Raw genomic sequence first — 56,343 nt, 5'->3', positions numbered from 1 at the left:
TCGTGCACGAGGGTGGCCGTATGCAGCAGCTCGATGAGGGCGGCCCCGCGAAACGTAGCTTCCGGCAGCGGCCCTTCCGGCTCCGTGCCGCTGATTTTGGCCGTGAAGAACACGAACATGGGTCGAATCTGCTTGCCCTTGCGCTTCACGATGTAGCCCATGATCTTATCGAGCAGCAACTGCTTGGTTTGCATGGACGCGCGGAATTTCTTTTCGAATTCCTCCATCTCGGCGGCAATAGGCGCCTGTATCTGGTCCAGCGTAACGGTCATGCAGGTATTTTGGGCGCTGCAATGATACGGGGAAAAGGTGAGATGGGAAGATGGTGAAAAGGTGAGATGGTGAGTTTGATGTTCTCCCCGCCCGGCTGGCGCAACTGGGGCAGAGACTTGCTGAGCCAGCCTTTGCTATCCGAAGCTGGAGGAGAGCCCGAATTTCCCAACCATCATAATCATCAAACTCACCATTTCATTATCTCACCATCTCACCGCTTATCTTCGTCGCTATGCCTGCACTGCCCGTTCGCCTCGATTTTCTGCTCTCCAGCCCGCACCATTCGCGCCCCTTTGCGGCCGATGCCCGCTACGTGCCCGACGGCCAAGCCAAGCCGGTGTTGGTGTTTGTGCACGGGTTCAAGGGGTTCAAGGACTGGGGCCACTTCAACCAGCTGGCCGAGTGGTTTGCCTTGCAGGGCTTCGTGTTCGTGAAGCTGAACCTCTCCCACAACGGCCTGGTGGTGGGCGGCACCGGCGACCTAGAAGACCTCGAAGCCTTCGGGCAGAACAACTTCTCGCTGGAGCTAGATGACATCGGCACCCTGCTCGACCAACTGCCGGCGCTTCTCCCCGCTGCCGAGGCCGATTGCGCCCGCCTGGCCCTCATCGGCCACAGCCGGGGTGGCGGGCTGGTGCTACTGAAAGCCGCCGAAGATCCGCGCGTACAGGCCGTGGCTACGTGGGCGGCCATCAACAACGTGAACCCCGGCTGGCCCGAGCCGCTCCTGCAGCAGTGGCAGCAGCAGGGCGTGTTTCACGTCGAAAATTCGCGCACCGGCCAGCAGCTGCCCCTGTATTTTCAGATTGTGGAAGACTACCACCGTAACCGCCTGCGCCTGGATATCCGCCACAACGTGCGCCGCAAGCTGCAGGGCCGCCCCCTGCTGGTGGTGCATGGCGAGCAGGACGAAACCGTGCCGGTGCAGCGCGCCTACGAGTTGCGGGAGTGGTACCCGGCCGCCGAGCTGGCTGTTTTGCCGGGCGTCACGCACAACTTCGGCGGCGCCCACCCGTGGCAGTCGAACGAGCTGCCCGATCAGGCCCGCCAAACCGCCGAAACCACCTTGGCCTTCCTGCGCCGCGTGCTGTAAAGAGAAGGTATTTTCGACCAGACGACAGTATTTCGCTCTCCCAAACGTCATTCCGAGCGCAGCGGAGGATTGACAGACGTTCCTTTTTTCTCACCCAGACTCCTATGCCTCTTGCCTACCTCCTGCTTGGCTCCAACCTCGGCGACCGGGCCGCTACGCTGAGCCAGGCCCGGCAGCAGCTGGGCGAAACGGCGGGTGCCCTCGTGGCTGCTTCGGGCTTATATGAAACGGCGCCCTGGGGTCTGGCAGAGCAGCCTGCTTTCCTCAACCAGGCCGTGGCGTTGCGTACTACCCTCTCCCCTACCGAGCTGCTGGCCGCCTGCTTGGCCGCCGAGCAGCGCGCGGGCCGCACCCGCCACGTACGCTGGGACGCCCGCACGCTGGATGTGGACATTCTGCTCTTTGATGACGTAGTGCTGGACACACCCGCGCTCCAGCTACCCCACCCACGCCTCCCGGAGCGCCGCTTTGCCCTGGCCCCCCTCTGCGAAATTGCCGCTACCGTGCGCCACCCGCTGCTGCATAGTACCATCGCCGATCTGTTGGAAATCTGCGGGGATACGCTGCCGGTTGAGCGGGTGAGTTAACGCGGTTCGCCTAGCAGTACAGGTGACATCTATAGCGGTTCCGTGAACGGTACGACCACCGGGGCGAGTGTAGAGACGCAATATCTTGCGTCTCGTCGTTGCTGGGGCTGGTCGTTTTGGAGGCTCATATTCCAAGTGGACGCGCCGTTTACGAAACCACTATATTACTTTACTAACCTTTCAAAAAGTATGAAACAACCCAGTAGGAAGTGGGAGTTAAAACTAATAAAGTCAAGATACGAGTATCTGCAGCTGACCACCCAACAAGCTGAACAACTTGACCAATACGAACAGGAAAATCTTAATAACCTGACTGTGTGGGAAGAGCTGGATTATCAGTATACTGTATTTCAAGAGATTTTGAGCGAGAACCAATTCCTTCTATATAAAGAAAACCGTGAAGAAGAAATACAGCAACACAAACATGATTTAACAATAGCGGATGAGCGAGAATCCAAACATATACTGTTTCACGAGGAAATAAATACTTTCTACGAAAAAGACTTTTTGCCTTTTTTTCACAATAATACATACACCAAGTTCGTACTACGTACTGAAGAGCACTCTAAAGTAGCCTACCTAAAAGCAGAATACGGGCGGCACCTGTTAGCTGAAAGATCAGAGATTATAACTGAGCACTTTAGATACTATCGCACCTTCAAGCCTCTTGCGCTTAAAGCATCATTACTACAACACAAGCGTGCCTATATTTGGCCAGAGTACGACCGTTTTTTAATTCAAGCTGATGAACCGACTAAACAAGTTGCTGCTTATTTACAAAAACAACCACGATATATAATTTCCGAATATGAAAAAATAGTGGAGGATAAATTTAATGAACTACGTATTTTTTTTGCAACTACGGTAGGCAAGTATTTCAAACCTACCACAGGCTGGCACGCAGATTTCAGTCAATTGTCTGAGGAGGAGCTTATTCAGCGTAGAAATATGTGTCTGTTATTATTAGATATAGACAAGTATGGCTACCAGGACTTCCTCGCATAAGCCTGGGTAGGTGCCCCGCACTCCACTGCCGTCTCCGAAACCTCAGCTACTACGGCAGAAGCGGCGGCGGTCCTGCCCGAAGGCCCATCCACGGCCCCCCAGGAGCTCGCGCCTACGCCTCAAGCCCATCCGCCATCACCCGACCCCCCGCCCGCAACGCCCGAAGCAGGAGAAACAGCTGTTGAAAGACCTTCAGTTGCTGTGGATGGAGCTTCGGGCGGTGTTGCCAGACCTTCGGGCAGTGTGGATGGAGCTTTGGGCGCTGTAGCAGGAGCTTCGGTTGCTGTTATCAGACCTTAGGATACTGTCGCCAGACCTTCGGTTGGTGTGGATGCTGCTTCGGGCGGGGGCGGTGCTACAACCTTCGCGGTGGCTTAACGGTATCAGAGCCGGCCCCCGGTCGGGTGTGCTTGTTTCCATCAGGGCTTTTTCGTCTTATGTCTTCTCCCACTATTCCCGCTTCTTCCACTGCTCCTACCACCGATGCGCCGCTTGTTGTGCTGGCTGGCGCTACCGGCTCCCTCGGGCTACTGATTGCGCATCATCTGAGGCGACGCGGCGCGGCCGTGCGGGCTTTGGTGCGCCCCGCGGCCAGCACTAGGGCGGAAGCAGAATCGTTGCGGCGGCAGGGCGTGGAGGTGGCCACGGTAGAGTATGGCAACGCGGCAGCGCTCCGGCAGGCCTGCACCGGCGCCGCGTGCTTGGTGTCGGCGCTATCGGGGCTGCGGCCGGTGATAGTGGACGCGCAGACGCAGCTGCTGGAAGCGGCCGTGGCGGCCGGGGTACCGCGTTTTATTCCCTCGGATTTTTCGGCCGACTTCACCCGGCTGCCCGAGGGCTCCAACCGCAACTTCGACCTGCGCCGGGAGTTTCAGCGCCGGCTCGACCAGGCTCCTATTCAGGCCACGTCCATCCTCAACGGCATGTTTATGGACCTGCTCACCGGCCAGGCACCCTTGATCCAGCCCGCCATCCGCCGCATCGTGTACTGGGGCGACGCTGACCAACTGCTTGACTTCACCACGATGGTGAACACGGCCGAATTTACGGCTGCCGCCGCCCTTGATGCCACCACGCCCCGCTACCTGCGCGTGGCCGGCCAGGTAGCCAGCATCCGCGGGCTGCAGGCCGAGGCCCAGGCTGCCACGGGCCAGGAGTTTAAGCTGCTACGCGTAGGTGGGCTGGGCATTTTAGCTGGACTGATTACCGCAACCCGCACGCTGCTGCCGGCCAAAGACGAAGTGTTTCCGCCCTGGCAGGGCATGCAGTACCTGCACAACATGCTCAGCGGCCAGGCCAAACTGCCGGAGCCCCTCGACAATGCCCGCTACCCCGCTATCCGCTACACGCAGGTGCGGGAAGTGCTGGCGGGGCAAAGCTGACGGAAGCAGCTTCTTTTAATTCCCGGCGAAATACCCGCCGGCAGCCTCATTGTTTTTCAGGTGCTTCGCTTACCCTTCGCGGATGGGTAGTGCGCCCGGGACAGGCTTACCTTGGGGCGCTTGCATTCTGCCTAGCTCCTCGAAACCTGCAGGCTGCAGCTTCTTTTGCGTAAATACCATGAAGAGAGCCGTCAGCAAAACGGTCTGCAGGAAGGTGAGTCCTGCGCACACTGCGGCCTGCAGCGGTGACAAATGGCCAGTTGACCAGCCAAGCAGCCAGGCATTCAGGGCAATCAGGAACATATGCGTGAAGTACACCACCATGCTGTAGGTGTTGATCAGCTTATGGTATTTCCGGATGCCGGCTGACTGAATATGCAGCACGCCATAGAACAGGAACACACTGATGGGCAGCATACTCACGGCCAGCTGATACTGAAGCGGCCCTTCGACCAGCCAGTGAAGCAGCAGGAATTCCGTGCCCACGCAAAGCCCTGTCAGGGCAACAAACGTCCGGGCTCTGATTTGCAGGAAAACGTCTTCATACTTAGCCACGAGTACGCCGCCGAGGATAAACGGAAAGCCAACGCCCAGGTAATTGGCCGCTGCATAGCCCAGCAGGTACATATGCTTTATCTGAAACAGCGGTATCACAGCCGGAAACCAGGCCTCAACCACCACCCGCAGGCTGCCATTTAAGACCTGGGCCAGGACAAAGCCGGCCAGCGCCAGCCAGACTCCTTTGCGCAGCTGCTGCCGGCTGTCGAGAGCATACGAAACGAAAATACCGAACAGCAGGGGCGGAATAAACCACAGGACCAGATACGGCCCCCTTACCAGATAACGCTCGAACAGCACCTTGAGCGGCTGCACGGAAAAGTTGCTCGCCACCAGCTGGGGTACCACTACCGTACCGAAGTGTAGCAAACAGAAGAACACGTAAACCAGCCCAACCCAGCGCAGATAGGTCGTCACGTACCGACGCGGCTCCCGGGCATGGTGCCAGCCCTGATAGGCCAGAAAACCCGCTATCATATAAAAACACGGCACCACCATGCTCGCGGCCTGAACCAGCCCCGGCAGGTGCTGGTTCAGCTCCATATACGTGTCCGACAGCCGGATATGGTTCTGCATAACCAGCAGCGAGCCTATCAGTTTGAATATCGTTATGCCCGGATAGTACCGGCGTAACCCGTTAGTCATGCGTACTCTTGTCTAAAACCAGTTGTTTGTCGATAAATCCAAAGCTTTGCCGGCCGCCTTGGAGCAGCAATTTGTCTGGCAGGAGCATGCCGGTTAGCGCCCGGGGTTATGGCCTTTCAGCGGCCGTTTCCCGGGCAAAATGGGGAGAATCATCATCAGGCAGTTTAATATGACGCATTCTTCTGTCCTCGCCTGCCCGCCACCGAAACCGCGCCCGCCCAAAAAACTGCCATGAGGCAAGTTGACCGGGGCAGGAAGGAAGCTCTCGGCAACGCGCCGGCGCAGCGTGGAGGCATGGCTACTTCGCTTTCAACCCAACCGGCAAGATACAGCTTCGGGGTAGTACAGCCAAGTGCCCCGCGTCCGGGGCCGTATCCGGTATGCGGCGCCAATGGAATTTTCCGTGTATTTATGCAGCTATGAAACACCTTCTGCTGCCGGGGGCGCTGGCGGGCCTGCTGCTGACGCACGTAGCCTGCGTTCAAACCACCCAAACCACCGCGGGTAAGCCCAAGTCCGCAGCCGTAACCAAGCAGGCCGGCAACCCGGTATTCCCCGGCTGGTACGCCGACCCGGAAGCTGTCATCTTCGGCAAGGAGTATTGGGTATACCCTACCTACTCGGCGCCGTTTGATGAGCAGGTGTTTATGGATGCTTTTTCGTCGCCTGACCTGGTACACTGGACCAAGCACCCGCGCATTGTGGATACCACCAGCATCCGGTGGGCCCGACGGGCTATGTGGGCCCCGGCCGTGGTCAAAAAGGACAGCAAATACTTTTTGTTCTTCGGGGCCAACGACGTGCACGAGGGCGAAGTAGGCGGGATTGGCGTGGCCGTGGCCGACCGGCCCGAGGGCCCGTTCCGCGACTACCTGGGCAAGCCGCTCGTCGGCAATATCCACAATGGCGCCCAGCCCATCGACCAGTTCGTGTTTCAGGATCAGGACGGGCAGTATTACCTCATCTACGGCGGCTGGTCGCACTGCAACATTGCCCGCCTCAAGCCCGACTTCACCGGCTTCCTGCCTTTTCCTGATGGCCGGACGTTCCGGGAAATTACCCCGCAGAACTATGTGGAAGGCCCGATTATGTTCCGGCGCCAGGGCAAGTACTACTTTATGTGGAGTGAGGGGGGCTGGGCCGGGCCCGACTACTCAGTGGCCTACGCCGTGGCCGACTCGCCGCTGGGCCCTTTCCGGCGGGAAGGCAAAATTCTACAGCAGGACCCGGCCGTGGCCACCGGGGCAGGCCACCACTCCGTGGTGCAGGTGCCGGGCACCGATGAATGGTACATTGTGTACCACCGCCGCCCGCTAGGCGAAACCGACATGAACCACCGCGTCACTTGCATCGACCGGATGTACTTCAATGCCGAGGGCCGCATTCAACCGGTGAAGATTACCCAGGAAGGCGTACCGGCACGGAAACTCTAAATCTTTGGCGGGCGACGGGCCTACGCGTGCCTTAGTTAGGTTTGGGTTGAGACAAAGGCGTTTAGTGCGGCCAGCACCCGCTCATTGCTGAAAGAGAAGCTGATCTGGTCGTTGCCTGAGCTGATGTAGGTGGCGTAGGTCCTGGCCCAGAGAAACTGCTGTGCCCGCACCGGTCCGAACGCCGACCAGGGAACAAACAGCGGTGGATGCCCCAGGTATAATATTTTCCAGGTGGAGAGCCACAGCCCTTGCGGGGTGATGCCGGCCCGGGCAGAATTCTTATAGCTTACCGGCCCTATGCGCAGGTAGCCCAGCAGCTCCCGCTGCACCGTATAGGGCACCTTGGCCACAGCATACTGCCCGGCCAGGCGCGCCCAGCCCATGCGCGACAGTATGAAGCTGATCAAGCCCAGGAAAGCCACCACCACGGGCAGCAGTAACAGCGGAAGCCAGGGCACAACGGGATGCATGCTCCCGGTATACGCTTTTTAGCGGGCGGATGTTGAAACCACGCTACGCAGCGGCCGTTCGGGGGCCAATAAGCCAATGGCCGCCGCGCGCTGCCCGAAACACCTGGTTTACAGCTTGATTCAACCCAGCTTCCGCATCACGAAGTGCTGGACGAAAACGCTGCACGGCGCGGAGTTTCTTCCCAATGACCAGGGAACAACTCCTGTAGTCCGCGTTTCATTAATGGGCGGAAGCTAGCTCCCACTCCATTTCATGGCAGCTTCAACAAATTTTTACTTTGAAATACAAAGTTCTTTTACTTGCTTTGCATTACCCTTGCTTCTCTACTTGATTTGTCTGCCGCTTGCGGGGCCGAATTACCAGAAGAAGTGAGGAGAATTTTTCTCACCCCTACTTCGTACCGCCATGACGCTGCCCGCCAAAAACCTTGTTCGCCTTGCCCTGATAACTGCTGGCATTCTGCTGGTACCCCTGGTGCTCACGCAATTCACCGATGGTGAGGGCTGGAACCTGTTTGATTTCATCGTGGCGGGGGGGCTGATCTTCGGTACGGGTCTGGCCTACGAGCTGGTAGCCCGCCGGCGAGGCAACACCGCCTACCGCCTGGGGGCAGGCTTGGCGCTGGCCGCTACGCTGCTCCTTATCTGGGCAAACCTGGCCGTGGGCATCATCGGCAGCGAAGACAACCCCGCCAACCTGTTGTTTGGGGGCGTGCTCATTATCGTTTTCCTGGGGTCCATCCTGGCGCGCCTGCAGCCGCAGGGCATGGCTCGCACGATGCTGGCGGCGGCCGGCGCGCAGTTTCTGGTGCCCGTGGTAGCTGTGCTGATCTGGCGGCCCGAGCTTACGGCGGGCGTTGCCAAGGTGTTTGCCGCCAATCTGCTGTTCGTTGCGCTCTGGGTGGGCTCCGCCCTGCTGTTCCGGCAAGCCAGCGGCCCCCGGCCCGAAGCAGCATCCACGGCTTTCGGGGCAGCGTAGGCTCCCTGCCGGACCGGCGGCTCCGCTCCTGCCGCTATGAATACCGGCGGCGCCAGATTTTATACCAGTGCTTGTTGGCCGGGTAGCTGCGCGTGGCCGTGATGTTGTTGACCACCAGCGCCACCACCAGCAGCAGCAGTACGCCCACCAGTACCGGCATCAGCACGTACCAATACCCCAGCGCCTTGAGCTGCGCCGAGCCCACCGTGGCAATAAGGGCCGTGGCACCACCCGGCGGGTGCAGGGTTTTAGTTATCTGCATGCCCACAATGGACAAGGCCACCGCCAGCGCCGCCGCCAGCCACAGCTCTTCGCCCGCCAGTTGCTGCACCGTAACCCCAATTACCGCGCTGACGAGGTGCCCCCCAATAAGGTTGCGCGGCTGCGCCAGCGGGCTGTTCACGACCCCATAAATCAGCACCGAGGAGGCTCCGAACGAGCCAACAAGCAGCAGCGTGTCGGAAGGGCCAAAGACGTAGCGGCTCAGCAGGCCAATCAGCCCCATACCGGTAAACGCCCCGACGAACGTCCAGAGGTGCTCTTTGTAGTCGAACAGGGTTTCCTGGTAGATGATGACCCGTGCCCGACGTGCGTGTCCGCGTAGCTTTCTTCGCATGTGCAGTGGTTGGCGGCGGCCGGCTATCCTTTCAGCCGGCAAATATATGCCAGCCGCCGCAGCCGGCCAGCCACCAATCAGCATTCTATCCATCTGCTACGCTCGTCTCCCGGAAAATCCTGACGTCCCAGGTAGCTGTACGCAGGTACTATTGGCTTCAGGCAAGAGGCCGGCGCTGGGCAACCCGGCAGAGGAGCTCAGTGGGGCAAATGCTGCTCAAGCAGCTCCTGAAAACTATCAGCCAGCACCTCCTCCTCCCCGCTGTCGTGGTAGTACACCCTGACCTGCCCCTGCAGGTCCAGAATGACAGGGTCGCCGCTGCCCGTCAGGGAAATAACGTAGCTGCGGGCCAGTACAGGCCAGCGGCCGAGGGCCTGATAGTCGTTTCGGAACCTTATGGTTAAGTCCACAACCGTTTCGGCGGACAGCATGGGGCAGTTGTTGAACCCGTACACCGGTACGCCCACGTAGCTTCCCCCAAACAAGGCGACAAACTCTCTATAGGCTGGCGCGAAGGCAACGCCTAACTGTGCTTCCGCGGCAGCAAGCTGCGCCGGTGTTGCGGCCTGGCCCGCGAACAGCTCGTTTTCGGCCAGATAAAGCCGGATTCGGTTAAGCAGCTCCTCATGCATAGGTAAGTCATTGGTATTCACTAAGTTGATAGTTCGTCAGCCGCAGCACTTTTATTCTGGGGTTTGCTGAAACCAGCGCTGATAGGCGGGAGCCACCAGCCGCTGCCACTCCGGGTGGCGCTTGAGGTAGCCGGTCACAAACGGGCACAGGGGTATCAGCGGCAGCTGCCGCCGCTCGATTTCGGCCAGCACCTTTTCCACCAGGGCCGTGCCTACCCCCTGCCCTTCCAGCTGGGCCGGCACTTCGGTGTGAAACAGGGCCATAGCTCCGTCCCGCTCGCCATACTCCATGAAGGCAGTGGCGTAGTTCACAGTCAGCTCGAAGCGGTGGCCGCCGCTGTTGTCAATAAGTGGAAGGTCGTGGAGTTCGGGTTTCATCGATTAGCGAAAGAAAAACGGGGTATGTGCGCCCAGCTGCCGCTGGTGCCAAAACTACAGAAGGTCCTTACATGGCAAGGCGCCCCGGCACCATTCTCTGCTGACCAAGCCGTACCTGCGGGTATTTCTGCCAGGAAAACGGTGGCGGCATGCTCCTTTGAATGTAGCCCGCCCTACGCGCCGGCGTCGGGGGCCGCTGCGCCCGCATTGCCTTGGCCGATAGCCAGCCGGCAGCAGAACAGGGCGAGCAGCAGCGTTAAGGGAGTGAAAAGCAACCGTTCCAGCGTGGTATTGGCCAACAGGTTGCCTACCGTATTTACCAGGAAAAGAGCCATCATCACCCACAACGCGCCTTTAACCAAGCGCCCGTTGACGCGCCCCTGCAGCGCCCCCGAGGCGGCGGCCACTACCACCAGCATCAGCAGGTTCAGGATTATCGACACGACTTCGAACCGCAGCATTTGACTGTGGCTTTTCAGCCGCCCGCCCCACACGATGTCAAACGGAATTACGCCCGTTAGCACCAGCAGGTGAAACACCACGACCAGGCTCAGGATAATGCGCACTCCGGTGGCCGCAACCCGGGTAGTAAGAAGGTGTTTCATGAGCAAGCTAGAATGGGGTTGGTGGCTTCGGAAATATCGAAAAGCTCCGCCAAGTGCGGGCAAGTGTACCGGGTATTACTTTCCTAAAGCCCGCAGGTAATCCGCCGGAATGGGGAAGCCTTGCAGTTGGTTGGTCATGGCAAACAAAATCAGCAGGGCCACGAGCACCCCGGCGCCGCCAATGCCCAGGGCCTGCCGCCGCGCGCCGGACTCGCCCCAGATGCGGCGGCCTTTCAGGTAGTGCAGGCTGGCGAGGTGCAGAAAGACGGCCGTTACCGCCAGAAAGTAATACGGCACGAAAAACAAGCTAAACGGGAAGGTATTGATACCCGCCGCCGCGAAGTACAGGTTTGTATCGAGCCCAAACCAGGCCCGTCCGGTGAGCACCGCCCCGGTATGCACCAGCAGAAAAAACGCGAGGTACAAGCCGGAGAAAATCTGAATCCGGCCCGCCAACGGCTGCCGGGGCTGCTGTCGGCTCCGCCAGTACAGGCGCAGCCCGGTGAACACCTGCCCCACCACGGCTAGGAGCAAGCTAGTTTCGACCACGGGGTGCCGGTACACGCTCCGCAAGGCCTCCATAACCTCCAGGTGCGCCGTCACGCTCCACAGCGCAACCAGGTGATTGGCTAGATGAGCCAGGATGAACACGGACAACAACAAGCCCGTCCAGTAGTGGTATCGTTTGATAGATGGTGGCAGCATGCAAAGCAGAATTTTTCGCAGCAATATTAGCCTACCCTGATATGATTTGCTTTGCCGGTCCCCGGTTTCATGCCTGCCCGAACGAAACTGCGCCGCCTGGGCTTCCCCAGACGGCGCAGTATAAAATTGCCAGTACCTGCGCGCTGCATAGCCTGCGCTCAGCAGGTGGTTTTTAGCTTATGTAGCCGGTAACCGTCTGCTACAGCTTTATGCCCTGCGCCGCCATAGCCTGCTCCTGCTTGGCCTGGTTGGCCAGGAACTCGGCGTGCTGCTCCGGCGTGCGCTCGGTGCCGAGGCTGGTCAGCTGCTCGCGTAGCTTGTCGGCCGGCAGGTCGTTGCAGTAGATGGGGCCGCCGGGCTGCTGCCGCCACGATTCGCGCAGGCTGCCGGCGTCAATGGCGTCGTAGCCCAGCTCTTCTACCAGCTGCATTACTTTCTGCTTGGCAGCGGCATCATCGGAGGCGACGGGCAGGGCAACGCGGCCGGGCGTACCGGCGGGCTGCCCCGGCTGGGCGAGGTGGTCGGCGAGGATGTTGTTGAACACCTTCACTACGGGGCGGCCCAGGTGCTGCTGCACCCAGCCGCTTTCGGTCAGGTCGCCGGTTTCCAGCTCCGGCAGCTGGCCATCGCGCAGCAGCGGGTAGTAGTTGCTGGTGTCGATGATGGGCACCTCGGCCGGCACGCCCGCCAGCAGGTCTTTGGGCAGGTCGGGAATGTTCTTGAGCGGGATGGTTACCACGATGAGGTCGGTGCCGCGCTGAGCCGCTTCCTGGGTGGTGACGGGCGTAGCGCCGGTTTTCTGGGCCAGGTCCTGCAGCGTCTCGGGGCCGCGGGAGTTGGCAATGTATACCGAATGGCCGAGGCTGGTGAGCCGCCCGGCAAGGGCGCTGCCGATGTGGCCGGCGCCAATGATTCCGATGTTCATAGTTGCGTTGTTTGGTTCGTGCGCCGGTGATGTGCCGGTGCAGGGAGGTAAACAACGGAAGCAGGCGTTTTGCTTTTTTCTCGTTGGTTGAAGGGCTAGAACGAGCAACGCCGCCGGAGCGGGGCTCGGGCGGCGTTGTTCCCTGTTTACAATTAGCACTTTGCAAGAATTCCACCTATGACTTAAGAGAAATCATGAACTAGTACTTGGTAATGGTTTTGCAATAATAGCTTTCGGTGTCTGAGTTTTACTGAGCCTTTTTTCCTGAATTTCTAGAGCATTATCTATTGCATTGCAAACAACAATGAGCCTATCTGCCCAACTAAGGTCAGTCTCATCGTTTGCTCTTTTCATTAATTCATTCTGGACTTGGCTTTTATTATTATCGTGTATATCGAAAGGAGACAATTCGCCCGATGCGTCAACTGAAAAAGTCTTAAACCAACTTTTATGATGGCTTTCAATATCTATAATCCATGCATCCGGAAACAATCCTTCTAAAGCAAACTTATTCCGCACCACCACAAAATCTCTATTTGCCTCAAATGGAATAGAATGCTGTCCAAAGAATTGCTGTAAGTCACGATACTCCTTCACCCCAGCATCATCACCATCAAAGACTGCTACGCAGGCTCTTTCCTTATGAATAAATGCATATGTCGCCCTTAAAAACCCACCGAGAAATTTTACACCACCTTGATCAAGAATCTGAGCTTTCCTCAAATATGGCAATGCATATGAAGGCTCGGGCAATTTCCCTAATAGCCATTTAAAAACCTCCCTATCACTAGGCCCTTCAACAAAAACATTATACACATCTAGATTATAAAAATCACTAAATCGTACACCCAGACTCCTTCTAAGTGCATTTGTAGCATCAGCATAAGTTTTAAACGACGATACCTCAGTACGTTTATCAGAGTTTACGATAACACCTTTTGTCTTATTAGGATCCTGAGGAACGAAACTGAGAGAGTGAGTAGTCTTAACTACCAAAGATTCTTTTTCCAACTCATTCAGTAACTTCAAACAGGCCATTGATAGTTCTGGATGCAAATACGATTCAGGCTCTTCTAACAACCAAATTACATTCTTCCTATTCCGTCTTTTCTGCTCCTGTGTTATCCATAAAAAGGAGGCAATGAGGGCAGTGGACTGAATACCCATACCTTTTTCATACAATGGCGTTTTCGCAGGATCTTCTAGTATAGAATTAAAATTTGTCAAAAGCTTATTCAATGAATCATCAGGAATTGCAAAAGAAGCATTCAGATTCTTTAATCCAGCATCATGTAATTGTTTATTTAACCGAGCAGCAACTTCATCTACTTGAACAAGCATTGCGGCGATATGAGGCTCAAAAGCATCAGCAGCTAACTGCCTTAGAAATGGGGCCAACAGTTCTTCATATAATTGTTTTATACTTTTTGATGCAGGAACATAATAAATACAAAAAGAATCTATAATTTGAGTTACAAGTTGACGATGTATTCTAGAATATGTTTTATTTTTTGCAGCATCTGTTGGCCTCTTTACATTTGAAAATATGTTATAAACAGGAGTTTCTGCTTCAGTAAAATAGAGACTAAGATTAATCAAGTCATTAGACCTTTTTGTTCCTTGCAATTTATGAAGCTCATCAACCTGCTTATATATTTCTTTATCTATACCTTTAGCTTCGCCCTGGAACTGAGCAACAATACTTGTTCTATTCTTTTGCCCAAAAGTCAAATCTTGGACTCTATTATAACCAAGCGTATTTTCAAACCCAGTGAATAAAATTTTTATTGCTTTAAGTATATTAGTCTTACCACTACTATTCGGGCCAACTAAAGTAATGCCATTTGCCAAGGCAATAGATTGCTCCTGCTCAACTGTCCTAAAGTTCCTAATTCTTATTTCTTTCAGTTCCATTATTTCTTGTTCTTGAATGTTATTTTATTACAATCTGCTTATCTAGGAATCTTCACCCCGCGCTCCTGGGCTACCTGCTGGGCCAGCTCGTAGCCGGCATCGGCGTGGCGGAAGACGCCCATGCCGGGGTCGGTGGTGAGCACGCGGCGCAGGCGCTCGGCTTTTTCGGGGGTTCCTGTCGCCACGATGACCATGCCGGAGTGCGTGCTGTTGCCGATGCCCACGCCGCCGCCGTTGTGCAAACTCACCCAGTCGGCGCCGGAGGCGGTGTTGGCCAGGGCGTTGAGCAGGGGCCAGTCGGCTACGGCGTCGGAGCCGTCCTTCATGCCCTCGGTTTCGCGGTTGGGCGAGGCCACGGAGCCGCAGTCGAGGTGGTCACGGCCGATGACGATGGGAGCCGAAACTTCGCCCCGGGCCACCAGGTCGTTGATGACCAGGCCGAACTTTTCCCGCTCGCCGTAGCCCAGCCAGCACACGCGGGCGGGCAACCCGATGAAGGGCACCTTGGCCTGGGCCTTCTCAATCCAGCGGGCCAGCATCTTGTTGTCGGGGAAGGTTTCGAGCAGGGCGCGGTCGATGCGCAGGATGTCCTGTGGGTCGCCGGAGAGGGCAGCCCAGCGGAAGGGGCCTTTGCCCTCACAGAACAGCGGGCGGATGTAGCCGGGCACGAAGCCGGGGTAGAGAAACTGCCCGTTCTCGTCGCGCACCTGCAGGCCGCCTTTTTCGGCTTGCCCGCGCAGGTTGTTGCCGTAGTCGAGGGCCACGGAGCCGGCCGCCTGCATGTCGATGATGGCCTGGCAGTGCTTCACGATGGAGGCCAGCGCCTGGCGCTTGAACTCCTCGGGGTTATCCTTGCGCAGCTGCAGCACCTCCGTGATGTCGCCCTCGGGAATATAGTCCATCAGGTCGTGAGCCGAGGTCTGGTCGGTGATGATGTCCACCTGAAAGCCGCGGGCCAATAGCTCGGGCAGCACGGTGGCGGCGTTGCCGGTCAGCCCCACCGACCAGCCGATGCGGTCTTCTTTCGAGCGGAGGCAGATTTCGAGGGCGTGGTCGAGGTCTTTGGCCTGCACGTCGAGGTAGCCTTCCTGCACCTTCTGCTTTACGCGGGCATCGATGGGCTCGATGACCAAACACACGCCGTCGTTCATCGTCACGGCCAGTGGTTGCGCGCCCGACATGCCGCCCAAGCCCGCCGTGACGGTAATGGTACCGCGCAGCGTGCCGCCGAAATGCTTGTCGGCCACCGCGGCGAAGGTTTCGTAGGTACCCTGCAGAATGCCCTGGGTGGCAATGTAAATCCAGGAGCCGGCCGTCATCTGCCCGTACATCATCAAACCCAGCTTGTCCAGCTCGTCGAAATACTCCTGGGTGCTCCAGGCGGGCACGATGTTGCTATTGGCAATGAGCACGCGCGGGGCGTGGGCCCAGGTGCGCAACACGCCCACTGCCTTGCCGCTCTGTACCAGCATGGTTTCGTCGGGCTCCAGGTTCTTGAGGGTGCGCACGATGGTCTGGTACTCCTTCCAGTTGCGGGCCGCGCGGCCGGCGCCACCGTACACGATCAGCTCGTCGTACACCAAACTCACGGCCGGGTCGAGGTTGTTTTCGAGCATGCGCAGGGCCGCTTCAGCCTCCCAGGTTTTGCAGCGCAGCTCGGGGCCGTGCTGGGCTTTTACTGTTTCCTCGGGCTTGTACTCGTAGTACATGGGCCGGGTGGTGGGCTTTTCGGCCGAGGATTTGGAGGTGGCTTCGAGGTTGAGTTCAGGCGTTTCGAGAGTGGAGTGCGACATAGTCGGGTGAGGTAGTTCCGGATAGTGGGTGGAGTGGCGAATATAGCGTTTTCGGCGCGTGGCAACCGGGTTTTTCAGCAGCGCAGCCATTAGGCTAAGGCGGCGGCTTTCGGCTGACTCTCTCGCCCCGCTAGCAGGTAATTCCACCCCCCAGTGCTTGCGCCATGACCGGTCGGTATTAAGCTCAACATTAAAATATTATTATTAAACAAGCAAACTGACGAGCTAAGTGCAAGATTATGGCAATTTTGTTATAAAGCGGGTTACAAAGATTTAGGCGGAAGTATAAACCCTTCGACTGCGACCAGGTAGGCGCGGCTCAAGCACTTCTTTTTCACCAAACCCTTCACCCTATTATGAAAAAGGTTCTTTTCTTGGCGCTGGCTACGGCCTCGCTCACATTCGCCTCGTGCGGCGGCAATCAGCAGGAAGGTGCCACCGAGGGCACCGGCACGGAAACCGGGGCTGGCACTGGCACGGAAGGCGGCACTGAATCGGGTGACATGGAAACGGGCGCCAACTCCGACATGGGTGCCGACACGAGCATGAGCGGCACGGGCGACGCCAGTGGCACGGGCGCTACTGGCGGCAGCACCTCAGGCAGCACTTCCGGTACCACAGCCGGCGGCTCCACTTCCGGCGCGGGCACCACGGCTGGTGGTTCTACCTCCGGCACGGGTACCACGGCTGGTGGTACGGGCACTACTTCCGGCTCCGGCACCACGGCTGGTGGCTCTACTTCGGGTACCGGCACTACCGCTGGTGGCACGGGCTCTACGGGCACGGCCACTACCTCGGGCCAGTAAGCTCTTTTGAAGTCAACAAAAAGCCCCCCGCAGCTTTGCGAGGGGCTTTTTGTTTCAGCCGGTTCCAGGCACGGAGCAACCCTCTCTCCTATGACTGGAAACCCCAAGTTATAGGGCTCGACGAAAAATTTCTTGGCATATCGTGAGCCGTCATTGCCTTATCGGGAGTATAACCGCCTGATGTGCAGCTTGGCTGCTGTGCAACTACGTTTTCTGGCTTCTACCACAACCAACTTGTCTCATGAAAAAGATTCTTTTCCTGGCCCTGGCAGCGGCCTCTTTTACCCTGGCCTCCTGCGAAGGCAATGGCACCGGCTCAGAGCGCGGTGAGGGCGACCAAACTACCAGCATGGCAACCAGCTCGCCAAGTGAGCAGGCTGAAGCCGGCGCAACCACTGACACCACCGCTACCACCGACACCACTACTACCGCTCCATAAGGTATCGGTCGGCAACCAGTAAAAGCCTCTTGCCAGCAAGGGGCTTTTTTGTGTCCATAACTCAGTCGCTGTAACACGGCTGCCGCCCTATACTACTCGCGACATTAACCGCATAGAGCCTAACGCTCGTTTGCCTGCAAACGAACCCAAAATTTTATTATTGATACGCCATCGATACAACGAATCGCACATATCACGCACCTTTTTCACATTGTATTCCTCTGACTATCTGCACATAATACTTAAACACCAGCAGAGAGTACGGTACCTGAGAAACGCTTCTATCACAAGCCCGCTGCCGCAGCCGGGCAAGAGACTGTGCGGTTCCTTCAGTTTCTTTTGCTTGCTAGTTTATCGACCCTATTGTTCAACAAATTATTTATATACCTTGAGGATCGATATACGATTCTTTATAATCTTTACCTTATATAGCCTATTCTGGCTCGTTATTAAAAGTCATCTATTATAAGTATATCCACCTTCTAAATAGCGACCTAGCAAAAGCCTGCTTTTAAGTTGCTCCATTTGATAGATCTGCTGAGTTCGGCTCCGCTACTCAACATACAGTTTAACAGCTCTTGCCTGTAGAAAGCCCCCTGCAGCAATCGTTTCCACAGCTTTCCGGGAACGATTGTGCCGGATTCGGTTCCATTTGTCACTCCCCTACAATTACATAACCCCACCAAACCTCTCTACAATGGGTAAAACCCTACACAACCGCCTGCTCCGCCTACTGCCGGAGTGGCTCGCGGGGCCGCACACCCCCCGCACCCGGGCCGTAAAAGCGGCCGCGCTTTCGGTACTGAGTATTGGCCTTGCCAGCGCTCCGGCGCACAGCCAGATCGTAGCCGTAGGCTCCGGCAGCTACACCACCCAGTTTCCGGGAACGGACGCCGCCGGCCGCAACGCCGTGCCGGCCGGCTCGCCCCTGCTGAGCGGAGTAGCCGCCACCAAGCCGGTGCCGACCAATGAGTTCTGGTCGGGCAAGCTGCGCAACAACCACACAAACAACATCTTCAACTACCCGCTCACGCTGCGCACGCACGAAACGGGTCTGGTGGTAAACTACATTATACCGCCGGCCAGCACTACGGAATACCGTCAGCCCAACAGCGACGTGATGGCCGTGACGGTGGGCGTGCAGAGCCTGAACGCCACCGCTGCTACCGTATCGGACTACTCCGACTGGACCGTGACCATGAACTGGCACAGTGGCTCCAATGACTTTAACGCCACTGTGGGCATGGGTATGCCCTTCGTGTACCTGACCAAGGGCGCCGCCGACGTGGCCACGGTGAAAGTGACCGTGGGCACGGTAACCATTAACGGGGAAATGTTGCTGATCAAGGACTCCTATAATGGAGCCGATTACGCCGTGTATGCTCCCCTAGGCTCCACCTGGACCAACAACGCCGGCACCTATACGTCTACCTTGAACGGTAAAACGTACTGGTCCATTGCCCTGCTGAACCCCTCGGCCCCGGACGCCCTGGCCGCCGCCAACGCCTACAAGCAATACGCCTACGTGTTTCCGGCCAGCACCAAAGTAGACTGGGTGTTCACTGAAAGCACCTCAGTAGTGAAAACGACCTTCACGGTGACGCCCTCTGTGAAGGAAGGCGCCAACGGCGTGGTCCTTCAGGGGCTGCTGCCGCACCAGTGGGGCTACATGGCTGCCGGGTCGGCCCAGCCCGCCGGGCAGATCTATCCGTCGGTACGGGGCCAACTGAAGATGCTGGCCGGCAACGTGTTTTCCACGGCCTACACCTTCCATGGCATCCTGCCCACCCTGCCCTACCTCGATAACTACAGCACCGGCTTCAGCCCGGTGAAGCTGAACGACAAGGTGCAGGCCCTGCAAAACAACGGCCTGGCCGAGTGGACTGACTCCTACAACGAGGGCCAGGAAATGAACAAGCTGATTCAGACGGCCCGCATTGCCGATGAAACCGGCAACACCGCCGCCCGCGACCAGATCGTGACTACCATCAAGAACCGGCTCCAGGACTGGCTGTCGGCGGAAAGCGGGGAAAACGCCTTTGTGTTTTACTACAACTCCACCTGGTCGACGCTGTTTGGGTATCCCGCTGGTCACCACCAGGACGACAACATCAACGACCACCACTTCCACTGGGGCTATTTCATCCACGCCGCCGCCTTCCTGGAGCAGTACCAGCCCGGCTGGGCCGGCCAGTGGGGTGCCATGGTGAACATGCTCGTGCGCGACGCCGCCAACCCCAGCCGCACCGATACCCAGTTCCCCTTCCTGCGCAACTTCGACCCCTACGCCGGTCACTCCTGGGCTGATGGCTTCGCCAGCTCACCCATGGGCAACAACCAGGAATCGACCTCGGAAAGCATGCAGTTCAACTCGTCCCTGATTCACTGGGGCGCCATCACGGGCAACAAAGCCACCCGCGACCTGGGCATCTACCTCTACGCCACCGAGCAGGCCGCCATTGAGGAGTACTGGTTTGACGTGAACGACCGCACCTTCCAGCCCAACTACGCCTACAGCGCCACCGGCCGCGTGTGGGGCGCGGGCTACGACGCTGGTACCTTCTGGACCCAGGACATCCGCGCCGTATACGGCATTCAGCTTTACCCCATGCACGGCGGCTCGCTGTACCTGGGCCAGAACCACGCCTACGTACAGAAGCTCTGGACGGAAATCACCCAGAATACGGGCATTCTGCAGAATGAAGTGAATGCCAACACCTGGCACGACCTGCTCTGGGAATACCTGGCGTTCATTGACCCCGTAAAAGCCATTCAGCTCTACGACGGCTTCCCTAATCGACCGATCAAATTTGGGGTTTCGGATGCGCAGACCTACTACTGGCTGCACGCCATGAACGCCCTGGGCCGGGTAGATGCCTCCGTGACGGCCAACAACCCGCAGGCGGTGGTCTTTAACAAGGCCGGCGTGAAAACCTACGTAGCCCACAACTACTCCAGCGCGCCCATCACCGTGAACTTCTCGGATGGCTACGTGCTGAACGTGCCGGCCCGCAAGCTGGCCACCAGCAAGGACGTGGCCGTGGCGGGCACGCTCACGGCCAGCGCCTCGGAAGTAGCCGCCAACGGCAGCGTGACGCTGAGCGTGGCTACCACCGGCTCCGGCGTAACGGGGGTGGAGTTCTTCGACGGCAGCACGTCTCTGGGAACGGTAACCACCGCGCCTTACACCAAAACTGCTTCTAACCTGAACGTAGCCATTCACAACTTCTACGCGAAGGTGTACGCCGGCTCGCTTTTCAAAGTGACTAACATTGCGCGAGTGCAGGTGGGCAAGCAAACTTCCTTCACGGGTACGCCGCAGGCCGTGCCGGGCGTTATTGAGGCCGGTAAGTACGATACTTACGCCGGCGGACTGGGCCAGGGCATTGCCTACAACGACGCCAGCGCCTCCAACCAGGCTACCTTCGAGCCCTCGCCCACGGTGGCTTTCCGCCCTGCAGAGTACGTAGATGCCGTGAGCGACGCAGCCGAAGGCACGACCGTAGGCTGGGTGGATGCCGGCGAATGGCTGGAGTATACCATCAACGTGGCTACGGCCGGCACGCACACGCTAGCCCTACGCTACGCCGCCGGCAACTCCACCGGCGGGGGACCATTCTCCCTCTCAATTGATGGCAACACCATCAGCGCCAACCAGACCGTAACAACGACTGGCGACTGGGGCGCCTGGGGAACGAAAACCATTACCGGCCTAAACTTGCCGGCCGGGGAACACGTGCTGCGCCTGAGCTTCACGCAAGGGGGCCTGAACGTAGGCCGCATGACGTTCACCTACACCGGTACCTCCACCAACACGCCGCCTACCGTTAGCCTGACTTCGCCGGCCAACGGTGCCGGCTTCACGGCCCCGGCCAGCATTACGATTAACGCCAACGCCGCCGATGCCAACGGTACGGTGAGCAAAGTAGAGTTCTTCCAGGGCGCAACCAAGCTCGGCGAAGACCTGACGGCGCCTTACTCCTACACCTGGACCGGCGTGGGCGCGGGCACGTACTCTCTCACGGCCAAAGCCACGGATAACGCCGGCGCGGTAACCACCTCCACGGCGGTAAGTGTCACGGTTACGTCAGCCCCCACGGCGCAGGCCATTCCGGGCACGATTCAGGCCGAGAGCTACACGGCCCAGCAGGGCACGGACAAGGAAACCACGACCGACACGGGCGGGGGCCAGAACGTGGACTGGTACGAGACGGGCGACTGGCTCGACTACTCGGTCAACGTGGCCGCTGCGGGCCAGTACAGCGTGGGCATCCGCGTGGCTTCGGCCAACGGCGGGGCTACCCTGCAGCTGCGCAACAGCGCCGGCACGGTCCTGGGCTCGGTGAACGTAGGCAACACGGGCGGCTGGCAGAGCTGGCAGACGCAGACCACCACGGTCACGCTGCCGGCCGGCGTGCAGACCCTGCGCCTCTACGCCTCGGCCTCCACGGGCACGAACGTGAACTGGCTCAGCTTCACGGCCGTGACCACCAACACCCCGCCCACCGTGAGTTTGACCTCGCCGGCAAGCGGCGCCAGCTTTACGGCTCCAGCTTCGATTACGATTAACGCCAACGCGGCCGATGCCAACGGCACGGTCAGCAGCGTGGCTTTCTACAACGGCAGCACGCTGCTGGGCACGGACACGTCTTCGCCTTACTCCTACACCTGGACCGGCGTGGCCGCGGGCACCTACTCTATCACGGCCCGCGCTACCGACAACGCGGGCGCGGTGACCACCTCCTCGGCCGTGAGCGTGACGGTAACGGCCGCTCCCGTTGGTCAGACCATTCCCGGCACGATTCAGGCCGAAAGCTTCTCGGCCATGCTGGGCATCCAGACCGAGACGACCACCGACACGGGCGGGGGGCTGAACGTGGGCTACATCGAAGCCGGCGACTGGCTCGACTACGCCGTGAACGTGACCACGGCCGGTCAGTACACCGTGGGCTTCCGGCTGGCCAGCGAGCCGGGCGGAGGAAGCCTGCAGCTGCGCAACAGCGCCGGCACCAGCCTGGGCTCCGTAACGGTTGGAGCGACCGGGGGCTGGCAGAGCTGGCAGACGCTCAACGCCACCGTAACCTTGCCGGCCGGCGCGCAGACCCTGCGCCTCTACGCCACGGCCGGGGGCCTGAACGTGAACTGGCTCAGCTTCACGGCCGTGACCACCAACACCCCGCCCACCGTGAGTTTGACCTCGCCGGCAAGCGGCGCCAGCTTTACGGCTCCAGCTTCGATTACGATTAACGCCAACGCGGCCGATGCCAACGGCACGGTCAGCAGCGTGGCTTTCTACAACGGCAGCACGCTGCTGGGCACGGACACGTCTTCGCCTTACTCCTACACCTGGACCGGCGTGGCCGCGGGCACCTACTCTATCACGGCCCGCGCTACCGACAACGCGGGCGCGGTGACCACCTCCTCCGCGGTGAGTGTGACGGTCACGGGCGGTTCCTCCAGCGGCTACTGCGCCGTGACGACGGACTTCAGCTACAAGGCCGTCAGCAGCGGGGGCAACCTGACCATCACCTTCCACCCGCTGGGGGCCACGGCCGGCGGCAACCTGGCCTTGCTTTACCTGCGCCAGGGCACGAGCGGTGCTTACCCGGGCTACACCATGACCAAGAACGCGGCCGGGGACTTCACCCACACGCTGCCCATGGCCAATGGTACCGTCGTGAACCTGTACTTCACCTACCAGGTAGGCGCCGGCGGGCCCGAGCGCAACAACGTGGCCACGCCCTTCTCCTACACCGTGGGCACGGCCTGCAACCTGCAGGCTCGTACCGGCACTGCCCTGGCAAACCAAAACGCCTCCTCGGCTTCAACGGCTGAGCTGCACGTAGCGCCCACGCCCAGCCTGGGCGATGCCACTGTGCATTTCCGGTTGCCACAAGCTGGTGCCTACACGCTCACGCTCTACGACATGAACGGGCGGCTGCTCCGCACGCTTGCTACGGGCCAGGGCAGCGGCGCGCAGACGGTAACGCTGAACACGCGCCAGTACTCGGCCGGCGTGTACGTGGTGCGCCTCACCTCTGGTCAGCAAACCCTGACGCAACGGCTGGTGGTGAGCCACTAACCCGCAGGCGGTAATTTTTCCAAAAAGCTCCACCCATATCGGGTGGAGCTTTTTGTTTGAACCAAGGCGAGATATAGCCCGTAGCAGCTGCTTTTGCGTATGGCTTTTACAAGACCAATTCACCTGACTTCTATGAAACAAGTAGCTGCTGGCGTGCACCAGCTCACCATCCAACGCTTCGTCAATCTGTACTTCGTAGAAACCACTACCCCCGGGGCGTGGGTGCTGGTTGACACCGGCCTGCCCGGGTCCGAGAAGGACATCATTGCCGCGGCCGATAAGCTGTTTTACCCCGGCACTCACCCTGAGGCCATTATCCTTACCCATGGGCACATGGACCACTCCGGCTCGGCGCGGGCCCTGGCCGAGCACTGGAAGGTGCCGGTGCTGGCTCACCCGCTGGAGTTGCCCTTCCTCAGGGCTGAGGCCGTATACCCACCCGCCGACCCCACCGTAGATGGCGGCGGCACGCTGGCCTTTGTGGCGCGGTTTTTCCCGCCCCAGAGCTTTCAGCTGAGCGACGTTGTGCAGGCCCTGCCTACCGATTCGGAGGACGAAGTGCCCTACCTGCCCGGCTGGCGCTGGCTGCATGTACCCGGGCACGCGCCCGGCCAGGTTGCCCTGTTCCGTGACGAAGACCGCACCCTGCTTGGCGCCGATGCTTTTGCCACGGCCAACCACGAGTCGGTGCCTTCCCTCTTGCTCCAGATTCCGCAGATCAGCGTGGCCGGCGCGCCCTTCAACTACAACTGGGAGAAGGTACGCGAGTCGGTCCAGAAGCTGGCAGCCTTGCAGCCGCTGGCCATTGGCTGCGGCCACGGCCCGGTTATTACAGGCTCCGCGGCCGCCGAAGGCTTAGCCAGGCTGGCGGCTGACTTCCCGATGCCTGCACATGGGCGCTACGTACAGGAGCCGGCCCGACTGGATGCAGGCGGCGTACAGCACCTGCCGGCCGCCCCCCACGACGCGCTGCGGGACAAGCTCCGGATTGCGGCTGTGGGCCTCGGAGCTCTGGTAGGCGCGGCCCTGGTAGTGAAGCGCTACCAAAAGCACCAGCAGAACGAGTATCCGCTGAAACAGTCGGAAGCACTTAAGCGCAAGCGCACCGGCGAAGTAAAACGATTTGTACTGTAGGCTTCTGCCTGATCTACGGACACAAAAAGCCCCCGCATAGGTGAAGATGCGGGGGCTTTTCAATTACTACAACTACCTGAGTCTATTGGCGCACCGTAATGCCGCCGTTGGTAGTTACGGCGCGGATTGGGGCGCCGCCGCTGCCCAGGTTGGCCGTTACTTCCTTGCTCATCATCCCGGTTTTGGTGACGGACAAGTTGCTATTGATACCGCCCATATTGGTGCTGGTATAGAACTTAGCGGAATAGCTTTTGGGCAGCTGCCAGGTGATGCCGCCGTTGGTGGTCGACACATCGAGGCCGGCGCCGGTCCATTTCTCCCCGGCCAGCGTGATGCTGAGGCCGCCGTTGGTGGTGTTGCCTTTCACGTTGCCGCCCACTTCTTCGAGCGAAATCCCGCCATTCGTGGCATCAAATGCAATATCGGCCGATACGTGGTCGATGTGGATGCCACCGTTGATGGTCTTGAGGCTGAGGGCAGTGTGGCGGGGCACAAACACCTCGTAGCTCACGGCCCAGCCGTTCTCATTGCCTTCGGCGCGCAGCATATTGCCTTTGGTGCTGATGCTGATGCCCTGGGCGGTTTTCTGCGCGGCTTCGGCCGAGCGGGCCCAGGCCGATACTTTCGCCCGCACCTTCACCTCGGCGCCATCGTAGCCGTGCACGGTGATGCCGCCGTTGGCGCGGCCATCAATGGTGAGCGTGGCGGTGCCGGGGCTGGCCATGGTCAGGTCGCGGGTTTCGCAGAACTGCTTCTGGGAGCTTCGGTCATCCCCATCCTTGCAGGTCAGGGAAAAGGTGGTGGTGGTTTGGGCAGTGGCAGCCGTAGCAGCGAAGCCCAGAGCGAGGGCGAGGAAAGTGGTTTTCATAGCTAAAAGAGAAAGGAGAACGTGAAAGTCAGGGCCTTCAGGCCCCGCACTTGCCCCATAGATGAGTGGCCGCGGCAAAGCGTTGCCTGAGGCATACCTAAACCTTAAAATTTTATACGAAATCTTACGTAGATGACTTGCTCAGGCGCGAGGCCACGCCCGTGAGGTAAGCGGTGATGATGGTAGCCGCCAGCCGCGCCGTCTGGTTGTCGCGGTCGTAAAGCGGGTTGAACTCCACCACCTCAAATAACCGGACTGCCTCGGCCCGACCCGCTAGAAAAGCGGCTTCGGTGGCTTGGCGCGGCGTGAAGCCATCGGCACTAGGAGCCGATACGGCGGGTGCATACGCCTCGGCACAGCCATCGATATCGAAGCTCACAAACGCTGGTCCGCCGCTGCTGGCCAGGTGCAGGGCGCGCGTCATGTACTCAGGCATACCATCCTGCTGCACGTGGGCCAAGGGCACGATGTGGGCTTGTTGAGCGTGCAAAAAGTCGATATCCTCCTGGGTGTTGAGGTTGGAGTGCAGGCCGATTTCGGTGAATTGCTTTCCCGCCAGAAACCCTTCCCGCAGCAGCTTGCCAAAGGGCGTACCGCTGCTGATCAGGCCGGGCTTGTCCTTCACGTCGGCGTGGGCATCGAGGTTGATGCCGCCCATGGCCTGCGCCCCGGTGGCATCGAAAAGCCCGCGCACGGTGCTGTAGGTACCATCGTGGGAGCCGCCCAGCACCACCACACGCGGGTACAGGCCCAGCAGGCGGGTTAGCTCCTCGCGGATGTGCTGGTGGTTGGCGGCATGGTCGGCGGCGGAGCGCAGGGCGAGGTTGCCGGCATCGGCGATGCGCAGGTGGTCGAGGCTGACGTTGTGCTCCAGGTTGTAGGTTTTGTGGTAGCGGCGCAGCTCCCGCCGGATGGCGTCGGGGGCGCCGGCAGCCCCGGCGCGGCCGCCTTCGAGCACGGTGCCAAAGTCGAGAGGCAGGCCCACGAGACACACATCGGCCTGGGGCAGCGCGGCGGCGGGTTGAATCAGTTCACGCAGGAAAGTAGCCATAGACCAAAGGTAGCCGAACGGGCCGCAGCCGGAAAAGCGGCGAATAGCGTAATTTGCGGGATGAAGCTGCGTATCCTTTTCTCTTTCCTGGCTTTGCTGCTCTTCGCGTCCCAGACACATGCCCAGCAAGCACCCGCTAGTCCGAAGGCCGGGTTCTACACCACCTACGAATACCTTACCTACGCCATCCTCGACCAAAGCGCTGGCCCCGAGCCGGTAGCGGCCCAGGGCGTCGGCGGTACCCTCACGCTTCGCCCAAACGGCACCTATCAGAAACGCCTGACGCTGGCCGCCAACGGCACCACCCTGCACTTCGACCAGGACGGCCGCTTTGCCTTCACCGCCGACCACATCACGTTCATTTACACCGACAGCAAAGGCCAGCCCCGCACCGACGAAGGCACCTTCGTGCTCCGCAACGGCCTACTCACGCTTACCATGCAGGGCTTCCCGGCGGGCAACCAGGGTATCTATACGTTGCGAGGCCACTAGAATATAACTTTATTTATTTACATCTGCGCTTTATCAAAGAAACAGCACAGGATATACGCATAAATTTCAAAACTTAAAAACCTGATATCATGAACCAAACAGCCGTAAAGTCTATTTGAGGGGGAAACTAATTTCCTCCTATGTTTCGGTTGTCTACGCTTGCCCCATTTAGTCTTTTTCTCATTTTGATTGCCGCCGGCTGCCTGCGTAAGGAAGAAGTGGCCCCGGCCACTGCTCCCACCGCTGTAGCTGCCTCGGCCGATGCCACGGCGGCCACCGAGCCGGGCACGCTCTACACCATCCTCAAGGGTCAGCACTACGCCACCAGCAACCCGCTGCGCCTGGTAAGCAAAACCAAGCTTAAGTTCTTGGTGAAGTTCGACAACACGGCGAGCTACAAAACCAAAGCCACCAACAACCAGGCCGACGTGAACAAGCTGTACGGCGTGGCCGACTGCAACTCCCTGCACCAGACCAACAGCGCCCGGTTTGGCTGGCGCTGGTATCAGAACCGCCTGGAGCTGCTGGCTTACTCCTACCGCAACGGCGTGAACACCACTACCCTGCTCACGGCCATCGACCGCAACAAGTGGTACACCTGCGAGCTGCAGATTACCGATGCCAAGTACACCTTCCTGGTGAACGGCAAGAAAGTGGAGCACAAGCGCAGCTGCACCGGTCCGGCCAAGGGCTACCAGCTCTACCCCTACTTCGGCGGCGACGAAACGGCCCCGCAGAACATTACCCTCCGCCTGCAGGACCTGCCCTAACGCTACAGGCTATGAAGCAACCCGGCGCCCCGGTTTTCAGCTCTATGGGCTGGAAGCCGGGGCGCCGGCGTTTGCGAATGGACGCGTTGCGCCCCGCCGCCGTTTCTGCTAACTTGCGGCCCCCTTTCGGCCCCGGGCCCGAATGGCTAACTCACCAATTCACTATTTCACCAACTCACTGATAGATGGGACGCGCGTTTGAATTCCGCAAAGGCCGCAAAATGAAGCGCTGGGACCGGATGTCCAAGGATTTCACCCGCATTGGCCGGGAGATTGTCATGGCCGTGAAAGAGTCGGGGCCCAACCCCGACACCAACTCGCGCCTGCGCACGGCCATGCAGAACGCCAAAGGCGTGAACATGCCCAAGGACCGGGTGGAAGCCGCCATCAAGCGCGCCAGCAGCAAAGAGGAAAAAGACTACCAGGAAGTGGTGTATGAGGGCTACGCGCCCCACGGCGTGGCCATTGTAATTGAAACCGCCACCGACAACCCCACCCGCACCGTGGCCAACGTGCGCATGTATTTCAACCGCGGCAACGGCGCCTTGGGCACCGCCGGCTCCTCCGACTACACCTTCACCCGCAAGGGCGTGTTCAAGCTGGCCGCCGAAGGCCTCGACCTCGACGAGCTGGAGCTGGAGCTGATTGACGCCGGCGCCGAGGACGTGTACGCCGACCAGGAAGAGGACGAGCACGGTGCCGTGAAAGACTACATCGTGGTGGAAACCGCCTTCACCGACTTCGGGCAGATGCAGAAAGCCCTGGAAGAAAAGCACCTCAACGTGGTATCGGCGCAGTTGCAGCGCGTGGCCAACACCACCGTGCACCTCGAAGGCGAGCAGCTGGAAGAAGTTATGAACCTCATCGAGAAGTTTGAGGAGGACGACGACGTGCAAGCCGTGTATCACACCCTTGGGTAGTCAGTGTTTCTGAAGACGCAGAAGCGGGCCACTCCAGTACGGATGGCCCGCTTTTTTTGTAGTATACCCCCTCCATATCATTAATAAATGTCTATTCACGTCACTATCCGCCACATCCATCATAGCCTTGTTCAGACGTTTGCAGCCCTCGATACGTGGTTTGCCAAAGATGTTGACCTCCGCCGCTACCGGCCGCTGGATGGCGGCTGGACGGTTGATGAAATCCTGGAGCACGTGGGGCTCACCAATCATTTTCTGCTTATTCTGATTCATAAAGCAGCGCGCAAAGCCCTGCAAAACGCCCAGCAACAGGACCTGGCAGCGGCTCTTGTCGAACAGTTATTTCAAGAGGATAAATTGGCCGAAATTGGCAAGCACAAGTCCTTTCCCTGGATACGGCCAGAGCATATGGAGCCCAGCGGCACAAAGCCTCTGGCCGAAGTTCGGCAACAGCTAAAGCAGCAGCTGCAGGAATGTTTGCAGACGCTGGACAACCTACCGAACGGGGAAGGTATCTTGTACAAGACGACGATGTCCGTAAACAGCCTGGGCAAGATTGATGTGTATGAGTACCTGTATTTTCTGGCCCAGCACGGTCAGCGCCACCTGCAGCAGATGGCGCGCAACGAAGCTGAATTCCATACTAGCCGGCTGTGATTAGCTTATCGGGTTTGCCTTTGCCAGGCTGATTGGTCCGTTTCCTTTCCTCTTAATGCGGCTAATCAGCTGCTTTGGTTACTGCATGAAATTCCTAAATACGCTATTTCTTCTCCTGCTCACCCTCACAGCCACCGCCCAGCAACAGGAGCTGGAGGCCCTGCTCAAAAAGCAGAATGTATCCGGCCTGCAGGTAGTGTATTCCCAAAACGGCAAATCTACCGCGTACTCGCTGGGGCAGCGCAAAAGCGGCACCAGGCAGGCGCTGAAAGCCAATACTACGTTTCAGGCGGCTTCTTTGGGAAAGGTGGTGCTGGCTTACGTGGCCCTACGCCTGCTCGACCAGGGCCTGCTGGCGCTGGATAAGCCCCTGCTTTCCTACGCCCCCTACCCGCGCCTAGCCATCCAGCCCGGAGCCGACAAAATCACGGCCCGCATGGTGCTCACGCACTCCACTGGCCTGCCCAACTGGGCCGAAAACCCGCTGGCCGACAGCTGGAAGACCTCCGTCCTGCGCCTGAAATACACTCCCGACAGCTGCTGGAACTACTCCGGCGAAGGCTACGTGTGGCTGCAAAAAACCCTGGAGCACCTTACTGGTAAGTCCTGGGAACAGCTGGCGCAGGCGGAAGTATTCAAGCCCCTAAAGATGCGCCGTAGCTCCTTCGTGTGGCAGCCGGGCTTCGACAAAAATGCCAGCTTCGGTCACGATAATACCGGTAAGCCTACTGAAATCCGCCGGTTTGCGGAGCCCAACGCGGGCTTCAGCCTGCTTTCTACCGCCGACGATTACAGCCGGTTTGTGCGGGCGCTGCTGGCGGGCACCGGCCTGCAGCCCGCCACCCACCAGCTGCTGCTCCGGCCCGCCAACGAAGCCAACCGTTGCGGGCACACCCTCACCCCCACCGATGCGCACATTGCCTGGGCTTGCGGCGTGGGGCTGGTAACCACCAGCCGTGGACCCGCCCTCTGGCACTGGGGCGACAACGGCGACTTCAAGAATTTCTTCCTGGCTTTTCCCGAGCAGCAGGAAACCCTGGTGCTGTTCACCAACGGCGCCAACGGCCAGCGCCTCACCGATGACGTACTGCGGCTGTTTTTCGGGCCGGGCGAGTACCGGGCGCTGCAGTGGCTGGCGGAAGAGTAGACGGGCATCAGGCAAAAGCAATTCTCACTCGTCATGCTGAGCGAAGCCGAAGCATCTCTACCGCTTCGTTGTGACAGTATTCAGACGAAGCGGTAGAGATGCTTCGACAAGCTCAGCATGACCCGGAAATCAGTTTCCAAACCCACTCAGCTTTTATGCCCTTGATCCGCTCGTTCGCCCTGCTCCTGCTTCTTCTGCTCCCAGAGCTTCCCGCTTGGGCGAAGGCACCCGATAACCTGCAAGCCTGCTGGAAGCAGCAAGCCCAGCCCGTGCAGACCACCTACCTCGCCCTGCGCTACCACGAAACGCTGACGCAGCTGGAGCACAGCTTCCAGCCCTGGCAGGCCACCAACTACACCGGCACCGGCCGCGTGTGGGGCACCGCTACCAGCTTTCTGAAGAGTGACACGCTACGCCAGGAAACCAAAACCTACTTCTCCCGCACCCAGCTCACGTCCACGACCCTGCTATTTCAGGACTACGGCGACGAGCAGCTGACCCGCGTGACGCCCGGCACTTTCCGGGGGCAGCCCGTTCAGGCGGCGCGCTACACGCCGGCTCCGCTCCTGCACCTCTTCTACCAGCGCAAGCGCAAGCCTGCGCCGGAAAGCACCCGCACCGAAACGGTGTACCAGGACACGCTCGGCGGCAGCATCGTGCGGCTCTACATCCGCCGCGCCGACAACCGCCTGAGCAAGGTCACCGCCCTGAGCCACGACGAGCTATTCGGGGACGTGCTGACGACCTACACTTACCAGGACCACGCCACCGTGGGTAAGCTAGCTTACGCCCGCACCGTCGTTGTCAGCAAAATTAACGGCAAGCTCACGGACACTGTGCGGGTAACAACGGGGGCGCTGGAGTCGGCGGCGCCTACCCTGCTCACGGCGCCCGCCGGGTACGCCCTGGTGCCGCCCCCCGTCGTCAAGCCCGAAGTTACCGTAACGCACCACGGCGCGCACCTGCACTTTCTGGAGCTCAAGCACACCGACGATAAGGTGCTGGTGGTGGAGTTCAACTCGTTTCTGCTGGTGGCCGAGGCGCCGCTGAACAGTGAGAACGGGGAGCTGATTCTGGCCGAAGCCCGCAAGCTGGCACCGGGCAAGCCCGTGCGCTACTTCGTGGCGGGGCACTACCACCCGCACTACCTCGGCGGGCTGCGGCCCTTTGTGCACCGGGGCGCCACCATCCTCACCACGCCCGCCGATGTGCCCTACGTGCAGTACCTGACCGCCGCCCCGCACACCCTGCACCCCGACAGCCTGCAGCGGCAGCCCCGCCCGCTGCGCACTGAGGCAATAACCACCAGCAAAACCATTGCGGAAAACGGGTTCGAGATGCAGATTCATGTTATCGGCAGCAAGTCCCAGCACACCAACGACTACCTGGTGTACTACTTCCCGAGCGAGAAGCTGCTGTTTGAGGATGATTTGGTGTGGATAGCGCGGCAGGGGCCGAGCCGCAAGGCCAGTGCCCGGCAGGTGGGCCTGTACCAGGCCATCCGCGACCTGGGGCTATCCGTGGAAACCATTGTGCAGTCGTGGCCGGTGCAGGACTACGGGGTGAAGACCGTTATTCCGTTTCGGGAGTTGGAGCAGTCGGTGACGGGCAAATAGGGGCAGCCCAAGGCGTAGTTGGTGCCGGCCGGATTTATCGGTAGGTTTAGCTTTCCGCTTCTTTCCTACCCCCTCAAATCATGCGCACTTCCTTCCTGGGCACCTGCCTGCTGCTTTTGGGCCTGCTCGGCGGCGCCTGCTCCTCGCCCACCAAGCCGGAAACCACTGCCGCCGACGGCAGCCTAACTGCCTACTTCGCCGCCGACACGGCTCGGGTGAAAACGGGCGGCGTGCAGATCATTCCTATCCGCACGGCCAAGGGCACCTTCAATGTGTGGACGAAGCGGTTTGGCCACAACCCGCGCATCAAGCTCCTGCTGCTCAACGGCGGCCCCGGTGCCACGCACGAGTACTTCGAGTGCCTGGAAAGCTTCCTGCCCCAGGAAGGCATCGAGTTCATTTACTACGACCAGCTCGGCTGCGGCAACTCCGACAACCCCAAAGACACGGTCATGTGGAGTTTGCCGCGCTACGTGGAGGAAGTGGAACAGGTACGCCAGGCCCTCAACCTCGACAAAGACAACTTCTATCTGCTGGGCCACAGCTGGGGCGGTATCCTGGCCGCCGAGTACGCCCTTAAGTACCAGCAGCACTTGAAGGGCCTTGTCATCTCCAATATGATGATGAGCATTCCGGCCTATAATAAGTACGCCGACGAGGTGCTGGCGCCCCAGCTCAAACCCGAGGTGCTGGCTGAAATTCGCCGGATTGAGGCTGCCAAGGACTTCCAGAACCCGCGTTACATGCAGCTGCTGGAGCCCAACTTCTACGCCCAGCACCTGTGCCGCCTGCCCCAGTTGCCCGAGCCTATGACCCGCTCCCTGGGCAAAACCAACCAGTCGCTCTACGTAACCATGCAGGGGCCCAGCGAGTTTGGCGCCTCCGGTAAGCTCCTGCGCTGGGACCGGGTGGCCGACCTACCCAAGCTCGCGGTGCCCGTACTCAGCATCGGCGGCCGGCACGATACTATGGACCCCGAGCACATGCGCATGGTGGCCAAAAAAGTGCAGCACGGCACCGCCCTCATCTGCCCCGAAGGCTCCCACATGAGTATGTACGACGACCAGGCCACCTACATGCGCGGCCTCACGAAGTGGATGCTGGGCGTGGACAAGGGCGAGAAAGCGGTGAAGCTGTAAGGACACTATGATGGTAGAGTTGATACCGGCCCTGGAAATTGGTTTCCACAACCACCTTGTACCTGCTCCAAGTAAATTCCCGAGTTGGGATTATCCGGCTGAATGGGATGCATATGCTGCTCAGTCTCATAGAGAGGCCGGATTTCCGGATCCTTTGCAACCATTTACTCCAGGCCTCTTCTTCTATCGGGCTAGTGATATTACTCTCGGCAACCTGCGGAAGCTGACGGCATCTCATCTGGAAGGCTACTTCGCAGGCGACTATGATTTGCTTGGACTATGCTCCTTTTTTGGCGGCTACGTCTTGCGGGTTGACGACCATAATGCTCTGTTTCCGCAATGCTGTGGCGAACTTTCGGACATTATCTACTGGAAGTATCTAGCAAAGTATGGCCGTCCTGCTTACTACCAGGGACACCCTGCCCCTCAAGTTTCCTTCACCGCCGAAGAGGTTGTTTTCACTTGTCTAGATGATGATAAACCGTTCGGGATGCCTACGCAACCCAAAATTCGGGTCAACAAGCTGGCCCTATCTGCTGCCTATGATCAGGCGTTGCTGGAGCTAGCCGTTTTTGCTCGAAAAGTTGAGCAGGTTCAACAGGAACTGAACTTACCTGTTGATAACATTGCCCATCTGTTGGTGTATCGGAACGTAGAATTGCCCGGAGAGCAGCCTTAATATTATTCACCTTTCCACCCCTCCTCTTTTGCGTTTCGCCACCCTATTCCTGCTGGAAGCCGACACCGCATTCATCTGCGAAATCAAGCGCCTCGATGTGCACAGCGCCAACCCCGCCGACGTGTACTCCTGGCTGCACTTCGACAAAGCCACCCAGGCGCTAGAGCTGTTGGAGTTTGTTTCCATGATGCAAGCCGAGGGCGAGGAGCAGCGCGCGTTTCGCCAGGGCCACCTGCGGTTCACGCCCACAGCCGGCACCTTCACTGACACTGATGGCGCGACTCAGGCCCTTCGCCCTCTTCCGCCGGAGCACCTGCCTGCTGCCCTCCACGCCGCCATAGAGCGGTTTTTGAGGTAGCCGGGAGGGCGTGGTGGCGCTTTTGCATGGGCTGCCGCTCCGTTTCTGCGTAACTTGCGGCCCGCTTGCTTAGCTTTTGCCTAAGCACCAGGCACAAAGCACGAAGCACTTCATTCCCATGCGTCTCAATAAATACATCAGCGAAAGCGGCGTCTGCTCCCGCCGCGAAGCCGACCGCCACATCGAGCAGGGCAACGTGCTGGTAAACGGCAAGCGCGCCGCCATCGGCGACCAGGTAACGGGCAAGGACCGCGTGGTGGTCAACGGCATTGCCATTGAGCCCCGGGCCGAGGAAGATGCCATTTACATTGCCTACAACAAGCCCCCGGGCATCGTCACCACCACCGACACCAGCATCCGCGACAACATCATCCGGGCCATCAAGCACTCGGTGCGCATCTTCCCCGTGGGCCGCCTCGATAAGGAGTCGCAGGGCCTGATTCTGCTCACCAGCAACGGCGACATCGTCAACAAAATCCTGCGTGCCGGCAACCAGCACGAGAAGGAGTACGTGGTGATGGTGGATAAGCCCCTGCGCGACGACTTCATCGAGGCCATGGCCAACGGGGTGCCTATTCTGGGGGTGATGACGCAGAAATGCAAGGTGGTGAAAGAAACGCCCTACATCTTCCGCATCACCCTTATTCAGGGCATGAACCGCCAGATCCGGCGCATGTGCGAGCATTTTGGCTACGAAGTAGTGCAGCTGGAACGCATCCGGGTGATGAACATCAGCATCAAAGGCCTGGGCCTGAACGAGTGGCGCGAGCTGACGGAAAAGGAGCTGAAAGTGCTGTTTGAGATGCTGGAAAACTCCAGCAGTGCCGACGACGGCTCCATGCCGCGCCGCCGCAAGAGCGTGTCCACCGCCACGCAGTGGGCCGACCGCCCCGGCCGCAAAACGGCCCGTCCCATCACCATACGTCCCGCCGTGGCCCGGCCCGCCTCCACCGACGATGAGGCTGATACCCCGCGCAAACCCAAAACCAAGCTGGCCGGGGCCTGGGTAGACAAGCCCGCTCCCGGCCGCAAATCCTCCGCCCCCAAAGGATTGGCTTCGGCGGGCCGGTCGGCGGGCTCGGGGCGGCCTACCAACACGGTAGGCCCACGGCCCGGCGCGGCTGCCGGCAAGTCGGGCCGCCCGACCGGCGCCTCGGGTAGCAAGCGTCAGACCGCCTCTAAAACGCTCAACCGCACGCCCAAAGGCAACTCGGGCACCCGCGGCAGCAGCCGTAACGCGCCCGCCAGGGGTGGCAAACGGTCGTAAAGTTGTTTCTACTTTAGTCGGCGGGCTGCTCTACCAAGGAGCGGCCCGCTGTGTTTTGGGGGAAGGCAGAAGTACGGTGCGGGGCTTGCCTCCGCCTGTCGTTGAACAACGAGTGCAAGGTTCGTTCAACGAAGGGCGGGGGCAAGCCCCGCCCCTACTTCACGCGGTGAATATTGGGTTCTTCTCCTGGTTTAGAGAAAAATATCCTCCCGCAAAAATCAGATAGCCCCACTCTCGTTAGCCGCATTTTGGACACCGGAAGCGGCTTTCGGGCGCATCATCCTTTCTCATTCACGCCTGATGAAAAGTCTGATTTTGGAAATTCTTACCCAACCGTTAGCGCCGCAGAACGCTATGTTTGAGTGTCGGGAGCTTGCTGGCCGACGTTTCTTTCACTCTCACCTGTTGCCTGAACCGCTATGAGTACCAAACCCTCCAATGCCTTTGTGGCCGCCTCCTGGGTGGCATTGCTGGCCGGCATGGCCGCCTTTATCGTAGGCCTCTGGAACGCGCAGATGCTGCTCAACGAAAAGGGCTACTACTTCACCATCCTGCTGTTCGGGCTGTTTGCGGCCGTATCGCTGCAGAAGAGTGTGCGCGACCAGCTGGAAGGTATTCCCGTCACCAGCATCTACTACAGTCTGTGCTGGTTTTCCACCATTGCCGCCATTATGCTGCTGGCTGTGGGGCTCTGGAATGCTTCCCTGGCCCTCAGTGAAAAAGGCTTTTATGCCATGTCGTTTATGCTGGCCCTGTTCGGCGCCATTGCCGTGCAGAAGAACACCCGTGACAGCAAAGGCAAAAACAACATGACGGACCAGCCCAACCCCTTGCTCTAGCCAGCAGCGCACCTGGCTTTTCCTGCCGATATGACGCCCAAACAACAAATGCTGGCCGGTGAGCTGTACCAGGCCAACGACCCTGAGCTGGTAGCGGAGCGCCGGCGCGCCAAGCAGCTTTGCCACCGCTACAACCAGGAGCCTGTGGACCTGAACCGCCAAGTGTTGGGCGAGCTACTCGGCTACGAAACCGACGCCCACGTGGAGGCGCCCTTCCGCTGCGACTACGGCTACAACATTCAACTGGGCCGGAATTTCTACGCCAACTACGGTTTTACGGTGCTGGACTGCGCCCTCGTCAGCATCGGCGACAACGTGTTTGTGGCCCCGAATGTAGTGCTGAGCACGGCGGGCCACCCAGTGGAAGCCGAGCCTAGGGTTGCCGGCTGGGAGTTTGCCCGGCCAATTATTATTGGCGACAATGTGTGGCTGGGCGCGGGTGTTATCGTGCTGCCGGGCGTAACCATTGGCGCGGGCACCACTATTGGGGCCGGCAGCGTGGTGACGCGCAGCATTCCGGCGGGCGTGGTGGCCGTGGGCAACCCCTGCCGCGTTATTCGTACAGTTTAAGTCCGCACAAATCCGCTTCTCCTGTATCTTGCAGCCCGCTGGCCTTCTGTATGGTCAGCGGGCTGCCTGTTTACAAGGCCTAACTTCCAGACTCATCTTCCCTGCCATGCACCTCCGTACCGACTGGACCCTCGACGAAGTAAAAGCTATTTATAATCTGCCCGTGCTGGAGCTGGTAAGCCAGGCAGCGGCTATTCATGCCCAGACGCAGGCTACCGGCGAAGTGCAGGTGTGCACCCTGCTGAGCGTAAAAACCGGCGGCTGCCCCGAGGACTGCGCCTACTGCCCGCAGGCGGCTCGCTACCACACCGGCGTGCAGGCCCACAAGCTGCTGCCCGACGCCGAAGTGCTGGCCGCGGCCCAGCGTGCCAAGGACGGCGGCAGCACCCGTTTCTGCATGGGTGCCGCCTGGCGCGAAATCCGTGACAACCGCGACTTCGACCGGGTGCTGGGCATGGTAGAACAGGTAAACCATATGGGCCTGGAAGTGTGCTGCACCCTGGGTATGCTAAACGAGTACCAGGCCGAGCGCCTCAAGCAGGCCGGCCTGTATGCCTACAACCATAACCTCGACACCAGCCGCGAGAAGTACGACGACATCATCACGACCCGCACCTACGACGACCGACTGAACACGCTGGAGCACGTGCGTAAAGCCGGTATTTCGGTGTGCTCCGGCGGCATCATTGGGCTGGGTGAAACCGACGAAGACCGCATTGCCATGCTGCACACGCTGGCCACGCTGCCCCAGCACCCCGAGAGCGTACCGGTGAATGCCCTGGTGCCGGTGCAGGGCACGCCCCTGGCCGATCAGCCCCGCGTGAGCGTGTGGGAAATGCTGCGCATGATTGGCACGGCACGCATCCTGATGCCCCACACCATGGTGCGCCTCTCGGCCGGCCGTCAGGAAATGCCCGTGACGGAGCAGGCCCTGTGCTTTCTGGCCGGCGCCAACTCCATCTTCAGCGGCGAGAAGCTCCTGACCACGCCCAACCCTGACTTCGACGCCGACAAGCAGATGTTTGCCCTGCTGGGCCTCAAGCCCCGCAAGTCGTTCAAGGATGTGCCCGAAGGGGCTATGGTGCTGGGCAAAGAGGCAGCCGTTTCGGTGGTAGCGTAACCTTGCCCTCTAACGTGTCATGCTGAGCTTGTCGAAGCATCTCTACCGCTTTTCGAAGCATCTCTACCGCTTTGTCTGCATCATCTAACGAAGCGGTAGAGATGCTTCGGCTTCGCTCAGCATGACCTGCTTTTATTCCCTGCCGCATGAGCATTGTATTTGATCTGAACCTCGATTACGGCTACGCCGAGGAGTTCCGGCAGCAGCACGAGGCCCGCGAGGCCCACGAGCTGATTTCGGACCTGGAAGACAAGATTGGCGCGGCCATCAGCGGCATTTTGGCGCTGCACGGCGTGCTGCCGTCGGTGGGCGACCGGGTGGAGGTAGAAGACAGCTGGGTGGTCATCAGTGCCCGCAGCTTCGGGCGGGACGGTAGCGTGTGGCTAGCTGCTACCCGCTTCGATGCCTAGCGCCGGCCTGTTCTAGTTGAGTTCTTTGCGCACCGGCCGCCGCCTGCATTGCCGGGCAGCGGCCGGTGTCTTGTTTCACCTTATTTACCAGAAAACATGCGCTTTTTCCGCTCTTTTCTTTTCCTGCTGCTGATAAGCTACGCGGGTGCAGCCTTCGGGGCCAAGGTCGATACGCTGGCTATTCCCAGCGCGGCCATGCACAAAACCTACCGCGCCAACGTGGTGCTGCCCAACGCCTACACCAGGCAGAAAAAGGCCAGTTTCCCGGTGATGTACCTGCTGCACGGGGCCACCGGTCACTACTCCGACTGGCTGGCCAAAACGCCCGACAAGCAGCTGGTGCACCGCCTGGCCGACCAGTACAACCTCATCATTGTGATGCCGGAGGGAGAGGAATTTGCCTGGTACATCGACAGCCCGGTGAATCCGGCCAGTCAGTTCGAAACGTATATCACGCAGGAAGTAGTCCAGAAAATCGACCAGACCTACCGCACCGTGCGTGACCGGAAAGGGCGCGTCATCACCGGCTTGTCGATGGGCGGGCACGGGGCCCTTTACCTCTCGGCCCGTCACCCCAACCTATACTGCGCGGCTGGCAGCATGAGTGGTGCCCTGGACATCAGCACGGCCCGGTGGAAGCAGAACCCCGAGGAAGCCAAGCGCACCGCCGAGCGGTTTGCCCCGATTCTGGGGCCGGTGGGCGCTACCCCGGAAACCTACCTCAGCAACTACATGGTGCTGCCCCTGGCCGATAAGCTCAAAGCCAACGGCCTGCCCCTCATTATCGACTGCGGAGTGGATGACTTTCTTATTGAGGCCAACCGCGAGCTGCACCGCCGCTTGGTCTACAACGCCACGCCCCACGAGTACACCGAGCGGCCCGGCGCCCACACCTGGGAGTACTGGGAAAACTCCCTGCCTTTCCACGCACTGTTCTTTGCCAAGGTCCTGCGCGCCAACGCCGTGCTCGTGCCCTAGCGGTATGTGCTGAACGCTGTTGAGACGCCTGCTTTTCCACTTTTGATGCCTGATTCCACTCCCCTGCACCAGCGCCTGGCAGCGCAGCTAACCCAGCGCGAGGCCGCCGGCACTCGCCGCCGCCTTACGCTGCCGGCCGCTGGGCTGGTTGATTTCAGCTCCAACGATTACCTGGGGCTAAGCCAGCACCCGGCTGTGCAGGCAGCGCTGCAACGGGCCACGGCCGAGGCGGCGGGCAGCACCGGCTCCCGCCTGCTCACCGGCAACTCTGCCGCCGCCGAAGCATTGGAGCAGCAGCTGGCTTGCTTTCACCGGGCCGAGGCCGCGCTGCTGTTCAACTCCGGGTACGCGGCCAACCTGGGCTTCTTTGCCGCCGTGCCCCGCCGCGGCGACACTATTTTGTACGACGAAGCCTCCCATGCCTCCGTAAAGGACGGCATCCGCGCCTCGTTTGCCACCGCCTGGAGCTTCCGCCACAACGACCTGCACAACCTGGAGCGCAAGCTCGCCCGCGCCACCGGCGCCGTGTTTGTGGCGGTAGAAGCGTTGTACTCCATGGATGGGGACATGGCCCCGCTGGCCGAGCTGGCCGCCCTGTGCCAAGCCAAGGGGCTCTATCTAGTGGTAGATGAGGCGCATACCAACGGCGTGTACGGCGCGCTGGGCGAAGGACTGGTAGCGGAACTCGGCCTCGAAGACGCGGTGTTTGCCCGCATCCTGACCTTCGGCAAAGCCCTGGGCAGTCAGGGCGCTGCCGTGGCCGGAGCCGCCGTGCTGCGCGACTACCTGCTTAACTTCAGCCGGCCCTTCATCTACACCACCGCGCTGCCCCCGCTTACCATTGCCGGGCTGGCGGCGGCCTATGCGGTACTGTCCACGCTCACGGCAGAGCGGGCGCGGCTTTTCACCCTTTCCGATTACCTCAAAGCTCAGCTCAACGCGGTAGCGGGCCTACACGTGCCGCAGGAAAGCCACATTATTCATCCTGTTTTCTTCACTGCCAGTGCCGGCCCGGCCCAGGTGCGGCAGGTAGCCGCCGCCGCCCAGTCCTCCGGCTTCGATGTGCGCGCCATTGTGTCGCCCACGGTGCCAGCGGGTACCGAGCGGCTGCGGCTTATCGTGCATTCGTACAATACTGAGGAGGAAATCGAAGCGCTGGCGCGGGTATTAGGGCAAACAACGGCAGGTGGAGCGGGGCAACTGCAGCTGCCAGGAGGCAACTAACACGCTTCAGTTGACAGTTTAGAATAAATTTTCACTGCATCAATAACACACATCATGAGCATGGAAGATTTTGAAAAGATCATCAGCCCTTTCTTTTGGTCAGAGCACGAGAACAGCGCTTCCATCTGCTTGAATGTCGGAGAGTATAAGACCGAAATTTTTCAAGCACGAGCAGAAGAAGGCTTTGAGGGAAATGGCTATGATTGGGCTTCTCTTGCTAACGTATTTTTAGAAGAGAAGCTACCGCACTTTGTTGGCATAGTGAAGTTCGACCCGGAGGGCAGCATGTACTGCGCCTACTCGGCGGATAAGGCAGCCCTGAAACAATTTGCTATTGCTTTCAAAGAGGCTGTGGAAGATGAAGACGTAGCACTCGACTTATTTTCTCGGGCAGAACTGGATTAGAGCACCTGTTATTAACTCCTTTCGGCATACCGAAAAGTAAGAAACCAAGTATTGGAACGACTCTTCATCACCGGCATCGGCACCGATGTCGGCAAGACCTTCGTCTCGGCCATCCTCACCGAGGCTCTGCAGGCTGATTACTGGAAGCCCGTGCAAGCCGGGCTGGAACCTACTACCGACGCCGCTACCGTACGCGGGCTGGTGCAAAACCCGGTCAGTCGGTTCTGGCCCGAGCGGCACCGGCTGCAGCTGCCGGCCTCGCCCCACGCCGCCGCCGCCGCCGCCGCCGAGCAGCTGACGCTTCAGCCCGGGGACTTCCAGCTGCCGGCTACCAACAACCACCTGCTGGTGGAAGGCGCGGGCGGCCTGCTGGTGCCCCTGGCCCCCGGCTTCCTGGTAGCCGACCTCGTTGCGCAGCTTGATTTGGAGGTTGTAGTGGTGTCGCGCAACTACCTGGGCAGCATCAACCATACCCTGCTCACGCTGGAAGCGCTGCAAACGCGCGGTCTGCGGGTGCGCGGCCTTGTCTTCAACGGGGAGCCCACGCCGGCCACGGAGGACTTCATCCGGCAGCACACCGGCGTGCCCGTAATGCCCCGGGTACTGCCTGAGCCGGAGGTTTCGGCGGCCGTGGTGAGCCGGTACGCGGCGGAGTTCCGGGCCTGGTTTACTTTTGCCTGAGCTGACCGGACTTCTTTAGCCCGCAGAGGACGCTGAAGTTTACGCAGAGGGCTTTCGGCGCAGCTTAATAACCTCTGTGGCCTCGGCGTTTCTTCGGCGCCTTCTACGGGCTAAAGTCGCCTGCGCCACCTTAGGCCGGCCCGGCCCTACCTTTGCCCCATGCCTACCCTCGCCGAACGGGACCACGCTGTATTGTGGCACCCCTACACCCAGATGCAAACCGCCCCCCTGCCCGTGCCCATCGTGCGCGGGGAAGGCAGCTGGCTGATTGCCGAAGACGGCACGCGCTACCTCGACGGCATTTCTTCCTGGTGGGTAAATCTGCACGGTCATGCCCACCCCCACATTGCCGAGCGCGTGAGCGAGCAGCTCCGCACCCTGGAGCACGTGCTGTTTGCCGGCTTCACCCACCCCGCCGCCGTGGAGCTGGCCGAGCAGCTGCTGGCCTTGCTGCCCCAGAATCAGGCCCGCGTCTTCTATTCCGACAACGGCTCTACGGCCGTGGAAGTGGCCCTGAAGATGGTGCTGCAGTACTTCCACAACCTGGGCCAGCCGGAGCGCCGCACCTTCCTCTGCTTCCGAAACTCCTACCATGGCGACACGTTCGGGGCTATGGCCGTGAGCAGCCGCGGCGCCTTCACCCAGCCCTTCTGGCCCCTGCTCTTCGACGTGGAGTTCCTCGACGTGCCGGTTCCCGGCCACGAGCAAGAGGTGCTAAGCCAGCTGGATATATTACTGACCCGCCCCGACGTGGCCGGCTTTATCTTCGAGCCGCTGGTGCTGGGCACGGCGGGCATGGTGATGTACGCGCCCGAAGTGCTGGATGAGCTGGTGCACCGCTGCCACCAGCGCGGGGTGCTCTGCATTGCCGATGAGGTGATGACGGGCTTCGGGCGTACCGGTCCGCTCTTCGCCAGTGCGCTGCTGCCCCGGGAGCAACCCGATATCATGTGCTTTTCCAAGGGCCTCACGGGCGGCACCCTGGCTATGGGCCTCACTACCTGCGCCGCCCCGATCTACGCAGCGTTCCTGAGCGACGATAAGATGAAGGCCTTGTTTCACGGCCACTCCTACACGGCCAACCCCGTGGCCTGCGCCGCCGCTCTGGCTAGCCTGGAGCTTACCAGCGCCGAAGCCTGCACCCACCAGCGCCAGCGCATTGCCGATGCCCACGCCGCCTTCCGCCAGGAAATCGAAGGCCAGGCCGGCATCCGGCAGGTGCGGCACCAAGGCACCATTTTGGCCGTGGAGTACGACCCCGGCGAGGGCACCAGCTACTTCAGCCGCCTGCGCGACGCCTTCTACCAGCTGGCCATCGACAACCACGTGGTGCTGCGCCCCTTGGGCAACGTGGTGTACCTACTGCCGCCCTACTGCACCACCAACGAGGAACTGGAGCTGCTTTACGCCGTGCTGCGCCGGATGCGCGCGTTGGTGCTCGACTTCCTGCCCGCTCCTACCCTGCCCGAGTATCTGCATGACTAGCACCTCCACCGATATGATTGTCATTCGGGGCCGGGGCCGGGTGTCGGCCCTGGGCATGCCAGCGGCATGGTCCGGGCCGCTGGCTTCGCCCTTTACCACGCACCTGAACGGCCTGCCCGTAGCGGCCCTGCCTGTTGCGGCCGAAGTAGCCCTGGCAGACCTGCGCGCCAGTCACCCGGCCTACCGCCAGCTCGACCGCACAGTGCTACTGGCCCTGCTGGCCGCTCGCCAGGCTACCGCTGCGGCAGGCTGGACACCGGGCCTAAGCCAGTCCAACGAACCAGAAACCAGAAACCAGAAACCAGAAACAAACCACCACCTCGCCGTGAGCATCGGCAGCAGCCGGGGCGCGACGGGGCGGCTGGAGCAGTTTCACGCGGAGTTTTTGAGCGAAGGCAGCGTACCGGCCGCTGCCTCCCCCTCACCACGCTGGGCAACGTAGCCAGCTGGGTAGCCTTTGAGGCTGGTAGCGCGGGCGGCGCAGCTCTGAGCCATTCCAGCACCTGCAGCAGCGCGTTTCAGGCGCTGGGCAATGCGGTGGCCTGGCTACGGGCGGGCATGGCCGAGCGGTTTCTGGCTGGCGGCACCGAGGCCCCGCTCACTAGCTTCACCCTGGCCCAGATGCGAGCCATTGGCATCTACTCGCCCTTCGCGGCCGCCGACTGGCCCTGCCGACCGGGTGCGGGGCGGCCGTCTACCTTCGTGCTGGGTGAGGGGGCGGCTGTATTCGCATTGGAAAAGCTGAGTGGCGCGGCCTGGGAAGCGGCGGGCCGGCCGGTGCTGCCAGTGCTGGAAGGCGTCGGGTTTGGCTTTGAGGCCCTGGGCAGCAAAACCGGCCTCTCGCCCGAGGGGCAGCACTTTCAGCAGGCCATCCGCCACGCCCTAGAGCAGGCCCGCGCCCTGCCCGCCGACATCGATGCGGTGGTTCTGCACAGCCCCGGCACCCCGGCCGGCGACGCGGCGGAGCGGGCGGCCTTGCGGGCCATCCTCGGCGAGAACCTGCCGCCCCTGCTGTCCAACAAGTGGCTAGTAGGCCACACACTGGGGGCCTCCGCCGCGCTGAGTTTGGACTATGCCCTGCACGTGCTCGAAACCCAGCAGTGGCCGGCAGCGCCGTTTGCTTCCGACCTGGCTGCCGCCTCCCCGAAACTCATCCGCCGCATCCTGGTAAATGCGGCCGGCTTCGGCGGCAACGCGGCCAGCGTGGTGGTGAGCTTGCTGCCCGGGTAGCTTTACAGACAGTGCCGATTGGCGGTAGAGACGCATACTTGCGTCTCCCCGTTAGCGCCGCTGACCTTTGGTTGCTGATGTTGTTTATTCGGCACCTCGTGGCTGATGATGGCGGCGTGGTCCCGGTCGTTCAACGGGGAGACGCAAGTATGCGTCTCTACAGCGGGCTGTCAGGCATACATCCGCAACAACACCCTGCTAACCCGCGTCCCTACCCTGTTTTCAACCTGCTTTCTATGCCCCGTTCGTTTCTACTCCTGCTCGGCCTCGGCTTGTCTGCCCCCGCTTTGGCCCAGAATCAGCCCGCTACCACCCCCGACCCACTGATCCGCCGGATGGTGGAAGAGGTATCGGAGAAAAACCTGCGCGAGGATATCGATAAGCTCGTGAGCTTCGGCACCCGGCACACGCTTTCCGACACGAAGAGCAAGAAGCGCGGCATTGGGGCGGCCCGGCGCTGGGTAGAGGATGAGTTCCAACGGTACAGCAAAGCCAGCGGGGGCCGCCTGAAAGTAACGCAGGATACCTTCACCATCAAGCCCGACGGCCGCCGCATCAACCGGCCGGTGCTCATGGCCAACGTCATGGCTACCCTGCCCGGCACCGACCCCACCGACAAGCGCGTATTCATCGTAAGCGGGCACATCGACTCGCGGGTGACGGACGTGATGAACGCTACCGCCGACGCGCCCGGGGCCAACGACGACGGCTCGGGCACGGTGGCGGTGATGGAGCTGGCCCGGGTGATGAGCAAGCAGCAGTTTCCGGCTACCATCATCTTCGTGGCGGTGCAGGGCGAAGAGCAGGGCCTTTACGGCTCCACCCACCTGGCCAAGCGCGCCAAGGCTGAGGGCTGGCAGCTGGTAGCCATGCTCAACAACGACATCATGGGCAGCTCCCAGGGCCACGACCCCGACCTGAAGGACGATAAGCGCCTGCGCGTGTTCAGCGAGGGGGTGCCCGCCACCGAAACGCCCGAGGAAGCCAGGGTACGCCGCACGCTGTCGTCGGAAAACGACTCGCCCTCCCGCAACCTGGCCCGCTACACCCGCACGGCCTGCCAGCAGTACGTGCCCGGCCACGAGGTGGTGCTGGAATACCGCCCCGACCGGTTTCTGCGCGGCGGCGACCATACGCCCTTCAACCAGGAGGGCTTTACGGCGGTGCGCTTCTCGGAAATGAACGAGGACTTCCGCCACCAGCACCAGGATTTGCGCCAGGAAAACGGCGCCGAGTACGGCGACTACGCCAAGTACATGGACTTTGCCTACCTGCGCAAAAATACCGGCGTGAACCTGGCCACCCTGGCTTCCCTGGCCCTGGCCCCGGCCGCACCCGAAAGCGTGGGCGTGCTCACGGCCCAGCTCACCAACCGCACCCAGCTGCAGTGGGAAGCGCCCAAAGCCGGCGAGCGGCCGGCTGGCTACTACGTGCTCATGCGCGAAACCAGCGCCCCCGAGTGGCAGCAGAAGTTCTTCGTGACGGATACCAAAGCCGACCTGCCTCACAGCAAAGACAACTATATCTTCGGGGTGGTAGCCGTGGATGCCGAGGGCCACGAGAGCCTGCCCGTGCTGCCCAAGCCGGTGCGGTAAGGAAGGTTATGAGCGATACGAACATCACGCTTGTGCCAAGATGCGCTATTTATGCCGAGCCCAAAGTGCAGGCCGCTTTTATTCTGAAGTGGCTGGTAGATCTGCAGGTAGTTGAGCCAGAAATTTCTGACTGTGTACTTGGCTCAGTTGGGGGATACGCCAGAGCATCGGGCGCAGCATCTGTGGTGCGAATTCCTGAGCGGCTATCAGATCTACAGGTTAGTGGCCTGGAACTGATTACCAACCGACAGATTTTTGATAGTGGCAGCAATGGCCTGGAAGAAATCATCTGCCCTCACTGTGGTACCGATAGTAGCAACACTGATTTAAGCTTCCTCGGTTCTTGGGCGGAAGGGGAAACGGAAACCATTACCTGTCCCCACTGCGAAACCAGTCATCCTATCCATTCCTACGCCTTTTCGCCAGCGTGGGGTTTTAGCAACCTTGGGTTCCGGTTTTGGAACTGGCCTGACTTTCAAGTTAGCTTCATAGAAGAACTTGAAAGCCGGTTGGGCTGCCGCATTGATGTCGTGCATCAACGGATATAAGCATTCCGCTAGTGCGGGTTTCAAACTTGATACGATAGGCCTGACCCCATAGCACCCACCGGGGAGGCTGGCTGGAAATAGCCGAATCGGACACCCTTCCCTACCTGTCTTCTTCCGGCCTGCTCTCGTCGGCATCGGCATGTACTTGCTCCACACACCGAATGTCCAGTAACGACATTCTAAATGTTCAGTAACGACATTTCGAATGTTCAGTAACGACATTCCGAATGTTCAGTAACGACATTTGAAATGTCATTACTGAACATTCGGAATCTGGAGCAAGAGTATCGTTCACTCGATGGTAATGGCTGCGGGCAAGGTGCCCGTGCGCAGGTTATTGCCACCACGTAGCTTGATGCGTACCTCCAGCCGGTAGGAACCGGCCGGGAACATGGGTGGCACCAGAAATAGCTGCTCGGAGGGCGTGTTCTTCAGGATGCGCTCCAGGCGGGCGGGAGTGCCGGCGCCGGTGGCGGGCACCAGAAACACGCCCTGGGTGGGGTCGGTGGGGTTGTGCTTGAGATTGGCGCCGCGCAGTTGGGCCGTAGTGCCGGGTCGGAGGCTGGTGTTGACAGCCTCGGTGAGCAGGTCCTCCACCTGCTCGGGGCGCGGCTCACTCTGGCTCACGGCCCGCACCTGCACGAAGCGCAGCTCGGTTTCGGCCCGGCGCAGGGCGGTGCCAGCCGACAGGCGCAGGCGGCCCTGGTGGCGCTCCGGGTCGAAGGCATCCTGGGCATCGGGCCAGGAGCCGGTGAGGCTGGGGCGCACCACGAACAGGTCGGTTACCACGTTTTCGCCGCGCTGGGCCCTCCGGATGACGGCCGTTTTCAGCTCCTCGTACATGGCCAGAAACTCGGCCCTGGTGATGGTGGAGCCGGGCCGCACGATGTCGGCAGCCAGGTCTTCGATGGTAGCGGTGCCCGTGATATGCACCTGGGCCCGCCGGTCGTGCGGGCCGGCAGTCAGCTTGTTGTCGACGAGGGAGTAGGCAATGTCCATAGCGGCAGAGTATTGTTCCCAGCAAATATGCTGCTTCCGGGCGCACGCCGCATCAGGACCCGGGCTGAAGTACACGGGGTTATCATCTTTACCCAGTGAGATGCGCATAAGTGTAAAGACGCGACACTTCGCGTCTCCTCGTTGAACGACAATCGTTGGAATTGCGCGGACGACGAGACGTGAAGTGTCGCGTCTCTACACACCCTGGCATTATTCGCCCAGCACTGCGCGACGAGTAGCTAGCTTTCACTCAGCCGCTGCCGCCGTGGCTTCGGCGCTTGGACGTGGCGCCGAATGTGCGTTTCTTGTAGCTTCCTCCCCTATCCCCTATGAAGAACCTATGGCTGTGGCTACTGTTTGGCTTGCTCCTGGGCTGGGAAGCAGTGGCGCAAACCCCTGAAAGCATCGGCCCGGCCGCGCCGCCCACGCAGGTCGTCATCGTGGGCACGGTGCACAAAGCCACCCGCCGCTTCACCCCCGATTCGGTGGCCCGCATTCTGCAGCGCGTGCAGCCCGACCTGATTCTGGTGGAGCTGGACAGCTCGTTTTTCACCCCGGACTTTGAGCTCCGGCGCCCTTCCCGCGAAAACGAAGCCCTCGGCGTGGCCCTCTACCGGCAGCAGCACCCCGTGCCCATGCGCCCCTTCGACTACGAAGGCCGCAACGACTACCACCGCCGGCACGGCCTGCTCACCTTGCCCGGCGAAGTGCTGGCTTTGCTCGACGGCCTCTACAAGCAGCGCCGCCTCACCCCGGCCCAGGGCACCATCCTCGACCGGTACTACCAGCTCACCGACTCGGCCAACCGCACCTCCACCCGCACGCCCTACGCCATCAATCAGCCCGCCGTGTACGCGCTGGTAGCCCGGCGGCAGCACTGGCAGTACCAGGAGCTGAACGCCGTGGTGCAGGCCCGCCCCGAGCTGGCTGACTACCACGCCTTCTACCAGCTGAACGCCGACTTCTGGGACGTGCGCAATCAAGCTATGGCGGCCCACATTCTCACCCACATCCGGCAGCACCGGGCCCGGCGCATTGTGGTGCTGGTGGGCCATTTTCACAAGTACTACCTGCTGCAGGAGCTGGCCGCGCGCCAGCAGGCGGAGGGGTTTGAGCTGCGGGAGTATTACTGGTTTTAATTCAATGGACAGCTTTATAAGAGCGTGTTTGGGAATTCAAGCCCGATTGAGCGCCATGGTGATGTTGGCTAGCAGTAACCAAGTGACATGGCTAGCGGGGGTAAATTCGTAATCGACGACGACCCGGCGAAAGCAGGCCAGCCAGGCGAAGGTGCGCTCGACGACCCAGCGCCGGGCCAGTGGCACGAAGCCGCGCTGCGTGGGCGGCCGACTACTGATCTGCTGGACCAGGCCTAAGCTCAGCAGATGGCGCGCAAAGCGCCCGCGGTAGGCGGCATCGGTGAGCACCCGCTGCAGGCGCCGCGCCCACCAGGGGCGGTGCGGCAACAGGGCCAAAGCCCCGGTACTGTCATGGCGGTGGGCCGCGTGTACATGCGCAGCCCAGATGCGTCCGCCAGAATCGACTAGAACTTGGCGTTTGCGGCCGTTGATGAGCTTATGTGCGTCCAGGCCGCGGTGTTCGTAAATGCGCGGGGCCAGCTTCACGCTCTGGCTGTCCACGCAGGCCAGCGCCGGGGTGGGTTCGCGGCCGTGCGCGACCCGATCCAGGGCGTTGACGACCGTGTTGAGCTGCTGCCACAGGCCCAGACGTTGCCAGCGGTAGAAGTAATAGTAGACCGCTGTCCAGGGCGGAAACTGGCGTGGCAGTGCCCGCCATTGGCAGCCCGTGCGGCACACATAGAGCAAGGCGTTGAACACGTGGCGCAAGCACAAGCGCCGTCGCCGGTGCACGGGCAGTAGCAACTCAATAACTTGCCACTGCGAGTCAGTAAGGGGTTGATAGCACTCAACCATAAGCAGGAAGGAGCCTTGGAACTCCCCCGGCAACTTACTGACTCGTTTCTGTTTACTGCCCTACCCAATTCCCAAACACGCTCTAAGCTAAGAGCGTGTTTGGGAATTTATGAAAACGTCGTTTCTGTCATGCTGAGCCTGCCGAAGCATCTCTACCGCTTCGTTGAAAAAGCCCCAAACGAAGCGGTAGAGATGCTTCGGCAGGCTCAGCATGACGTTCTTTTCAAATTCCCAAACACGCTCTAAGCACTCCAAACTTCTTACACATGAAATATTCATTTGTTTTCCTCTTTATTGCAGTTCTTATTTTACCTGGCTGTATTATCTATCCGCGCATGTCTCGTATTTATATGACTCCGGAATATAAAGCCATTGTTATTGACCAAGCTGGCCGACCCGTTTCCGGCATAATAGCCACGTTTGAGCAAGAAAACGCCCAGCAGCCAAGTGACACAACCACTTCAGACGGCACTATTTATCTTGCTCCTAAAAGGAAATTTGTCGCATTCGACTTTATTGTAATGGACCCAGCCATGTATATAACGGCTACCATAAAGCCTGCCGATATTCACAGTAAAATAAATCCATTTGAGCGCAGATTCAACTTTTGTTATTACAGTAAAAGAATTACAACAATAACCGATACAATAGTAATCAAATAGCTGATTTCTCGCTGAAAAGTATATACCAGCCTTTTCAGGTACCTTTGATTGCTTTTACCATACTATTTCTTTTCACTCATTATGAAGAAAGCTACCTATCTGCTTGCCCTGGCGCTGCTGGCGGCCGCCCCGGCAGCCCTGGCCCAAACGGAACCGTACCGGGCCCCGGCCGGCTACTCCTTCCGCGACGCCGAAGACTACGCCAGCTACGCCCCGCAGGTGATTGAGGCTGCCAACTGGCTCGAAGCTACCCCACTCGACCAGGAGCCGGACACGCGCCGGGCCGTCAACCGGTTTCTGCTGCAGTGGGTGAGCGGCTCGCCCGCGGTGAAGGTGAAGCTGCAAACCTTCGTGACGGAGCTGAGCCGCCAGGAGCCTAACTACATGCTGCTGTTTCTGGGCGGCTGGGCGCGCTACCAGCTCCAGCATCCCGGCGAAAAGGACGCCCTCACCCTAAACCTGGCCGGCCTGACGCCCGTGCTGAAGATGTACCAGGCCAACCCCGTCAAAAAGAACAAAGTCCTGGACGAGCTCCTGCAGGAACAGGCCAACGGTACCCTCCAGGCCTGGGTGCAGAAGCGCGTACTGCCGTAAGCTGAGCCGTTTATCTGTTGTCTATCTATGACGCTTTCTGACATTCTGCGCGCTGTCTGCGCAGCGGCTTTCCTGTTGGCCTTACCGGGCTGCGGCTCCAATCAGCAACCCGGCGCCCAGGGCCCTACTGCTTCGGCCGATTCGCTTGTTGCTTCTCCTTCGCCAGCTTTGCCGCAGGCTCCAGCCCCGGCTGACCCGGCCGCTGAGCAGACGGTGCGCCGCTTTATCGGCTGGTATGCCGCTACTATGGAAAAGCTGCAGGGAGACTTCATTCTCAACGCTGATGGGCAGGATACCACAAAGTATTACGCGGTAAACTTTCCCGGCACCGAACAGTGGCTCACGGCCCTGAAAGCCAGCGGCTACTTCGCCGATTCCTACCTGCAGAACTGGCGCGCCTACTTCCGCCAGCAGAATGATTCGCTGCGGGCGCATCCGCAAAACGACGGGCCGCCCCCGGGCTTTGATTTCGACTTTCTCACCTACTCCCAGGAAGCCGATACCAAGCTGGCCGAGCTGCGGGCCGGCACCTTTGCCACTACTTTTCCCGACAAAAACCACGCGCTGGTAAAGGCGCGCGGCCCCTACCACAACCAGAACGACGAGAACTGGCAGGAAGCCCTGGACGTGCGCCTGGTGCGCGTGCCTGGCAACCGCTGGCTGATTGAGGCTATCAGCAATACCTCTTTCTGAGCCGACAGATCGGGTCACCTCGTGGCGTAGAAATCGTAGACTGCCCTCAAAAAAGATTTTTTGGTTTCTCGCGCCGTACCGTATACTTGCAGCCACAAGGCCGGCTCAACGCCCAACTCAGCACCTTTTATGCTTTCCACTTTCGCTCTTCTGTCTTCTGCTACTGCGCTGGTTTCGGCCAAGCAGGTGATGGTGTGCGGCAAGCGGAGCGGCGGCCTGATGGTCAAGAAATCGAAGAAATGTAACCCGACCCGACCGTCGCACTAGTTCGCCTTGCCCGAATCTGAACCTCCAAGCGCCGGTCCTCCCAAGGGTCGGCGCTTTTTTCTGGTCTTTTCTTTCGCAATCCATATCACCTCTCTGTTCCCATGAAAGTTCTCAAGTTTGGCGGCACGTCGGTAGGCACGGCCGAGCGCATGCGCACCGTAGCCGAGTTGATTCACGCCCCTGAAGAGCCGCGCATCGTGGTGCTGTCGGCCATGTCGGGCACCACCAACGCCCTGGTAACGATAGCGCGCCTGCTCTACGACGGCGAAATAGCGGCCGCCACGGCTCAGACCGAGATTTTGCGCCAGCACTACCTGATGACGGCCCGTGAGCTGCTGCCCCAGACGGAGGTGGCCACGGCCGCCATCGGCCAGCTGGACGCCTGCTTCCGGGCCATCTTCGACCTGATGCGCAACCCGCTCACGCCCGTGGGCGAGCGGCTGATTCTGGCCCAGGGTGAGCTGCTGAGCACCCAGCTTTTCCACCGCTACGTGACGGATGTGCTGGGCCGCCCGGCCGTGCTGCTGCCGGCCCTCGACTTCATGCGCCTTGATAAAGACGAGGAGCCCGATGGCGCCTATATCGAGCAGCACCTGCAGGAGCAGCTAGCCCGCCACGAAGGCCAGACGCTGTTCATCACCCAGGGCTACATCTGCCGCAATGCCCAGGGCCTCATCGACAACCTCAAGCGCGGGGGCTCCGACTACTCGGCCTCGCTGATTGGCGCCGCGGCCCGGGTGGAGGAAATTCAGATCTGGACCGACATCGACGGGCTGCACAACAACGACCCGCGCGTGGTAGAGGACACCTACCCCATCCGGGAGCTGTCGTTTGATGAGGCGGCCGAGCTGGCTTACTTCGGGGCGAAGATTCTGCACCCCAGCTCGGTGCTGCCGGCTCGCCAGTACGGCATTCCGGTGCGCCTGCTCAATACCATGCAGCCCGAAGCGCCCGGCACGCTTATCTCCGCCCGCACCGGCGACGAGGCCATCAAGGCCGTGGCAGCCAAGGACGGGCTGGTAGCCATTAAGGTGCGCAGCAGCCGCATGCTGCTGGCCCACGGCTTCCTGCGCCGCTTGTTCGAAGTATTTGAGCGGTACCGCACGCCCATCGACATGATTACGACCTCGGAAGTGGCCGTGTCGCTGACCATCGACGACGCCACCCACCTGCCCGAAATTCTGGCGGAGCTGCGCGGCTTCGGCACGGTGGAAGTAGACGAGCAGCAAACCATTATTTGTCTGGTAGGCAACCTGATTCAGGAAAACCACGGCTCGGCCCGGCAGGTATTCAACGCCCTGCAGAACATTCCGCTGCGCATGATCAGCTACGGCGGCTCGCCCAACAACATCAGCGTGCTCATCAACACCGCCGATAAAAACCTGGCCCTCCGCTCCCTCAACGAAGGCCTCTTCCGCCGCAAAGCCGAAGCGGCCTTTTAGTTGTTCGTTTTTGGTTGTTGGTTGCTCGTCATGCTGAGCGTAGCGAAGCATCTTGGTAGTGTGGTAAGTCCGGCCGAAGCGGTAGAGATGCTTCGACTTCGCTCAGCATGACGAGCAACCAAAAACCAAGAACGAAAAACCAACAACCAACAACTAAAAACTAACAACTAGCAACCCATACCCTGCATGTCGTTTCGAATTCCGGCGGATCTGCTGAACCGCCCCACGCCCTTTACTTCTACGATCTGGCGTTGCTGGACCGCACGCTCACGGCCTTGCAGCAGGCCGCCCGCCCCCGAGGCTTCCAGGTGCACTACGCCCTGAAAGCCAACGCCAACGCCCCCATCCTGGACCTTATTCGCCAGCACGGCCTGGGCGCTGACTGCGTGAGCGGCGGCGAAGTGCAGCGCGCTCTAGACGCTAGCTTCGCGCCCGACCACGTGGTATTTGCCGGCGTGGGCAAGAGCGACGTGGAAATCAACCTGGCGCTGGCGGCCAACATCTGGTGCTTTAACGCTGAGTCGGTGGAGGAGCTGACGGTGCTGAACGAGCTGGCCGGGGCCCAGAACCGCCGCACCCGCGTGGCCCTACGCGTGAACCCAAACGTGGACGCCTACACGCACCCGCACATTACCACCGGCCTCGACGCCAACAAGTTCGGCATCAGCCTGACCGATTTGGGCAGTGTGATTGAGCAGCTGGAGAACCTGCCGAACCTGGAGCTGGTGGGCCTGCACACGCATATTGGTTCCCAGATTACAAACCTCACGGTGTTTGAGAAGCTCAGCCAGAAGCTCAATGAGCTGCAAACCTGGCTAGAGGACCGGGGCCACTACCTGCCGCACCTGAACCTGGGCGGGGGCTTGGGCATCGACTACCACCAGCCCGACCAGCACCCGGTACCCGACTTCGAACAGTACTTCCGCACGTTTGAGTTGAACCTGCGGCGGCGCCCGAACCAGCAGGTGCACGTGGAGCTGGGCCGCTCCATCGTGGCCCAGTGTGGTTCCCTGGTAAGCCGGGTGCTGTACGTGAAGCACAGCCAGCAGCGCCGCTTCGCCATCCTCGACGCGGGCATGACGGAGCTGATTCGCCCGGCCCTCTACGGCTCCTACCACGCCATTCAGAACCTCAGCAGCCAGCTTCCGGCCCAGGACTACGACGTGGTGGGTCCCATCTGCGAGTCGTCGGACACCTTTGGGCGCCAGGTGCTGCTGCCCGAAACCCGCCGCGGCGACCTGCTGGCCATTCGCTCGGCCGGGGCCTACGGGGAGGTGATGTCGTCGGGCTACAACCTGCGCGAGAAGGCTGCGGCCGAGTATCGGTGAGCGTCGTTACCCGCGGGTTGTACGCTATTGCACTACCACTCTCACTGCTGCTTGTCCTTGGCGTAAGATGTAAACCCCAGGAGCTATGCCTTGTAAGGACAAAATGGTTAGTGGTTTAGGCTGGATGCTTCGAACAACTCTACCCGTTGCGTCATACAAATCCAAGGTAGTGTTGAGGTCTTTTACTTCTAAACGAAGTACTCCTTGAACCGGGTTTGGGTACACATGCAGTTGAGCACGTGTATCGAAAGTGGTTGTAGTAGCTAATGGCAACGTTCCAGGTTGAACTAAAAGTGGCTCCTCGGCATACCCCGGAACACCAAGTAACCCACCAAGATTATTAGTCCCTAATGCCCACAATGTTCCATTGTTTTGCACGAGCATCGATGAGTAAAGCCCACCATCTACCTGAGCCCAGGTGCTACTAGTGCTCAGCTGGATTGGACGGAAATAATAAGGGTATGGCTCCGATATACCTAGTCCACGGTCTCCCCAGTAACCCCATCCCCATAATGTCCCTTGCATATCTATTGCCAGCCCGTACTGCTCACCTGCTCCAATAGCTTGCCACTTCTGGTCCTTTGCTATAGCCACAGGCGCTGAACGATTTATCCGGGTACCATCACCTAGCTGCGTATCCTGATTGTAACCCCATGCCCACAGAGTACCATCCTCTCGCAGTCCTACACTGAAATCATGCCCCGCTGCTATACTCTTCCATTTTACTGATACGGGACCTACTTGCACTGGTGTGGCGCGTGTAATTCCGGTTCCGTCGCCAAGCTGTCCAAAGTAATTACTACCCCAAGACCATAGTGAACCATCATTTTTTATTGCTAGTGAGTGATAGTAGCCAGCACTTACAAGCTTCCATGTATTACTCGTTCCTACTCGTTTAGGAGCAAGAATATTCGTATTTGTTCCATCAGCATGTTGTCCCCAAGTCCACAGGGTACCGTCTGTTTTTATTCCTAGACTATGCTTTTGCCCTGCTGCTACATACTGCCAATTGAAGTCATTACCTACTTGGATAGGGCTGGACCGATTAGTTTGAGTATCGTCACCGAGTTGACCCTTGTCATTTGCTCCCCAAGCCCATAACGAACCATCAGTACGCACAGCCAGACAGTGGCTCTCACCTGTTGTCATCTGTTTCCAACTGGCCCCTTTAGCGACCTGTTGCATAGTAGAGAAGAATCTGGTAGTTCCTTGGCCCAACTGCCCTTGGAGGTTATCACCACTACTCCATAATGAACCGTCAGTACGCAACGCCAGCGTGTGTTCCCTCCCCGTAGCTACTGATTTCCAATTAGTCAGTTTGCCGACCTGATTAGGCGTAGTGGCGTGAGGCAAAATATCAGAGCTTCCAATGGCTCCTCCCAGGCCATTTCCCCAAGCCCATACGCTGCCATTTGCTTGGGTTGCCAGAACATGATTATCACCAGCAGAAACGGTCTTCCAAGTTGTTTGAGAACCAACTTGTGTAGGAATAAGGTGCTGGCTTATTATGTCCGTGGAATTTTCATTCCCAGGAATATAGAAGCGGTGGCTATTTGTCCCCCAGTGCCAAAGTGTGCCATCAAGACGAGTAGCAACCATGTATGTATCTCCCACGGAAACATATGCCCAGTTTGTAGCCTCCGTTATCTGCTTTGGATCTGGGCCAGGGTTGTATGTGCCGGTACCTAGCTCTCCATTTCCATTCTCTCCCCATGTCCATAACGTACCGTCTTCCTTGATAGCCGCCACACTTTTATTTCTGTGTGCAACAAATTTCCATGTATGCTCATTACCTACTTGTATCGGCTCATTAAACTGTGGCTCTGCTCTATTCCAGTTAAGCACTCCCCAAGCCCACATCGTACCATCTGCACGAATGGCTATGGTCGATGCAACACCTGCACTCACCATACGCCAGTTG

General features: G+C 59.8%; 56 protein-coding genes (2 of these 56 running past the window's edge). 40 read left to right on the top strand and 16 right to left on the bottom strand.

Translation table 11 applies throughout. The features are described 5' to 3' along the window. Window positions 1-272, bottom strand: partial view of a polyprenyl synthetase family protein gene (locus LRS06_RS16855; RefSeq protein ID WP_257872553.1) — the beginning only. 718 nt of this gene lie to the left of the window's left edge; only the first 272 of its 990 coding nucleotides appear in the window; it begins with the start codon at window positions 270-272; its stop codon lies beyond the left edge, outside the window. A gap of 233 nt (window positions 273-505) precedes the next feature. Between LRS06_RS16855 and LRS06_RS16850 the strand changes: the two genes are divergently transcribed. The 4 genes from LRS06_RS16850 to LRS06_RS16835 all read left to right on the top strand — a co-directional run bounded on the left by LRS06_RS16850 (window position 506) and on the right by LRS06_RS16835 (window position 4,340). Next, complete coding sequence (locus LRS06_RS16850) at window positions 506-1,366, top strand: S9 family peptidase (RefSeq protein WP_257872552.1); 861 nt, start codon at window positions 506-508, stop codon at window positions 1,364-1,366. Window positions 1,367-1,470: 104 nt separating this feature from the next. Beyond that, complete coding sequence (gene folK, locus LRS06_RS16845) at window positions 1,471-1,953, top strand: 2-amino-4-hydroxy-6-hydroxymethyldihydropteridine diphosphokinase (protein ID WP_257872551.1); 483 nt, start codon at window positions 1,471-1,473, stop codon at window positions 1,951-1,953. A 189-nt stretch (window positions 1,954-2,142) separates the two neighbouring features. Next, window positions 2,143-2,958, top strand: a complete 816-nt coding sequence (locus LRS06_RS16840; protein WP_257872550.1) for a hypothetical protein — start codon at window positions 2,143-2,145, stop codon at window positions 2,956-2,958. A 437-nt stretch (window positions 2,959-3,395) separates the two neighbouring features. Then, window positions 3,396-4,340 carry an NmrA family NAD(P)-binding protein gene (locus tag LRS06_RS16835; RefSeq protein ID WP_257872549.1) on the top strand — a complete coding sequence of 315 codons (945 nt, stop codon included), beginning with the start codon at window positions 3,396-3,398 and terminating at the stop codon, window positions 4,338-4,340. 69 nt (window positions 4,341-4,409) lie between these two features. Here the strand turns inward: LRS06_RS16835 and LRS06_RS16830 are convergent, their stop codons facing one another. After that, window positions 4,410-5,543, bottom strand: a complete 1,134-nt coding sequence (locus tag LRS06_RS16830; protein WP_374679429.1) for an acyltransferase family protein — start codon at window positions 5,541-5,543, stop codon at window positions 4,410-4,412. Window positions 5,544-5,962: 419 nt separating this feature from the next. On the opposite strand from LRS06_RS16830, the gene LRS06_RS16825 reads away from it, so the two are divergent. Further along, a complete protein-coding gene (locus tag LRS06_RS16825; RefSeq protein ID WP_257872547.1) occupies window positions 5,963-6,976 on the top strand; it encodes a glycoside hydrolase family 43 protein in 1,014 nt (337 codons plus the stop codon). Between the two features lie 35 nt (window positions 6,977-7,011). Here the strand turns inward: LRS06_RS16825 and LRS06_RS16820 are convergent, their stop codons facing one another. After that, complete coding sequence (locus LRS06_RS16820) at window positions 7,012-7,446, bottom strand: hypothetical protein (protein WP_257872546.1); 435 nt, start codon at window positions 7,444-7,446, stop codon at window positions 7,012-7,014. Between the two features lie 406 nt (window positions 7,447-7,852). On the opposite strand from LRS06_RS16820, the gene LRS06_RS16815 reads away from it, so the two are divergent. Beyond that, window positions 7,853-8,425 carry a hypothetical protein gene (locus LRS06_RS16815; RefSeq protein WP_257872545.1) on the top strand — a complete coding sequence of 191 codons (573 nt, stop codon included), beginning with the start codon at window positions 7,853-7,855 and terminating at the stop codon, window positions 8,423-8,425. Between the two features lie 34 nt (window positions 8,426-8,459). On the opposite strand, the gene LRS06_RS16810 is transcribed toward LRS06_RS16815, so the two are convergent. The 8 genes from LRS06_RS16810 to hutU all read right to left on the bottom strand — a co-directional run bounded on the left by LRS06_RS16810 (window position 8,460) and on the right by hutU (window position 15,993). After that, window positions 8,460-9,041 (bottom strand): HPP family protein, encoded by a 582-nt coding sequence (locus LRS06_RS16810; protein ID WP_257872544.1) that lies wholly within the window; start codon window positions 9,039-9,041, stop codon window positions 8,460-8,462. Between the two features lie 197 nt (window positions 9,042-9,238). Beyond that, the gene (locus LRS06_RS16805; RefSeq protein ID WP_257872543.1) at window positions 9,239-9,673 is read right to left on the bottom strand and encodes an SMI1/KNR4 family protein; all 435 of its coding nucleotides are present in this window, start codon (window positions 9,671-9,673) and stop codon (window positions 9,239-9,241) included. Window positions 9,674-9,724: 51 nt separating this feature from the next. Beyond that, the gene (locus LRS06_RS16800) at window positions 9,725-10,051 is read right to left on the bottom strand and encodes a GNAT family N-acetyltransferase (RefSeq protein ID WP_257872542.1); all 327 of its coding nucleotides are present in this window, start codon (window positions 10,049-10,051) and stop codon (window positions 9,725-9,727) included. Window positions 10,052-10,224: 173 nt separating this feature from the next. Beyond that, window positions 10,225-10,656 (bottom strand): hypothetical protein, encoded by a 432-nt coding sequence (locus tag LRS06_RS16795; protein ID WP_257872541.1) that lies wholly within the window; start codon window positions 10,654-10,656, stop codon window positions 10,225-10,227. Between the two features lie 75 nt (window positions 10,657-10,731). After that, window positions 10,732-11,361 (bottom strand): hypothetical protein, encoded by a 630-nt coding sequence (locus tag LRS06_RS16790; protein WP_257872540.1) that lies wholly within the window; start codon window positions 11,359-11,361, stop codon window positions 10,732-10,734. A 199-nt stretch (window positions 11,362-11,560) separates the two neighbouring features. Then, a complete protein-coding gene (locus tag LRS06_RS16785) occupies window positions 11,561-12,286 on the bottom strand; it encodes an NADPH-dependent F420 reductase (protein WP_257872539.1) in 726 nt (241 codons plus the stop codon). Between the two features lie 192 nt (window positions 12,287-12,478). After that, window positions 12,479-14,200, bottom strand: a complete 1,722-nt coding sequence (locus LRS06_RS16780; RefSeq protein ID WP_257872538.1) for an ATP-dependent endonuclease — start codon at window positions 14,198-14,200, stop codon at window positions 12,479-12,481. A gap of 38 nt (window positions 14,201-14,238) precedes the next feature. Then, window positions 14,239-15,993 (bottom strand): urocanate hydratase, encoded by a 1,755-nt coding sequence (gene hutU, locus LRS06_RS16775; RefSeq protein ID WP_257872537.1) that lies wholly within the window; start codon window positions 15,991-15,993, stop codon window positions 14,239-14,241. Between the two features lie 356 nt (window positions 15,994-16,349). Between hutU and LRS06_RS16770 the strand changes: the two genes are divergently transcribed. The 4 genes from LRS06_RS16770 (at window position 16,350) to LRS06_RS16755 (ending at window position 24,454) form a co-directional block, all read left to right on the top strand. Continuing rightward, a complete protein-coding gene (locus LRS06_RS16770; protein ID WP_257872536.1) occupies window positions 16,350-16,799 on the top strand; it encodes a hypothetical protein in 450 nt (149 codons plus the stop codon). Between the two features lie 241 nt (window positions 16,800-17,040). After that, window positions 17,041-17,238 (top strand): hypothetical protein, encoded by a 198-nt coding sequence (locus LRS06_RS16765; protein WP_257872535.1) that lies wholly within the window; start codon window positions 17,041-17,043, stop codon window positions 17,236-17,238. Between the two features lie 697 nt (window positions 17,239-17,935). After that, window positions 17,936-23,320 carry a carbohydrate-binding protein gene (locus LRS06_RS16760; RefSeq protein WP_257872534.1) on the top strand — a complete coding sequence of 1,795 codons (5,385 nt, stop codon included), beginning with the start codon at window positions 17,936-17,938 and terminating at the stop codon, window positions 23,318-23,320. Between the two features lie 132 nt (window positions 23,321-23,452). Beyond that, window positions 23,453-24,454: an MBL fold metallo-hydrolase gene (locus LRS06_RS16755; RefSeq protein WP_257872533.1), complete on the top strand. Its 1,002-nt coding sequence runs from the start codon at window positions 23,453-23,455 to the stop codon at window positions 24,452-24,454. A gap of 82 nt (window positions 24,455-24,536) precedes the next feature. Here LRS06_RS16755 and LRS06_RS16750 read toward each other — a convergent pair whose 3' ends face one another. After that, the gene (locus tag LRS06_RS16750) at window positions 24,537-25,322 is read right to left on the bottom strand and encodes a DUF4097 family beta strand repeat-containing protein (protein WP_257872532.1); all 786 of its coding nucleotides are present in this window, start codon (window positions 25,320-25,322) and stop codon (window positions 24,537-24,539) included. A gap of 124 nt (window positions 25,323-25,446) precedes the next feature. Then, window positions 25,447-26,373 carry an arginase family protein gene (locus LRS06_RS16745; RefSeq protein WP_257872531.1) on the bottom strand — a complete coding sequence of 309 codons (927 nt, stop codon included), beginning with the start codon at window positions 26,371-26,373 and terminating at the stop codon, window positions 25,447-25,449. A 60-nt stretch (window positions 26,374-26,433) separates the two neighbouring features. Here LRS06_RS16745 and LRS06_RS16740 point away from each other — a divergent pair, with 60 nt between their 5' ends. The 23 genes from LRS06_RS16740 to LRS06_RS16630 all read left to right on the top strand — a co-directional run bounded on the left by LRS06_RS16740 (window position 26,434) and on the right by LRS06_RS16630 (window position 46,503). After that, a complete protein-coding gene (locus LRS06_RS16740) occupies window positions 26,434-26,865 on the top strand; it encodes a hypothetical protein (RefSeq protein WP_257872530.1) in 432 nt (143 codons plus the stop codon). A gap of 185 nt (window positions 26,866-27,050) precedes the next feature. Beyond that, entirely contained in the window at window positions 27,051-27,635 is a 585-nt protein-coding gene (locus tag LRS06_RS16735) for a hypothetical protein (RefSeq protein WP_257872529.1), read from the top strand. A gap of 185 nt (window positions 27,636-27,820) precedes the next feature. After that, a complete protein-coding gene (locus tag LRS06_RS16730; RefSeq protein WP_257872528.1) occupies window positions 27,821-28,555 on the top strand; it encodes a YebC/PmpR family DNA-binding transcriptional regulator in 735 nt (244 codons plus the stop codon). Between the two features lie 87 nt (window positions 28,556-28,642). Beyond that, the gene (locus tag LRS06_RS16725; RefSeq protein WP_257872527.1) at window positions 28,643-29,212 is read left to right on the top strand and encodes a DinB family protein; all 570 of its coding nucleotides are present in this window, start codon (window positions 28,643-28,645) and stop codon (window positions 29,210-29,212) included. Between the two features lie 85 nt (window positions 29,213-29,297). Further along, window positions 29,298-30,359, top strand: coding sequence for a serine hydrolase (locus tag LRS06_RS16720; protein ID WP_257872526.1), 1,062 nt, complete (start codon window positions 29,298-29,300; stop codon window positions 30,357-30,359). A gap of 155 nt (window positions 30,360-30,514) precedes the next feature. Beyond that, window positions 30,515-31,975 carry a hypothetical protein gene (locus LRS06_RS16715; protein ID WP_257872525.1) on the top strand — a complete coding sequence of 487 codons (1,461 nt, stop codon included), beginning with the start codon at window positions 30,515-30,517 and terminating at the stop codon, window positions 31,973-31,975. An 80-nt stretch (window positions 31,976-32,055) separates the two neighbouring features. Then, window positions 32,056-33,114 (top strand): proline iminopeptidase-family hydrolase, encoded by a 1,059-nt coding sequence (locus LRS06_RS16710; protein WP_257872524.1) that lies wholly within the window; start codon window positions 32,056-32,058, stop codon window positions 33,112-33,114. Window positions 33,115-33,121: 7 nt separating this feature from the next. Continuing rightward, the gene (locus LRS06_RS16705; protein ID WP_257872523.1) at window positions 33,122-33,793 is read left to right on the top strand and encodes a hypothetical protein; all 672 of its coding nucleotides are present in this window, start codon (window positions 33,122-33,124) and stop codon (window positions 33,791-33,793) included. Between the two features lie 28 nt (window positions 33,794-33,821). Continuing rightward, the gene (locus LRS06_RS16700; protein ID WP_257872522.1) at window positions 33,822-34,151 is read left to right on the top strand and encodes a hypothetical protein; all 330 of its coding nucleotides are present in this window, start codon (window positions 33,822-33,824) and stop codon (window positions 34,149-34,151) included. Between the two features lie 118 nt (window positions 34,152-34,269). Further along, entirely contained in the window at window positions 34,270-35,418 is a 1,149-nt protein-coding gene (gene rluF / locus LRS06_RS16695) for a 23S rRNA pseudouridine(2604) synthase RluF (protein ID WP_257872521.1), read from the top strand. Between the two features lie 419 nt (window positions 35,419-35,837). Then, a complete protein-coding gene (yiaA, locus tag LRS06_RS16690; protein WP_257872520.1) occupies window positions 35,838-36,257 on the top strand; it encodes an inner membrane protein YiaA in 420 nt (139 codons plus the stop codon). A 30-nt stretch (window positions 36,258-36,287) separates the two neighbouring features. Then, a complete protein-coding gene (locus LRS06_RS16685; protein WP_257872519.1) occupies window positions 36,288-36,827 on the top strand; it encodes a sugar O-acetyltransferase in 540 nt (179 codons plus the stop codon). A gap of 106 nt (window positions 36,828-36,933) precedes the next feature. Then, window positions 36,934-37,947 carry a biotin synthase BioB gene (gene bioB, locus LRS06_RS16680; RefSeq protein ID WP_257872518.1) on the top strand — a complete coding sequence of 338 codons (1,014 nt, stop codon included), beginning with the start codon at window positions 36,934-36,936 and terminating at the stop codon, window positions 37,945-37,947. A gap of 146 nt (window positions 37,948-38,093) precedes the next feature. Beyond that, window positions 38,094-38,357: a hypothetical protein gene (locus LRS06_RS16675; RefSeq protein ID WP_257872517.1), complete on the top strand. Its 264-nt coding sequence runs from the start codon at window positions 38,094-38,096 to the stop codon at window positions 38,355-38,357. 96 nt (window positions 38,358-38,453) lie between these two features. Then, window positions 38,454-39,335 (top strand): alpha/beta hydrolase family protein, encoded by an 882-nt coding sequence (locus tag LRS06_RS16670; protein ID WP_257872516.1) that lies wholly within the window; start codon window positions 38,454-38,456, stop codon window positions 39,333-39,335. Between the two features lie 45 nt (window positions 39,336-39,380). Next, on the top strand, window positions 39,381-40,559 hold the full coding sequence (locus LRS06_RS16665; protein WP_257872515.1) for an aminotransferase class I/II-fold pyridoxal phosphate-dependent enzyme: 1,179 nt from the start codon (window positions 39,381-39,383) through the stop codon (window positions 40,557-40,559). A 60-nt stretch (window positions 40,560-40,619) separates the two neighbouring features. Further along, window positions 40,620-40,964: an immunity 51 family protein gene (locus LRS06_RS16660; protein ID WP_257872514.1), complete on the top strand. Its 345-nt coding sequence runs from the start codon at window positions 40,620-40,622 to the stop codon at window positions 40,962-40,964. 51 nt (window positions 40,965-41,015) lie between these two features. Next, the gene (bioD, locus tag LRS06_RS16655) at window positions 41,016-41,645 is read left to right on the top strand and encodes a dethiobiotin synthase (RefSeq protein ID WP_257872513.1); all 630 of its coding nucleotides are present in this window, start codon (window positions 41,016-41,018) and stop codon (window positions 41,643-41,645) included. Between the two features lie 159 nt (window positions 41,646-41,804). Then, a complete protein-coding gene (gene bioA / locus LRS06_RS16650; protein ID WP_257872512.1) occupies window positions 41,805-43,130 on the top strand; it encodes an adenosylmethionine--8-amino-7-oxononanoate transaminase in 1,326 nt (441 codons plus the stop codon). Next, the gene (locus tag LRS06_RS16645; protein WP_257873441.1) at window positions 43,123-43,572 is read left to right on the top strand and encodes a hypothetical protein; all 450 of its coding nucleotides are present in this window, start codon (window positions 43,123-43,125) and stop codon (window positions 43,570-43,572) included. The genes bioA and LRS06_RS16645 overlap by 8 nt, the downstream gene beginning before the upstream one ends. Next, window positions 43,560-44,360: a beta-ketoacyl synthase N-terminal-like domain-containing protein gene (locus LRS06_RS16640; protein ID WP_257873424.1), complete on the top strand. Its 801-nt coding sequence runs from the start codon at window positions 43,560-43,562 to the stop codon at window positions 44,358-44,360. Before LRS06_RS16645 ends, LRS06_RS16640 begins: the two co-directional genes overlap by 13 nt. 236 nt (window positions 44,361-44,596) lie before the next feature. Next, entirely contained in the window at window positions 44,597-45,955 is a 1,359-nt protein-coding gene (locus LRS06_RS16635) for a M28 family metallopeptidase (RefSeq protein WP_257872511.1), read from the top strand. Window positions 45,956-45,963: 8 nt separating this feature from the next. Next, window positions 45,964-46,503, top strand: coding sequence for a hypothetical protein (locus tag LRS06_RS16630; protein WP_257872510.1), 540 nt, complete (start codon window positions 45,964-45,966; stop codon window positions 46,501-46,503). Window positions 46,504-46,794: 291 nt separating this feature from the next. On the opposite strand, the gene LRS06_RS16625 is transcribed toward LRS06_RS16630, so the two are convergent. Further along, on the bottom strand, window positions 46,795-47,502 hold the full coding sequence (locus tag LRS06_RS16625) for a DNA-binding domain-containing protein (RefSeq protein ID WP_257872509.1): 708 nt from the start codon (window positions 47,500-47,502) through the stop codon (window positions 46,795-46,797). 329 nt (window positions 47,503-47,831) lie between these two features. Here LRS06_RS16625 and LRS06_RS16620 point away from each other — a divergent pair, with 329 nt between their 5' ends. Beyond that, a complete protein-coding gene (locus LRS06_RS16620; protein WP_257872508.1) occupies window positions 47,832-48,641 on the top strand; it encodes a hypothetical protein in 810 nt (269 codons plus the stop codon). 36 nt (window positions 48,642-48,677) lie between these two features. On the opposite strand, the gene LRS06_RS16615 is transcribed toward LRS06_RS16620, so the two are convergent. Further along, a complete protein-coding gene (locus LRS06_RS16615) occupies window positions 48,678-49,436 on the bottom strand; it encodes an IS5 family transposase (protein ID WP_257869830.1) in 759 nt (252 codons plus the stop codon). Between the two features lie 266 nt (window positions 49,437-49,702). Between LRS06_RS16615 and LRS06_RS16610 the strand changes: the two genes are divergently transcribed. The 6 genes from LRS06_RS16610 to lysA all read left to right on the top strand — a co-directional run bounded on the left by LRS06_RS16610 (window position 49,703) and on the right by lysA (window position 54,422). Further along, window positions 49,703-50,098 (top strand): Ig-like domain-containing protein, encoded by a 396-nt coding sequence (locus LRS06_RS16610; RefSeq protein WP_257872507.1) that lies wholly within the window; start codon window positions 49,703-49,705, stop codon window positions 50,096-50,098. A gap of 81 nt (window positions 50,099-50,179) precedes the next feature. Next, a complete protein-coding gene (locus LRS06_RS16605; protein WP_257872506.1) occupies window positions 50,180-50,692 on the top strand; it encodes a hypothetical protein in 513 nt (170 codons plus the stop codon). Between the two features lie 27 nt (window positions 50,693-50,719). Next, window positions 50,720-51,385: a hypothetical protein gene (locus LRS06_RS16600; RefSeq protein WP_257872505.1), complete on the top strand. Its 666-nt coding sequence runs from the start codon at window positions 50,720-50,722 to the stop codon at window positions 51,383-51,385. Between the two features lie 129 nt (window positions 51,386-51,514). Beyond that, entirely contained in the window at window positions 51,515-51,652 is a 138-nt protein-coding gene (locus tag LRS06_RS16595; protein WP_257872504.1) for a hypothetical protein, read from the top strand. 101 nt (window positions 51,653-51,753) lie between these two features. After that, entirely contained in the window at window positions 51,754-53,094 is a 1,341-nt protein-coding gene (locus tag LRS06_RS16590; RefSeq protein ID WP_257872503.1) for an aspartate kinase, read from the top strand. 251 nt (window positions 53,095-53,345) lie between these two features. Then, the gene (gene lysA, locus LRS06_RS16585; RefSeq protein WP_257872502.1) at window positions 53,346-54,422 is read left to right on the top strand and encodes a diaminopimelate decarboxylase; all 1,077 of its coding nucleotides are present in this window, start codon (window positions 53,346-53,348) and stop codon (window positions 54,420-54,422) included. A gap of 24 nt (window positions 54,423-54,446) precedes the next feature. On the opposite strand, the gene LRS06_RS16580 is transcribed toward lysA, so the two are convergent. Next, window positions 54,447-56,343: the 3' portion of a T9SS type A sorting domain-containing protein gene (locus LRS06_RS16580; protein ID WP_257872501.1), read on the bottom strand. It continues 530 nt past the right edge of the window; the window shows 1,897 of its 2,427 coding nt (coding positions 531-2,427); the start codon falls outside the window, past its right edge; the stop codon is at window positions 54,447-54,449.

It is taken from the genome of Hymenobacter sp. J193 (genome assembly GCF_024700075.1).
Lineage (GTDB): Bacteria > Bacteroidota > Bacteroidia > Cytophagales > Hymenobacteraceae > Hymenobacter.
This window is presented reverse-complemented; position numbering and strand designations above follow the sequence as displayed.

Bases quoted from the DNA above. Each gene is read 5' to 3' on its own strand.
- LRS06_RS16850 (WP_257872552.1), top strand. From the start codon at position 506: ATGCCTGCACTGCCCGTTCGCCTCGATTTTCTGCTCTCCAGCCCGCAC.
- folK (WP_257872551.1), top strand. From the start codon at position 1,471: ATGCCTCTTGCCTACCTCCTGCTTGGCTCCAACCTCGGCGACCGGGCC.
- LRS06_RS16840 (WP_257872550.1), top strand. From the start codon at position 2,143: ATGAAACAACCCAGTAGGAAGTGGGAGTTAAAACTAATAAAGTCAAGA.
- LRS06_RS16835 (WP_257872549.1), top strand. From the start codon at position 3,396: ATGTCTTCTCCCACTATTCCCGCTTCTTCCACTGCTCCTACCACCGAT.
- LRS06_RS16830 (WP_374679429.1), bottom strand. From the start codon at position 5,543: ATGACTAACGGGTTACGCCGGTACTATCCGGGCATAACGATATTCAAA.
- LRS06_RS16825 (WP_257872547.1), top strand. From the start codon at position 5,963: ATGAAACACCTTCTGCTGCCGGGGGCGCTGGCGGGCCTGCTGCTGACG.
- LRS06_RS16820 (WP_257872546.1), bottom strand. From the start codon at position 7,446: ATGCATCCCGTTGTGCCCTGGCTTCCGCTGTTACTGCTGCCCGTGGTG.
- LRS06_RS16815 (WP_257872545.1), top strand. From the start codon at position 7,853: ATGACGCTGCCCGCCAAAAACCTTGTTCGCCTTGCCCTGATAACTGCT.
- LRS06_RS16810 (WP_257872544.1), bottom strand. From the start codon at position 9,041: ATGCGAAGAAAGCTACGCGGACACGCACGTCGGGCACGGGTCATCATC.
- LRS06_RS16805 (WP_257872543.1), bottom strand. From the start codon at position 9,673: ATGCATGAGGAGCTGCTTAACCGAATCCGGCTTTATCTGGCCGAAAAC.
- LRS06_RS16800 (WP_257872542.1), bottom strand. From the start codon at position 10,051: ATGAAACCCGAACTCCACGACCTTCCACTTATTGACAACAGCGGCGGC.
- LRS06_RS16795 (WP_257872541.1), bottom strand. From the start codon at position 10,656: ATGAAACACCTTCTTACTACCCGGGTTGCGGCCACCGGAGTGCGCATT.
- LRS06_RS16790 (WP_257872540.1), bottom strand. From the start codon at position 11,361: ATGCTGCCACCATCTATCAAACGATACCACTACTGGACGGGCTTGTTG.
- LRS06_RS16785 (WP_257872539.1), bottom strand. From the start codon at position 12,286: ATGAACATCGGAATCATTGGCGCCGGCCACATCGGCAGCGCCCTTGCC.
- LRS06_RS16780 (WP_257872538.1), bottom strand. From the start codon at position 14,200: ATGGAACTGAAAGAAATAAGAATTAGGAACTTTAGGACAGTTGAGCAG.
- hutU (WP_257872537.1), bottom strand. From the start codon at position 15,993: ATGTCGCACTCCACTCTCGAAACGCCTGAACTCAACCTCGAAGCCACC.
- LRS06_RS16770 (WP_257872536.1), top strand. From the start codon at position 16,350: ATGAAAAAGGTTCTTTTCTTGGCGCTGGCTACGGCCTCGCTCACATTC.
- LRS06_RS16765 (WP_257872535.1), top strand. From the start codon at position 17,041: ATGAAAAAGATTCTTTTCCTGGCCCTGGCAGCGGCCTCTTTTACCCTG.
- LRS06_RS16760 (WP_257872534.1), top strand. From the start codon at position 17,936: ATGGGTAAAACCCTACACAACCGCCTGCTCCGCCTACTGCCGGAGTGG.
- LRS06_RS16755 (WP_257872533.1), top strand. From the start codon at position 23,453: ATGAAACAAGTAGCTGCTGGCGTGCACCAGCTCACCATCCAACGCTTC.
- LRS06_RS16750 (WP_257872532.1), bottom strand. From the start codon at position 25,322: ATGAAAACCACTTTCCTCGCCCTCGCTCTGGGCTTCGCTGCTACGGCT.
- LRS06_RS16745 (WP_257872531.1), bottom strand. From the start codon at position 26,373: ATGGCTACTTTCCTGCGTGAACTGATTCAACCCGCCGCCGCGCTGCCC.
- LRS06_RS16740 (WP_257872530.1), top strand. From the start codon at position 26,434: ATGAAGCTGCGTATCCTTTTCTCTTTCCTGGCTTTGCTGCTCTTCGCG.
- LRS06_RS16730 (WP_257872528.1), top strand. From the start codon at position 27,821: ATGGGACGCGCGTTTGAATTCCGCAAAGGCCGCAAAATGAAGCGCTGG.
- LRS06_RS16725 (WP_257872527.1), top strand. From the start codon at position 28,643: ATGTCTATTCACGTCACTATCCGCCACATCCATCATAGCCTTGTTCAG.
- LRS06_RS16720 (WP_257872526.1), top strand. From the start codon at position 29,298: ATGAAATTCCTAAATACGCTATTTCTTCTCCTGCTCACCCTCACAGCC.
- LRS06_RS16715 (WP_257872525.1), top strand. From the start codon at position 30,515: ATGCCCTTGATCCGCTCGTTCGCCCTGCTCCTGCTTCTTCTGCTCCCA.
- LRS06_RS16710 (WP_257872524.1), top strand. From the start codon at position 32,056: ATGCGCACTTCCTTCCTGGGCACCTGCCTGCTGCTTTTGGGCCTGCTC.
- LRS06_RS16705 (WP_257872523.1), top strand. From the start codon at position 33,122: ATGATGGTAGAGTTGATACCGGCCCTGGAAATTGGTTTCCACAACCAC.
- rluF (WP_257872521.1), top strand. From the start codon at position 34,270: ATGCGTCTCAATAAATACATCAGCGAAAGCGGCGTCTGCTCCCGCCGC.
- yiaA (WP_257872520.1), top strand. From the start codon at position 35,838: ATGAGTACCAAACCCTCCAATGCCTTTGTGGCCGCCTCCTGGGTGGCA.
- LRS06_RS16685 (WP_257872519.1), top strand. From the start codon at position 36,288: ATGACGCCCAAACAACAAATGCTGGCCGGTGAGCTGTACCAGGCCAAC.
- bioB (WP_257872518.1), top strand. From the start codon at position 36,934: ATGCACCTCCGTACCGACTGGACCCTCGACGAAGTAAAAGCTATTTAT.
- LRS06_RS16675 (WP_257872517.1), top strand. From the start codon at position 38,094: ATGAGCATTGTATTTGATCTGAACCTCGATTACGGCTACGCCGAGGAG.
- LRS06_RS16670 (WP_257872516.1), top strand. From the start codon at position 38,454: ATGCGCTTTTTCCGCTCTTTTCTTTTCCTGCTGCTGATAAGCTACGCG.
- LRS06_RS16665 (WP_257872515.1), top strand. From the start codon at position 39,381: ATGCCTGATTCCACTCCCCTGCACCAGCGCCTGGCAGCGCAGCTAACC.
- LRS06_RS16660 (WP_257872514.1), top strand. From the start codon at position 40,620: ATGGAAGATTTTGAAAAGATCATCAGCCCTTTCTTTTGGTCAGAGCAC.
- bioA (WP_257872512.1), top strand. From the start codon at position 41,805: ATGCCTACCCTCGCCGAACGGGACCACGCTGTATTGTGGCACCCCTAC.
- LRS06_RS16645 (WP_257873441.1), top strand. From the start codon at position 43,123: ATGACTAGCACCTCCACCGATATGATTGTCATTCGGGGCCGGGGCCGG.
- LRS06_RS16635 (WP_257872511.1), top strand. From the start codon at position 44,597: ATGCCCCGTTCGTTTCTACTCCTGCTCGGCCTCGGCTTGTCTGCCCCC.
- LRS06_RS16630 (WP_257872510.1), top strand. From the start codon at position 45,964: ATGAGCGATACGAACATCACGCTTGTGCCAAGATGCGCTATTTATGCC.
- LRS06_RS16625 (WP_257872509.1), bottom strand. From the start codon at position 47,502: ATGGACATTGCCTACTCCCTCGTCGACAACAAGCTGACTGCCGGCCCG.
- LRS06_RS16620 (WP_257872508.1), top strand. From the start codon at position 47,832: ATGAAGAACCTATGGCTGTGGCTACTGTTTGGCTTGCTCCTGGGCTGG.
- LRS06_RS16615 (WP_257869830.1), bottom strand. From the start codon at position 49,436: ATGGTTGAGTGCTATCAACCCCTTACTGACTCGCAGTGGCAAGTTATT.
- LRS06_RS16610 (WP_257872507.1), top strand. From the start codon at position 49,703: ATGAAATATTCATTTGTTTTCCTCTTTATTGCAGTTCTTATTTTACCT.
- LRS06_RS16605 (WP_257872506.1), top strand. From the start codon at position 50,180: ATGAAGAAAGCTACCTATCTGCTTGCCCTGGCGCTGCTGGCGGCCGCC.
- LRS06_RS16600 (WP_257872505.1), top strand. From the start codon at position 50,720: ATGACGCTTTCTGACATTCTGCGCGCTGTCTGCGCAGCGGCTTTCCTG.
- LRS06_RS16595 (WP_257872504.1), top strand. From the start codon at position 51,515: ATGCTTTCCACTTTCGCTCTTCTGTCTTCTGCTACTGCGCTGGTTTCG.
- LRS06_RS16590 (WP_257872503.1), top strand. From the start codon at position 51,754: ATGAAAGTTCTCAAGTTTGGCGGCACGTCGGTAGGCACGGCCGAGCGC.